The sequence below is a fragment of the Aquitalea pelogenes genome (assembly GCF_001515305.1).
GTDB lineage: Bacteria > Pseudomonadota > Gammaproteobacteria > Burkholderiales > Chromobacteriaceae > Aquitalea > Aquitalea pelogenes.
Genome location: NZ_LNQV01000003.1, coordinates 57,672 through 115,342 on the forward strand (window position 1 = coordinate 57,672; position 57,671 = coordinate 115,342).

The following is a 57,671-nucleotide window of genomic DNA, read 5'->3' on the forward strand; positions in this document are numbered from 1 at the left end:
ATGACCGCGCGTGACCAGATGGTTGGCCCGTGGCAGGTGCCGGTGGCCGACGTTGCCGTCACCACCATGGGTTTCAACAGCTACCGTGGCGAAGCCATGGCCATGGGCGAGCGCACGCCGACTGCCTTGTTCAACGCCGCGGCTTCCGGTCGCATGGCCATTGGTGAATCGCTCACCAATATTGCCGCCAGCTTTGTCAGCCACATCGGCAACATCAAGCTGTCCGCCAACTGGATGGCTGCTGCCGGTCATCCGGGTGAAGATGCACGCCTGTACGAAACCGTGGAAGCGGTATCGAAACTGAGTCAGGACCTGGGCGTCAGCATTCCGGTGGGCAAGGACTCGCTGTCGATGAAGACGGTATGGGAAGAAAACGGCGAGAAGAAGTCGGTGACTGCGCCGGTTTCGCTGATTGTCACTGCCTTCTCTCCGGTGGAAGACGTGCGCAAGACGGTTACCCCGCAGCTGCGCAACGAAAAAGACACCGACATCATCCTGGTGGACCTGGGCTATGGCCGCTGCCGTCTGGGTGGCTCCATTTATGGTCAGGTATGGAAAGCCATGGAAGGCCGTGCGCCGGACGTGGAAAGCCCGGCCCAGCTGGCTGCCTTCTTCAATACCGTGCAAACCCTGCTGCGTGACGACATGCTGCTGGCCTATCACGACCGTGCCGATGGCGGCCTGTTCGCCACGCTGGCGGAAATGATGTTTGCCGGTCACGTCGGCCTGACGGTAGACCTGCAAGAGCTGGTGATCGAGCGCAAGAACACCCAGCGCCTGATCGACGACTTTGTACAGCCCACCCCGGAAGCCGCCACACACGGCCGCATCATGCGTGTGCTGTTCAACGAGGAACTGGGTGCCGTACTGCAGGTGAAGAAGTCGCACACCTCTGAAGTGATTTCCCGCTTCATGGCTGCCGGCATTGGCCGCGAGCTGTTCGTGCTGGGCAAGATCAACAGCAAGGACCGCCTGGTCATCAATCATCACGGCGAAGAGCTGTTCAACGAAAGCCGTGTGGACCTGCACAAGGCCTGGAGCGAAACCAGCCATCGCCTGCAACGCATGCGTGACAATCCGGCCTGCGCCGACAGCGAGCACCTGCTGCTGTCCGACACCCAGTCGCAAGGCCTGTTTGCCAAGCTGTCGTTTGATACCGAAGAAAACCCGGCTGCACCGTTCATCGCCACCGGCGCACGTCCGCGCATGGCCATCCTGCGCGAGCAGGGTGTGAACGGCCAGCTGGAAATGGCCGCGGCATTCGACCGTGCCGGTTTCCAGGCGGTTGACGTGCACATGAGCGACATCATCAGTGGTCGCGTGTCGCTGGCCGACTTCAAGGGTCTGGCCGCCTGCGGTGGTTTCAGCTACGGCGACGTGCTGGGTGCCGGCGAAGGCTGGGCCAAGAGCGTGCTGTTCAACCCGCGTGCCCGCGAGCAGTTTGAAGCCTTCTTCCAGCGTGGCGACACCTTCGCGCTGGGCGTGTGCAATGGCTGCCAGATGATGTCCAATCTGTCCGGCATCATTCCGGGTGCCCAGCACTGGCCGAAGTTCCAGCGCAATGCGTCCGAGCAGTTCGAAGCCCGCTTCACCATGGTGGAAGTCACCGAATCGCCGTCCATCTTCCTGGCCGACATGGTAGGTAGCCAGCTGCCGGTAGTGGTCAGCCACGGTGAAGGCCGTGCCGTGTTTGCCCCGGGTGCACAGGACGGCGTGATCACCGCGCTGCGTTATGTAGACTTCAGCGGCAAGCCGACCGAAACCTACCCGCTGAACCCGAACGGTTCGCCGGCAGGCATTACCGGTGTCACCACCGCCGATGGCCGTTTCACCATCATGATGCCGCACCCGGAACGTGTGTTCCGTACCGTGCAAAACAGCTGGCATCCGGAAAGCTGGGGCGAGAATGGTGCCTGGTTCCGCATGTTTGCCTCGGCACGCCGCTGGGTTGGCTAAGCCCTGCTGACAAAGACGGTGGAGGCCTTGTGCCTCTGCAAAACAAAACGGAAGCCTGATGGCTTCCGTTTTTTTATGTCTTCAGCAAGCTTAAGAATCAGGATGCCGCTGCATCTGTCAGGTTTTGCGGGCCGAAGGCATGCGGCAGCAACTGGTCCAGCGTGGTGTCAATGCGGCCCTGACCATCGCAGATGCTGCGCACCAGCATGCGTGGGCCAAATTCGTTCAGCACCTGGCGGCAGGCACCGCAAGGGGAGGTAGGCGTGGCCGTGGGGGTATAGATGCAGACAGCAATCACCTGTTGCAGACCGTGCAGCACCCTGGCGGAAAACAGGGCGGTGCGTTCCGCGCAATTGCCCAGGCCATAGCTGGCGTTTTCCACATTGCAGCCGGGGTGGATCAGGCCTTTTTCGTCCAGAATGGCTGCGCCAACGGCAAAGCGGCTGTACGGCACATAGGCCTGACGGGCAGCGGCGCGGGCGGCAGCTTCCAGTGCGGCCCATTGTTCGGGGCTGGGAATAGCGGTTGCCATGGATTCTCCGGATGGGTTCATGCAGGGCGCGTGATCTTGCGCTGCGCGCCGCACACTGTCAACCGGTACCATGCAGGAATCAGGCTGCTCCTGGTTGACGCAATACCTGTGCCGCATGCTGCAGCAGGGCCTCGCTCAGCGACTGCGCCAGCGAAGACTCCACCCGCCAGTGATGCCAGTACAAGGGCAGGTCCACGTACTGACCGGGCAGCAGGTTGACCAGACGGCCGGTGTGCAGGTCGTCGTCTATCATCAGCTCCGGTAGCAGGCTGTAGGCCAGCCCCAGTCGGGTGGCCTGCACAAAGCCCTGCGGCGTGGGCAGGGTCAGGTGCGGCGTGCTGCCCTCGTATGCGGCAAACTGTTGCAGGAATTCGCTGTGCAGGTCGTCCTTGCCGCTGAAAATGATGGCCGGAGCCTGGGTCAGTGCCGCCGGCGTGAAGCCATCCGGAAAATAGCGGGCGGCAAAGGCCGGCGTGGCGAGGCAGAGGTAACGCATGCTGCCCAGAAAGTGACACTCGCCACCCTGTATCGGCGTGGGGCGGGTGCCGATGCAGCCCACCACATGGCCACTACGCATCAGCTCGTGGGTGTAGTCCTGATCGTCCATCATCACGTCAATCAGCAGGCGGCGCTGCTGCATGACACTTTGCACGGCGGGCAGGAACCAGGTAGCCAGGCTGTCGGCATTCACGCCTACCGTCAGCGTGGTGAAGCTGCTGTCTTCGGCATCCGGTTGCAGGGTGTTGCGCAACTCCCCCTCCATCAGGCACAGCTGCTGGTAATGGCGTAACAGCAAACGGCCGCTGATGGTGGGGGCGGGCGGGCTGGTGCGGGTGAGCACCGGCTGGCCAAGGTTTTCTTCCAGCTGGCGAATGCGCTGCGAAATGGCGGACTGGGTCAGAAACAGCTTGCGTGCTGCCTTGTCAAAACCGCCGCACTCCACCACCGCTGACAATGCTTCCAGTTGTTTTGGGTCCAGCACTGCGCACTCCCGCTTGAACAAGGTGGCTCATGCTAATGGCTGCGCGACCGTATGGCAAACAGGAAGGCCGCCAGCAGCACGCCGGCCAGAAACAGGCTGCGCGCCACGCTCCAGTCGCTGCTGCCCGCCACCAAGGCAGCCAGCAGCAAGGGGCCGAGTAACTGGCCCAGGTTGGCCAGCTGCACGAAATAGCCTTGCAAGACAGCCAGCTGCACCGGGCCACGGCTGAGCCCGTGCGTTGAGGACAGGGCAGCGGGCGGTACAGCACCGCCACAAAAGGAAAGCAGCAGGCACAGCAGATAGGCAGCATCCGCCGGTAAACCAGGCCAGAAAGCCAGCAGGCCACTCATACCCATCAGCCCCAGTGCGCTGCAAATGAGCGTGTCGCGCGCCATGCCGCGGCGTAGCAGCCAGGCACCGGCAAGGTTGCCGGGAATATTGGCTACCACCGCCAGTGCCGACAACAGGGCGATGGTGCTGGTGCTCAGTTCCAGCCGCGCTTGCAGCATGGTTGGCAGCCAGACAAAAACCGCCCACAACATCAGGGTGTACAGCATGAAGGCGAGGCCATAGCGCCACACCGCCGACTGGCGTAGTACTGAAAACGGCGCTGCGGCTTGTGGTGTGCCTGGTAATGACTGCGTGCTGCGCTGCCGGAAAACAGGTCTGCACAGCAGCAGTAACAGCAAGGCCAGCAATTGCAGTGCCATGCCGGCCAGCCATGCCAGACGCCAGCCACCAACTGCAGCCAGCGCTGGCGTCAGCAGCATGCCGACAGCGGCACCCAGCGGCAGGTTGACCGCCCACAAGCTGAGTGTCAGGCGCTTGTCCTGATCGCTTGCCAGACTGACGATCAAACCTGGCATGGCTACCGAGACCAGCAAGAAGCCGATGCCCTCGATCACCCGTGAGGCCAGCATCATGGCAAGGCCATGCGCAGGTAGCGCCAGTGCGCCGCCAAGCAGCAACAGCAGCAGGCCGATGATGCCTGCTTGCAGTGCATTCCAGCGTACCAGCAGCAGACCCATGAACAGGCTGAGCAGGATGGCCAGGCTATTGAAGGCAGAGGCGATCCAGCCGCCTTCAACCAGACTCAGGCCCAGTTCCTGTCGCAGCAGCCCCAGCACGGCCGGCACTTTGCCAAGGCAGAAGGCCCCGGCGGCGCCGGCAAATATGGCAATCAGCACGGCCGGCCAGTGCGTGGCCTGCGTGGCTGGATGCTGGCTGGGCGTGTTCATGCGGGCTGATGGCTGTTGCGCAGCCAGTCCTCGGTCAATTGCCCGAATTCACCGCGCTGATACGCCCGGATACGGTCGTTGATTTCTTCGCTGCTATTCATCACGAAGGGCCCGTGCTTGACCAGCGGCTCGCGCAGCGCCGGGCCGGAGAGCAAGACAAAATGGCAGTTCTCAGCGGCATGCAACTCCAAGTCGGCTGCCTGCATCTCCGAGCCATCCATGCCGATGCCAATGGCCGACCCTGCCGGAATGTGGATGCCTTGCCCGTCGGCGCTCAGTTGTAGCGGCGCATCGATGGCATAGAGCATGGCATTCCAGCCGGGCGGCAGTTGATGGGTGAAATGCTGGCCTGCATCAATAAAACCATCCAGCAAGGTAAAGGCTTCCGGCAATGCCGAGGTGTGGGCGGCGTGGATGCCGTTGCTGCTGCCGGCTGCCACGCGTACCCGCACACCAGGGGCGTGGTATTCCGGGATGTCCGTCGGTTCGGCATGCACGGCAAACGGTGCCTGCATTTTCTTGCTGGCCGGCAGGTTGACGAAAATTTGCAGTGCATGCACATGCGGATTGGCGCCTTCCGGCTGTTCGGTATGCACCGCGCCGCGCCCGGCGGCCAGCCAGTGCAGGGCACCCGGCACGATGGGGCCCTGGTTGCCCATGGAGTCGTAATTGACATGCGGGCTGCTGGCGTCTTCGAACATATAGGTCACGGCGGAAATCCCGGCGTGGGGGTGTGGTTCGAAGGTGGGGCTGGTCATGTGAAAGTGGTCCACCATCACCACCGGGTCAATCAGACCATTGAACATCTGTTCGCCAAAATGCTGGGCCTGAAAGCCGCTGCCGATGGTGAGCGGCTGGCCTTGGGCCGGGGAGGAAATCTTCAGTCGTGTCATTGTGCTTGTTTCCTGATACCGCCGGGCCGGACGGCCGCAGCGTGGTTAAACGTCAACGGTAAAACCTGCTGCGTTCTGGCCGCTGCCGGTTTTGCTCTTGCTCTGCCTGTTTTCTTGAACGTGTTCTTTAACCTTGCTCGAGTGGCAGTGCTTGCCAGTGCCGCAGCAGGCGCTCTGCGGCAAACATGTTATGCACCCTGGCGAAGTAGGGTTGGTAATAGGCGCGCTGCAACTGCACCTCTTCCAGATGTCGCCGGCTGCTCCAGCCTTCCAGCAGCAGGATGCGGCAGGGGTCGTCATCGTCCTGGAAAATTTCAAAGCGCAGGCAGTCTGCTTCTTGCTGCACAATAAAACGGCTGAACTGCTGCAGTTCTTGCAAGAAATCCGCCAGACTTTCCGGCTTGATGGTGAGTTCAACCGTCAGAACGTGCATGTCTGTTGCCGTGTTAAAGGGCATCAGTCAGGCCGCCATCGGTCAGCAGGGTGCGGCCGGTAATCCAGCGTGCATCTTCACTGGCCAGGAATGCCACCACGTCGGCAATATCCTCCGGCTGCGCCACCCGTCCCAGTGGTGTGCCATTGGCCACCGCTTCCCGGCGGGCCAACGGTGTGGCTGCGGTCATGTCGGTTTCGGTCATCGCCGGCGCCACCGCATTGACGGTAATACCACGCGGACCCAGTTCCAGCGCATAGGCGTGAGTCAGTACCGATACGGCCGCCTTGCTGGCCGAGTAAATGGCGGTACCAATGCGCGGCGAGTAGATCAGGTTGCTGGACAAGTTGACGATGCGGCCGCCGTGCTCGGGGAAAAACGGCAGGGCATGACGCGTCATCAAGAGCATGCTGCCCATATTGCCGTCGAACACCCGGGCGATATGCTCGGCATCCACATCCGCCAGCGTACGGCCTTCAAACACGCCGGCATTGTTGACCAGGATGTCGATACGGCCAAAACGGGTGGCAATGCCGTACAGTACATCGCGCACGGCCGATTCCTGGCTGACATCGGCAGCACAGGCTACCGCCTTGCCACCCTGGCTGATGATGTCAGCAACAACATGCTCTGCCTGTTGCTGATTGCTGCGATACACAATCACTACCTGCGCGCCCTCATCGGCCAGCTTGCGGGCAATGGCTGCGCCAATGCCGCGGGAACCACCGGTGACTACGGCTACCTTGTCTGCTTGTTTCATGTCGGATTTGCTCTGTCTGGCTTGATGGGGGGGTGTGGGCAGCCAGTGCCCTCAAGCGGGTGCTGGCCGTGCTCACTGCGGGTGCTTAGGACTTGGTGAATCCGCTCTGGATCTGCCATACCAGCGTGGCAAACGGCATGTCCATGTCGCTGTAAACTTCACCCGCGTTGGGGTCGACATTGCTGCGCAGCATTTCCACCGCTGCGGTGGCATAGTCGGTAACCGGAATACCGGCACCCAGCAGGCGTTGCAGGCCGGCAGTGCGCTTGGCTTCGTTGAAGGTACCGGAAGCGTCCAGTACCACACGGCTGTCGTAGCCAGCGGCTTTGGCCGACAAGGCCGGGAAGCTGGCGCAGATTTCCAGTGATACACCCGCCACAATGATTTGCTTGCGACCGGTTTGCTCGATGGCGGCCCGCACGTTCGGGTCATCCCAGGCGTTGATCATGGTGCGGCTGATCACTTGCACGCCGGGCAGCGCGGCGGTGAGCTCCGGCATGGTCGGGCCCCACATGCCGTCCGGCATGGTGGCTGTCACGATCACCGGCACGCCAAGGGTGCGCGCAGCCTTGGCCAGTGCCACCACATTGTGTTTGAGATCGCCCAGCGGAATGTCGCGCACACCACTGATCAGACCGACCTGATGATCGACCAGCAGTACCACTGCGTTATCGCGTGAAAGCATGTTCAGATTGGCATTTTCATGTTGTGACATGGTGTTCCCCTCGCTTTGAAAGTGATGCGGATGATGCGTACGCTGCGGCCAGTGCCTGCCTGCAGACAGGCGCTGGCCGGACTCACAGCAGCGGCTTACTTCTTGGTGAAGCCGCTTTGCATCTGCCATACCAGGGTGGCGAACGGCATATCCAGGTCGCCGTAGACATCGTGTGCCTTGGGGTCGGTATTGCTGCGCAGCATTTCTACTGCCGCACTGGCATAGTCGGTGACCGGAATGCCGGCACCCAGCAGGCGTTGCAGGCCGGCAGTACGTTTGGCTTCGTTGAAGGTGCCAGAGGCATCCAGCACGACACGGGTGTCGTAGCCAGCGGCTTTGGCCGACAGGGCCGGGAAGCTGGCGCAGATTTCCAGCGATACACCCGCCACGATGATTTGCTTGCGGCCGGTTTTTTCGATGGCGGCACGTACGTTCGGGTCATCCCAGGCATTGATCATGGTGCGGCTGATCACTTTTACACCGGGCAGTGCGGCGGTGAGCTCCGGCATGGTCGGGCCCCACATGCCGTCCGGCATGGTGGCAGTTACAATCACTGGCACGCCCAGGGTGCGCGCAGCCTTGGCCAGCGCAACCACGTTATGTTTCAGATCGCCAACCGTGGTGTCGCGCACGCCGCTGATCAGGCCTACCTGATGATCAACCAGTAGCAGTACGGCGTTGTCACGCGACAGCATGGTGAGATTGGCGTTTTGCTGGGTGGCGGCGACGGTTGTCGCGGCAGCTGCCGGCAGGGAAATGCTGGCGGCAGACAGGGTAGCAAGGCCAAACAGGGTGGCGTTCAGGATGTGGCGAAGTTTCATGGCGAAGTCCTTGTATGTGAGTGAGTGCGCATGCCGGTTTCGTGCTTGTGAGGAAGCCTGACTGGGTAGTGCTGTCCTAAAGGCCTGGATGCGTGGAGATAGTATGGGCAGTGAAACAGGACAAAAAAATAAGAAAAGTCTTGTTTATCGTTCTATCAATGGAACATTAGGATGATGAAAACGGGAGGGGGGATGACTGCACTGCCACTGGATCTGAACGATCTGTTTCTGTTTTCCCAAGTGGTGCAACGCCAGGGCTTCAGTGCGGCGGCACGTGCGCTGGGTCTGCCAAAATCCAGGCTGTCACGGCGTGTCAGTCTGCTGGAAGAGCACCTGGGGACACGCTTGCTGCAGCGAGGGCCAAGGGCAGTGAGCCTGACCGATGCCGGTCAGGCACTCTATGCTCATTGTCTGGCCATGCTGGCTGAGGCCCGCGCCGGTGAAGAGGCAGTCAGGCAGCGCCAGCACGAACCAAGCGGCACGGTACGGCTGAGTGTGCCGGTAGCGATTGCCGATGCAGTGCTGTCGCGCCTGTTGCCGCAGTTCATGCTGCATTACCCCAAGGTGCGCCTGGCCGTACAGGCTTGCAATCGCCAGGTGGACTTGCTGGAGGAGGGGGTGGATGTGGTGGTACGCGGTATCAATCATGCCTTGTTACCCTCCAGCCTGATCCAGGTTCCGCTGTGCACTGCACGCTGGGGCCTGCTGGCTGCACCATCCCTGGCATTAGGTACTGTTCTGCAGCCGCAACAGTTGACGGGGTGCAATGCCTTGCTGTTTGCGCCGCAAGGAGATGGCAGTGATGTCTTGCGTTTACGTGGACATTCTGAAATGAGTTGCGATATACAGATGAACGCCCTGCTGCGTAGCGACCATATTCCCACCCTGAAACAGGCGGCACTTGCCGGTATCGGCATTACCGACCTGCCTTTGTATGCCTGTACCCAGGAACTGGCCAGCGGACAGTTGCAGCATGTGCTGCCTGACTGGCATCCGCGGGATGGCCGGCTGGTGATGCTCTACCCCAGTCGGCGCGGCCTGTCCCCGGCGGTGCGGATGTTGATCGACTTCGTGAAGCGTGAATTGCCTGCACTGCTGGAGTACCGCGCGGATGAGTCTGTGATTGAAAATTAGAAATACTTATTGTGTATAAAAATTATTAGTTTAACTTTTTATTGCTGTGGCATTAGTCTGTGGGCATTGTCAATCAAGCAGGTCTGGCCGTCAGGCGGGCAGACCACAGTGCAACGGGAAATTCATGTTCAACTTGAGTGTTTATCTGGCCGCGCTGGGCCTTTCCGGTAGTCAGATCGTGGGAATTGGTCCGCAGAATGCCTTCATCATCAGGCAGGGAATAGGGCGCAGCCATATTCTGCCCATCGTGCTGATCTGCATTGTGGCGGATGTCATCCTCATCAGCTGTGGTGTATTGGGCATGGGCAAGATCATTGGTGCCATCCCCGGTTTTGTACAGACCGTTGCCTGGCTGGGTGCCGGTTTCTTGCTGTGGCTGGGTTTCAAGTCATTCCGGGCGGCGCTGCATCCCGGTGCACTGAAACTAGAGGGCTCGGTGGAGCGGGACAGGAAAAAGGCGATTCGCACCATTTTGCTGGTGACCTTGCTGAACCCCTATGTATGGCTGGATACGGTCATCCTGATCGGCAGCGTGGCCTCGGTATACGGCAGTCAATCTGCGCCGTCTTTTATTCTGGGCAGCATCACTGCCTCGGTCAGCTGGTTTGTCGGTATCGGTTTTTTTGCCAGCAAACTGGCGCCGCTGTTTCAGCAGGAGCGTAGCTGGCGCATTCTGGACTGCGCCATTGGCCTGATCATGCTGTTTACCAGCAGCTTGCTGGTCTGGAATTACGGCTTTACACACTAAGCCAGCGTTGCAGAATGCAAAAAAGCCGACGCTGTCCGGCTTTTTCATTAGGTGCGATAGATGCGATCTGGTTTATTCAGCGGCAGCGTCCAGTTCCAGTCCCTTGATCAGGTCGTCGCGGGTCAGCAGGAAGACAAAGCCATCGCCGCTGGCGGTTTCCATCCACATGAAGGGCAGGTTGGGGAAGCATTCTTCCAGCATGTCACGGTTATGGCCGATCTCCACCAGCAGCACGCCATGCTCGGTCAGCAGGTCCGGCGCGCGGCGCAGGATTTCGCGGGTGGCGTCCAGGCCGTCTTCGCCCGAACCGAGCGCAATTTCCGGCTCGTGCAGGTATTCCTGCGGCAGCGCATCCACCGATTCGGCATCCACATACGGCGGGTTGGCGATGATCAGGTCGTAGGGCTCTTCCAGCCCTTCGCACAGATCGCTGTGAATCAGCTGGATCTGGTCTTCCAGACCGTAGTTCTGGACATTGATGGCGGCCACTTCCAGCGCATCCAGCGAAATGTCCACGGCGTCGATTTCAGCATCCGGGTAATGGTGCGCCAGCTGGATGGCCAGGCAGCCGGAGCCAGTGCACAAGTCCAGCGCGCGATGTACCAGTTCGGGATGTTCAATCCACGGTTGCAGCGGTTCACCCAGCAGTTCGTAGATGAAAGAGCGCGGCACCAGCACGCGTTCGTCCACATAGAAGCTGAATTCACCCTGCCAGGCTTCGTGGGTGAGATAGGCCACCGGTACTTTTTCTTCGGCACGACGTTCAATCAGGTCTACCACGTCCTTGACTTCGGTCGGCAGCAAGCGGGCATCCAGATAGGGTTCCAGCCGGTCGATCGGCAGCTTGAGCGTGGTGAGGATGAGGTAGGCGGCTTCGTCGTGGGCATTGTCGGTGCCGTGGCCATAGGTGAGGCCGGCCTGGTTGAAACGCGACACCGCAAAACGCAGCAGATCGCGTACGGTGCTAAAGCTGCTGGCAGCCTGTGCGTACATGCTTGTCCTTTCTGGACAGGGTAGGGTTTCGCCCTGTCGATAATGACAAGGGACATGGCTTTGCATGTCCCTTGTGGTCTGGTTTGGTCGCCATTATAGCCAAGCGACCAGTGCTGCACTATATCGGTGAATATCCGAGTGGGCTTGATTGCGATGGCAGGCAGTATTGCGCCACCGTCATGCAATCAGTTCCGCTCAGAACGGTAGTGCGGCGTCCGTGGCGGCAGACAGCACACGGCGGAAGTCGGCCTTGATGCGTTCCAGCGCTTCGGCATTGTCCGCTTCAAAACGCAGCACGATTACCGGTGTGGTGTTGGAGGCACGCGCCAGGCCAAAACCGTCTGCGTACTCTACGCGCAGGCCATCCAGCGTATTCACTTCGTCAGCCCCTTCAAACTTGGCCGATGCCTGCAGTTTGGCAATCAGCGCGTGGTTCTCGCCTTCGGCCTTCATCTTGAGGTTGAGTTCCGGGGTGGAGATGGCGTTGGGCAGCGCATTGAGCACGGCGCTGGGGTCTTCCACGCGTGACAGCACTTCCAGCAGGCGCACGCCGGCGTACATGCCGTCATCAAAGCCGTACCAGCGTTCCTTGAAGAATACATGGCCGCTCATTTCACCAGCCAGCAGGGCGCCGGTTTCCTTGATCTTGGCCTTGATGAAGCTGTGACCGGTACGGGCCATCACCGGCTCGCCGCCGTTTTCCAGAATCCACGGTTTGAGCAGACGGGTGGATTTGACGTCGTAGATGATCTTGGCCTTGGGGTTGCGTTCCAGCACGTCGGCGGCAAACAGCATCAGCTGACGGTCCGGCCAGATGATGTTGCCATCCTTGGTCACCACGCCCAGGCGGTCGCCGTCACCGTCAAACGCCAGGCCCAGTTCGGAGTCGGTCTTGGCCAGCGCTTCAATCACATCCTGCAGGTTTTCCGGCTTGGCCGGGTCCGGATGGTGGTTGGGGAAGGTGCCATCCACTTCGCAGAACAGCTCGCGTACGCGGCAGCCCAGGCGGCGGAACAGCACCGGAGCAAAGGCACCTGCCACGCCGTTACCGCAATCCACCACGATATTCATATTGCGTTCCAGCTTGATATCGCTGGTGATGCGATCCAGGTAGGCGTCCACGATATCATGAGTGCGGTAGCCGCCTTCACCATGACTCAGGTCCTTGTCCTTGATGCGCTGGTAAAGACGCTGGATGTCGTCGCCAGCCAGGGTGTCACCGGCCAGCATCATCTTGAAGCCGTTGTAATCCGGCGGGTTGTGGCTGCCGGTCACCATCACGCCGGACAGGGTGCCCAGTTCGTACGCGGCAAAGTACAGCATCGGCGTGGCCACGCGGCCCACATCAATCACATCCACACCAGCAGCGCGAATGCCGCTGGCCAGTGCATCGCTCAGGTCCGGGCCGGACAGGCGGCCGTCGCGACCGATCACAATGGCTTTCACCTTGCGGACTTGCGCTTCGGAACCAATGGCGTGGCCAATCTCCTGTGCCACTTCAACAGTCAGGGTCTTGCCGACGATGCCACGGATATCGTAGGCCTTGAAAATGTCTTTGGAAGGTGTGCTCATGATGTTAGGCAAAATCTCGTAATCAAAAATCAGTAAAACCGGCCATCAGGGAAGGATGGCCGCGAAAAGGAAAGTATAAGACTCAAGCTGCCAGGGACTGGCTGAGCGCAATCAACTGGTCCAGCTTTTGCCGTGCCTTGCCTGTGCCCAGAACCTGGCGGGCCAGGGCAATGCCTTCGCTCAGGCTGGCGCAAACATCAGCAGTATAAATGGCCGCACCGGCATTGAGTACGACAATGTCGTAGGCCGGGCCGGGCTGATTATCCAGCACCGACAGTAAAATGTCGCGCGATTGTGCGGCGGTACTGGCCTGGATTTCCTTGAGTTCGAAGAATTCAAAGCCCAGTTCGCGCGGGTCCAGCGTGTATTCTTCAATGCGGCCGTCTTTCAACTCGGCCACCAGCGTGCAGGCGCTGAGGGTGATTTCATCCAGCCCGTCCAGCCCATGCACAATCATCACGTGCTTGCTGCCCAGTTGCTTGAGCACGCGCGACTGAATGCCGACCAGGTCGGGGTGAAACACGCCCATTACCTGATGATCCGCCCCGGCCGGGTTGGTCAGCGGGCCGAGGATGTTGAAGATGGTGCGCGCGCCCAGTTCCTTGCGGATGGGAGCCACGTGCTTCATGGCACTGTGGTGATTGGGGGCAAACATGAAACCGACACCGATTTCGTCGATGCAACGCGCAACCTGTTCTGGCGTCAGGTTCAGATTGACGCCCAGCAGTTCCAGCACATCGGCGCTACCAGAGCTTGACGACACCGAACGGCCACCATGCTTGGCTACGCGTGCACCAGCGGCCGCAGCCACAAATGCAGCGGTGGTGGAAATATTAAAAGTATGGCTCTTGTCGCCACCGGTGCCGCAGGTGTCGATCAGATGATCGTGCCGGGAAACCGGCACCGGCGTGGCAAATTCACGCATTACCGTGGCGGCAGCGGCAATTTCCGACACGCTTTCCACTTTGGTACGCAGGCCGATCAGGATGGCTGCGGTTTGGGCCTGGGTCAGCTCGCCGCGCATGATCTGACGCATCAGATCCAGCATTTCATCAAAAAACAGTTCGTTGCCGTCAATCAGCCGGTTCAGCGCGGCCTGGGGGGTAAGCATGCAGATATCCTTAGATTCACAGTGGCCGGTGTGGAGGCAGGCCGGCACAGGAAAGAACCTCGCTGCAACAGCGAGGTGTCCATATTGCTCAGGCAAATTCCTTGAGGAAGTTATCCAGCATCTGATGACCGTGCTCGGTCAGGATGGATTCCGGGTGAAACTGTACACCCTCAATCGGCAAGGTTTTGTGACGCACGCCCATGATTTCGCCATCTTCGGTCCAGGCGGTAATCTCCAGACAGTCCGGCAAGGACTCGCGCTCGATCACCAGCGAGTGATAACGGGTGCAGTTAACCGGATTGGGCAGGCCACGGAACATGCCGATATCGTGATGATGCACCGGAGACACCTTGCCATGCATCAGTTGCTTGGCATGGATGATCTTGCCGCCAAAAGCCTGGCCAATGCCCTGATGGCCAAGGCAGACACCCATGATGGGCAGCTTGCCGGCAAAGTGCTGGATGGCTGCGACAGAAATACCCGCTTCGTTCGGCGTGCAGGGACCAGGCGAGACAACCAGATATTGCGGTGCCAGCGCTTCGATCTCTTCAATGGTGATTTCATCGTTGCGATAAACGCGGACAACCTGCTTGAGCTCGCTGAAATACTGCACCAGGTTGTAAGTAAAAGAGTCGTAGTTGTCGATCATCAGCAGCATAATTAATCTAAACCTTTGATTTGTATGGGCATGCCGTGGTGACCTTTTGAATTTTATCCGGTTGCTGGTCCGGGATATAAAATATTGGGTCTTTTGAGCAGCAATAAAGCCCGTCAAGAATGACCAATACTATACCGGAAGAGGCGCAGCTATACAGCACGGACAAACCCGGCAGCATCAGGCCGGTCGTGTCATGGAAACAGATCTGCTACATCTACGGACGGCGCCAGTTCATACCTGCGTTCGATCGTATCTGGCAGCAGCTCGCAGCGCTGTACGGGGAATGTGGTGGAACAGTCGGGCCTGGTGCAGGCCAGGCGGCGGGAATGAGGAGGCGCAGCTTGGGCGGCGCCCTGTTATTGGGGCTCATCATAGATACACGTTCTCGCTAGGCTGAACCAGCCTGCCTCCCGGCCAGGAATCGCGACGCATAGCGGGCCGGAATATCCGACTGGGCGAACAGCTCAACGTCAAGGTGTCCTCCGCGTGCCATATGGCGCATGATGTCCAGCGATTCATCTACGCTTTTCCCCTGTTTATACGGGCGGTCGGTTGCAGTCAGTGCTTCAAATACGTCAGCAATGGCCATCATGCGTGCCGGGATGCTCATGGCCGTGGCCGGGACGGCTCTGGGGTAGCCCTTGCCATCAATCCGCTCGTGGTGACCGCCGGCTATTTCCGGCACAGCCTTCAAGTGCCGGGGGAAGGGCATGGCTTCCAGCATTTTGATGGTCAGTACGATGTGCTCGTTGATCTTGTAACGTTCTTCGTCGGTCAATGTACCCCGCTGGATGGCTAGATTCTTGACTTCGCCACGGTCGTAGAGCAGTTCAGGCACTTGCATCCGGAATCCCCACGGGTTGTCATCGGCAAAGGATTGCCCTGGCGGACGTGAAATTCGATGCTCGGGTTTGTCGCTCAGTAGATATTCCTGGGTGGGCAATGATTCGCTGTCCCTGCTGCAACGGCGGTGCATTTCATCGTGTGAAAGGCCGATCCGGTCGTCGATGGTTCGTGTCCAGGTTCTGGCTGCAATCTGTCTGATGCGTGCGATTGCATCCTCTGACATATATTCACTACCCAGATTGCACTCGGCGACAAAGGCAAAATCCTCATCCAGGGCTTTCAATTCGTCGGCGAGTTGCGCGGCTTCAATGGCCGGCAGTCCTTGCGGGTAAGCTGCTTTCCAGTGAGCCAGTTCCGCCTCGCGTTTGCATACCTCGAAGCGCGTCCGGATTTCGTGAATGCGGTCGTACAGCGTCTCCAGTTTGGTTGCCTTGTCGACAACATACTCGGGGGTGACCACCTTGCCGCAGTCGTGCAGCCATGCCGCGATGTGCACTGCTTCGCGCACCTCGTCGTCGACTTCGAAACTGGCGACGCAGGGTGCATCGCTGTTGGCGGCCAGTTCCACCAACCATTCGGTCAGGATGGGAACGCGGTGGCAGTGGCCGCCCGTATGCGGGCTTTTGGCATCCACCGCTTCTGCCAGCAGCTGGATGAAAGATTCAAACAGCCGCTTTTGCTGAACAACCAATTCCCGTGATTCCAGCGTCAAGGCGGCAAAGCCGGAAAGCGCTTCGACAAAACTGCGGTGATGTTCGCTGAATGCTTGCTGGCGTTCAATGATGAGCAGTCCCAATAGTTGGCCCCGCCGGCCAGAAAGGGGGAGCATCAGTGCATAGCGGCCATCCATCGGCTCATCCGGACGCAAGTGGGCAGCGCCATTTTCCTCAAGCTGCCTCTGGTACTTTGCCAGCCAATCATTTCCGTTGCGATCACCGCGCTGTGCACGCAAAGTCCAGTTTGTGCCGTCCTGAATGTAGAGCCAGGCAAACTCTCCTTGTGCTGCTTCGCTTGTTTCTTCGACGACCATGGGCAGCAATTTGTCGAGGTCTGCTTCCCGCGATACCTTTTCCAGCAAGTGCAAAAAGTTTGCGCTACTGGTCCGGGCGCGCTCAAGCCCGGTTTCCAGTTGGGCAATTTCGGCAATACGGGTTTTGGATTGAGCAAACTGCCGGAAATCAAAATTGACCAGCGCGTTGGCCCGGTCTGCCAGTGTCTGGAATACGAATGCAATCCGGTCTGAATTGCGTTGTGCAAGTAGCAGGGTAAGAAGCGTGATCAGCAAGGTGAGGGCCAGCAAAAAATTACGCAGCTTCTGGGCCTTCGCCAGCAGGCGGTCACGTGGAACGGCAACGTGGAGGAATATGTCATCATATTTCTGCAGCTTGACATTTGCCGTGCCCATCCACCAGGACTGACCGTGCGGATCGACCATCCATTTCAGGTCTTTGCCATCAGCAATGCCACCTTTCTCAACCAGGCCCTTGAAGAAATCGTTGGCGCTGCTTTCTTTGAGGTTGGCGGAAATGATGGCACCGGTTTGTTCGAACAGCCCAATATAGCCGGCATAGGCCGTTGCCATTCTGGCCAGCTCTTCTTGCAGGGAGTCGAGGCTGATATCCATTGCGATAACCCAGCCATCGTGCATGTCGTTGGCAAGCGTGATACCGACTTTTCCTGATGAATAAAACTTGTAGGTTTCGGTACGAAATACCCCATTGTTTTGACGGCTGGCCTGGTACCACGGTCTGCTGCGCGGGTCATAGTCCTCAGTGCCCGGCATGCGCTTGCGCCCCAGTATGCGGAGCTTGTCATCCAGATAAACCCAGTCCTGGGCTTCGCCCCGGCTGTTGCCAACCCTTTGCAGCTGGACAAGCCAGCGCGCCTCGGGACTTGCCTTGAATTTGGTGTGGTCCCACTCATCCCTGAGTGCTCGCAGCAATAGAAGCTGTCCTTGCGGGCCGCCGACATAAACACTGTTGAGCATGGGTTGATCGCGCAATATCGAAGTTTGCGCGGAAAGGCGGTCCATCCAGTCTTTTTCCTGGCCCGTTTTCAGGTCGGGAACGTTGGAAAGCAGTTTCAGCAACGTGGTAGCCGGGAGCAGCAAATGATTCATGGCTGCGCCGGACTCGTTGGTGATCAACCTTAACGTGGCTTCTGCCTCGTCCTCCGCGACCTTGCTCATCAAGGCGTAGCCGCCCAGAGTAAATGCCAGGCCAATGAGGAGGACAAGTCCGCCCATCTGGTACTGAAAGTATCGGCGGATCTTGATCATGGCATATCCTTTGGAGACGGTCTGGCCGGCAGCAGCCACCTATCCAGGCGGCAATCTCATATCATCATATGCCAATTGATTTGGCTGCGCTTGTGCCAAGTCTGCCGTCCCGCCGTGGATGCATATTCATATCCGCAAAGGCAGCAATCAGGCTGAGGCCTGCCTGCCACAAACAGTCCATTAATCCGACGACGCGGCACGGTGATGAATGGCGGGGTGCTTGGCGAGAGGGATGCCGAGGCGGGCATCATATCTGGCTTTTTGATTTGTTTGCCGATGGCGCTTGCGCAACCAACGCGTTGGCTTGCCCGCTTAGCTGGCAAAACGGCGTCGGTATTCTGCCGGGGTGCAATGCAGTTCGCGCTGAAACAGGCGGCGAAAACTGGCGATATCGGCATAGCCCACCCGGCTGACAATTTCATCCAGCGGCAGGGTGCTGGTTTCCAGCAGATGACGTGCTGCTTGCAAACGCAGCTGCTGCAGGTAGCGCAGCGGTGGTTGGCCCAGTACCTGCTGGAATCGTCGCATTATCGTGCGCTCACTGGCGCCGACGCTGGCTGACAGTGCCTCCAGCCTATATGGCTGATCAAGCTGCCGCTGAAGCCAGTCCTGACAGCGCAGGACCAGCTCGTCGTCGTGTCCGGCAAAACTCCGCATGGTGATATAAGGTGCCTGACTGACCCGGTTGAGGTCGGTCAGCATCAGCCGCGAGCATGACATGGCCAGTTCAGCACCTCCTTCATGCCGGATCAGGCGCAAGGCCAGGTCGATATAAGAGGTGGTGGCGCCGCCGCACCAGATGCCATCGGACTCGCTACAGGTGGTGTAATCCTGGAGCAGAACCTTGGGGTAGCGCTGACGAAACCAGTGATGCAGCCACCAGCTGACAGTCGCCTGCCGGCCATCCAGCAAGCCGTGCTCGGCAAGCAGGGGTACGCCTGTGCAGAACGACATCACACGGCGGCCTGCTGCATGCTGGCGTGTTGCCAATGCGCCTGCGGTCTGTTCTGCCATCAGCCGGGTTTCAAAATCGCTCAGGCGTCGATAGCTGATTGGCGGCAGTACCAGCGTATCGGCAGCGTCGGTCAATTCCGGCCCTCCATCCGCTGTCAGCACAATACCGGACGCCGTGGTGACGGCTTGGCCGTCCAGGCTGAACAAGCGCCAGTCGAATGGTTTGGACCTGCCTTTGTAGGCTGCAATCTGGTTGGCGAAATGCAGCAAATCGACCAAGCCGGTCACGCTACCGGCATAACAGCCTTCCAGCAGCAGTACGCGAAGTTGATGCATGTTTTGGCAGTATTGACATTGATGTTGTCGATATTGCCACTGCAAAACGCAAGATGCCACTGCTAGACTGCCGGTCAATGTTTGTTCCAGTCATCACATCCAGGGAAATCAGCATGCATATTGATGATGTTTGCCACAGCATCACCCCCGTCATCGGCCAGCCTGGCCTGTTTCAAGCCGAGGTGGATGATGGCTGGGCGCAGGGGCGAACCTTGTTTGGCGGTATACAGGCCTTGCTGGCGGTGCGCGCCATGCGGGCGGCCATGCCGGATCTCCCGCCCTTGTGGTCGCTGCACACCACCTTTGTTGCCCCGGCGGCTGCAGGCCAGCTTGGCCTGCGGGTGGAACTGCTGCGCCAGGGGCGTGCTGCCGTGCAGGTGGCGGCACGCTTGATGGCGGGTGAGCAGGTGGCAGCCATGTTTGTTGCGGTCTTTGGCGCTTCCAGGGATTCCGCCTTGTCGTTCAAGCCGGAGGTCAAACCGTTGGCCACCGACAGCAGCGCCGGGCCGGAGTTGCCGTTCATCGCAGGCATGTCACCCGAATTTACCCGTCACTATGCCTACCGCTGGGTGGAAGGTAGCCTGCCTTTCAGCGGCCATCACGCGACGACAAACCGTATCCTGCTGCGACAGCGTGACCCGGGACTGATGGGCGAGGAGCAGATTGTCGCCATGGCCGATGCCATTCCGCCAGTGGCACTGTCGTTGGTGCAGGGGCATGCCCCGGCCAGCACCATCAGCTGGGAGCTGGAGTTCGTGCACCACGGCGAACCGCTTGGCAATGAAGGCTGGTGGCGCATGGATGCCAGCCTGGTGGCCGCGCGTGATGGCTATGCCAATCAGGATGCACATCTGTACGGGCCGGATGGCGAGCTCGTCGCACTGTCACGTCAGGTGGTTGCAGTATTTGCCTGAGCGCGGTGCGGGCTGGGTTTGTTCCTTGTGGATTACACCTTATCCCAGCCAGGCGCTTACCCCGCCGTGGCGGGAGCAGGTGCCGCGATGGTGCTGGCTGAAACTGTAACTGCCATCCCGGCATCTGGCGGTCGCCCCCAGCGGTACCTTGCCAGACTTGCTGTGAGCGGGGCGGTGTACCGTGTTGCCGTCCCTGTTGCTATAGCTGCCATGCTCTATCAGCTGGGCTTCATCCGGCTGATTGCCGGCAGGCGGCGGTGCTTTGGCGTAAAGAGTTGGGCAGGCGAGGGCGGCGAGCAGCAGCAGAATGGCGCGGTTCATGATGGTATTTTCAGGGCGATGGCCAATCATGACATACAAGTATTATCATGTGCCAATTTTGCACATCCCGCTCGCCAGTGAACCGAGCACAGCCAAGGCACACCATGCCGATCTTCATGCGCATGCATCGTGATGCTCCGCCACTGTCTGCATTTTTCATTGGCCATGGGTCGGTGGGATGTGCCGCAAAACCTCCCCCGGCGCTGTGATTGCCAGCGTCTTGTTCATGAAAAGTGGAGCCTGAGCATGGCATTGTGCAAAGAATCGCATGGCTGGCTGCATGCGCGTTTTGATATCTTGCTGCGGCTATGGGCGGCTGTCGCAGTTTGCGCGGCCGTTTCGCATTTGCTGATGCCGGGCTGGACGGCGGCGGGTACCACCTGGGCGATGTCCGAACACTGGCAGCGGGAAATTGCCTATTTCGACTTGTTTATCGCTTTTGTCTTTGGCTGGTCTGCCCGGCAATCAGATATCCGTATCAAGCATGCAGCCACCATATTGCTGTGTGTCCTGTCTTTGCTGCTGGGGGAAAATCATCTGGAGGGTTGGCTGACCGAGGCCAGACCTTTTCATGTGTTGTTTACCCTGGGGAATGGGCTGGCCGTGTTGTGGGGAGTGCTGGCCTGCTTCAGCGTGCGCAAAGTCCTGCGTCAGGCATGACCTGCATCAGTGCATGTATTTGCGCATGGCCTGCTCATAGAAACCATCCTGTTTCATTTCGTTGATGGCCTTGGCCAGTCTGGCTGCTGTGGCCGGTGAAAAAGCGGGGCCGGAAGCCAGCCAGCTTTGGCTGCTGTACACCACGGCACCTTCTGTTGGCAGCTTGCCGTGCTGTGCCTGGTAGGTCTGGTTAAACGTGATGGATGCCCCCAGAAAGCTGCCAACCCGCCCTGCGTTAAGCATCTTGGCCATTTCTGGCAGTTGGCCTTCTGCAAGCGATGCTGCGCTGACGCCTTGCTGTATCAGCCAGCTGCGCACGCTTGAACCTGCCCGTACACCAATCAGCCCCCGGCTGATGGCTTGTTGCAGACTATTGCATGGCTCAGCACCGTTGCGGGTAAAAAAACGGAAATCCGTGGTGTTGGTCACCACAATCCAGTTGAACAAAGGTTCGCGTTCCGGCGTGCGGGCGAAATAAATGATCAGGGCAGTGGGGCTGGCCAGTACTTCGCGCATGGCCCGGACCCAGGGGCGGATTTTCACGTTCGGCACAAAACCGGCACGACGGATGGCCTCACTGCCGATTTCAATCATCAGGCCGGGGTTGGCATCTTCCGGCAGGTTGCAGACATTCGGCAGGTAGTCACATTCCAGGTCCAGCGTCGGTTTGCCAGGCTCGGCCCATGCGCTGGCGGCGCCAAGCAGCAGGCAGGTGCATAACAATGTTGAGGGCAAGGACATGGACATATGCTCCTTGGCGAAAATAGAAATGTGCACTGCCTTCTTTATATAGCCCGGAATGACCATGATGTGCAGGCGCAATCATGCATTTTCGGACGTCTGACTACTTGAGCACCAGCAAGTTCATGACATGGTCAGTTCGCCAAGGGCAAGCACTTGTTGTTGAAACACCAGTTGCATGCAGGCGGTGGGGGCAACAATCAAATGATGCAGAGCGTCATCCAGACGACAGCTTGTGCTGAATCAGTGATGAGTAGTGCATTCTTGTTGTGCACTTGCAGCAAGGTGATGCTGACCGGACAAAATGTCCACTCGGCCGAGAGTGTAATGAGTTTGATTTTAATCAATGGTGGCTGTTCTAGTGAATTGGCTAATTCATTTCCATATTATTATCCGCCACAAGAATTAGACCAATGTAATAACAGGCAGCAAAGTGCTGCATCTCACTCCCAGCCCACTATCCAGTTTTTATCATGTCCGAATCCCGCCACCTTTTACCTTCTTCCCTCAGTATTGCCGCCAAGCTCAATCTGGTGCTTTGCTTGTTGCTGATTATTGTTCTTGGCATTGCCGGAACCTGGCTGACGCATTGGCAAGGTTTACGCATGGAAAGCCAGATGCAGCAGGAAATGCAGCAGGCCAACCGGCAGGTCATCGACATGATGGATGCTTATGCAGCACAGCTGGAGCGCTCTGCCGCGCTGGCAGAGGTGGCCTTGCGCAACGTGCTTGCCGGCCCGGTGGTCGTGGGTGGCGAGCGGGTGGAAAGTGCCGGCAAACAGCTACCCCAGCTGCGGATTGGCGAGCACATCATCAACAACGCCAACAATGAGGTGGACCGCTTCACCCGCATGAGCGGTTCGCTGGCAACGGTGTTTGTCAAAGATGGCAGCGAGTGGGTGCGCATTGCCACCTCAGTCAAGAAGGAAGATGGCAGTCGTGCCGTTGGCACACCACTTAGTCACGATTCGCCAGCCTATGCCAGCCTGAATGCCGGTCAGTCTTATACCGGCCCGGCCCAGTTGTTCGGTCGGGATTTCATGACCTTGTACACCCCGCTGACCAACGAGGCCGGACAGGTGGTAGCAGCACTGTTTGTCGGAGAGGAATTCACCGCCAGCCTGGCTGCCTTGCGGCAGAAAATCATGTCGGTGCGTTTTGGCGAATCCGGCTACATCTATGCCTTTGACAGCCGCCGCGAACCGGGCCGCATGATGATTCACCCGCATTCGCAGGGCAAGAATCTGCTGGACTTCAAGGACAAGGACGGTATCGCCATCAACCGGGTGATGCTGGAGCAAAAGCAAGGCGTCCTGCATTACCACTGGGCCAAGCCGGGTAGTGATGAAGCCGCCCGCCCCAAGATCGCCGTGTTTGACACCTTTCAGCGCTGGGGCTGGATTGTGGCCGCCAGCAGCTATGAGGATGAATTCGCCACGCAATTGAATGCCATGCGTATCCGCCTGGCACTGGGCACTGTCATCATCATTGCGCTGTTGTCGGGTGCTACCTACTGGGCCAGCAAGCGCTGGGTAGCCCGCCCGCTGGCTGGTGCAGTCGAGGTTATCCGCAAGGTGGCGGATGGTGACCTGACCGTGCATTTTGAAGTGACAAGCCAGGACGAAGTGGGCGATTTGTTGCACGCTGCCGACGAGATGAGCAGTCATCTGCGCAGCATGATCGGTGAGGTGGAAAGCAGCCTGATTGCACTTTCGGTGCAGGCCCAGCAACTGGTCAGCATTGCAGAGGATGTCTCGGCTGCTTCTGGCGAACAGAATTCATCCGCCAGCACCATGGCAGCCTGCGTGGAAGAAATGAGCAGCAGCATCAACCAGGTGGCGCGGCATGCCGAACTGGCCCGTGAAATGGCAGTGGATGCCAATGAAAAGTCGCATAGCGGCGCGCATGTTGTCGGACAAGCCACCCACACCATGAGCGAGATTGCCACGGCAGTGCAGCAGGCCGGCCAAACTGTAAAACAACTGGATGGCTTGTCGAACGCATTGCCGAAGTGGTGACCGTAATCCGTGACATTGCCGACCAAACCAATCTGCTGGCCCTTAACGCAGCCATCGAGGCGGCGCGGGCCGGTGAAGCTGGGCGCGGCTTTGCCGTGGTGGCGGATGAAGTGCGCAAACTGGCAGAGCGCACCACGCAATCGACCTTGCAGATCAGCGATACAGTCAGCAAGATCCAGACTGGCGCGCGCATGGCGGTGGAGCACATGGAGCAGGGCGTGGCACAGGTAGAGCAAGGCGTCAGCAGTGCCGCCAGTGCCAGTGACAGCCTGCAGGCCATTCAGGAAGGTGCACGGCAGGTGGGCAGTGCTGTCAGCGGCATTTCCGAAGCGCTGAGCGAGCAGGATGCCGCCAGCCGCGATATCGCACTTAACGTGGAAAAGATTGCCCAGCAGGCTGATGGTAATCATGCCAAGGCGCGCGCTGCAGCCCAGTCTGCCAGTGCGCTGGCAGGTCTGGCTGGCACGCTGCGCACCAGCATCAGCCGCTTCAAGCTTTAAATTCGGTCCATCTTCCACCCATCTATAGTCGACTGAGGTATCCTGCACGCTGTAATCAATTCATGACAGTGTGCAGCCTCCTATACTGCATAAGCTGCCAGCTTCCCAGTCGACACCATGACCCCATTCGATTCCATCCTGCAAGGCTTGCTGCATGAGGCCGTGCCATTATTGCGCGGCTTGTGCAGCAATGCGCTGATCGGCGTGTATGTCATTCAGGATGACCGTTTTGTCTTCGTGAACGAGCGCCTCGCCAGCCTGTTCGGCTATTCGGCTCAGGAATTATGCGCGGGCATGGGGCCGCAACACCTCACGGCAGAGGGTGACAGGCCCTTGGTGCGCGAGCAGCTGACCCTCCGCCTGAGCGGCCAGGTACAAAGCAGTCATTACAGCTTTCGTGGCGTGCGCAAGGATGGCGAGGGGCTGGATGTCGAGGTGTTCGGTGTCAGTACCCGCTTTGCTGGTCGGCCTGCCATCATCGGCATGCTGATGGATGTGACTGAGCGTAACGACGCCGAACGTGCAGTGAAAGACCAGTTGCAGTTCATCACCCGCTTGGTGGATACCATTCCGAACCCGGTTTTCTACAAGGATGAGGTGGGGCGTTACATCGGTTGTAACGTCGCATTCGAGCAATTCATCGGCACCCCGCGCGAGCAATTGATTGGCTATTCGGTATTCGACCTGTCGCCGCCGGACCTTGCCGCACGCTATCACGCGGCAGACCAAAGCCTGTTCAACAGTCGTGGCACGCAGGTGTACGAGGCACAGGTGCAATATGCCGACGGCAGCCGGCACGACGTGGTGTTCTACAAGGCCACGTTTGACAAGGCCGATGGCAGCCTGGGCGGGTTGGTTGGCCTGATACTGGATATCAGCGAGCGCAAACAGATGGAGCAGGCCATCTGGCGCGAGGCCAATTACGATGCGCTCACCGGCCTGCCCAATTTGCGCCTGCTGCGCGACCGTCTGTCTGAAGAGCTGGAGCGGGCGCGTCGCCAGGGCAGTACGCTGGCCTTGCTGTTCATCGATCTGGACCGGTTCAAGGAAGTGAATGACACGCTGGGTCACCACGTGGGTGACCAGTTGCTGATTCAGGCCGCAGAGCGCATCCAGGCCGTGGTGCGCAGTAGCGACACCGTATCGCGCCAGGGGGGGGACGAATTCGTGGTCATTCTCTCGGACATCAATAATGCACAGGCGGCCGGCATGGTGGCCAGCAAAATCATCCGCTTGCTGCATATGCCATTCCTGCTGGGCAGCAACGAAGTCTATGTGTCTGCCAGCATCGGCATCGCGCTCTATCCCGACGACAGCCAGCAGCAGGAAACGCTGGTCAGTTATGCCGACCAGGCGATGTATGCCGCCAAGGCCAACGGACGCAATTGTTTCAGTTACTTCACCCCGTCCTTGCAAGAGGAAGCGCTGCGGCGTCAGGCCATTGGCAAGCAGTTGCGACAAGCATTGGCAGGAAACCATTTCGAAGCCTGGTTCCAGCCCATCATTGCCTTGCAGGACGGCTTGCCTGTAAAGGCTGAAGCGCTGCTACGCTGGCATCACCCCACGGATGGCATCCGTCTGCCTGGCGAGTTCATTGCCGTGGCAGAAGAAATCGGCATGATCGGCGATATCGGCAACCTGGTGTTCCAGCAAACCATGGACTTGCTGCAGCAATGGCCGAGCGGGCAGGTCAGCGTCAACATCTCACCACGGCAACTGATCAGCGGGGACTGTGGCCTGTGGCCGCAGGAGTTGGCGGCGCGCAGCTTGCCCGCCTCCTGTATTTCGGTGGAAATCACCGAAAGCCTGCTGCTGGATGAGCGGCCGATTGTGGTGAATACCTTGCTTGGCTTTCACCAGGCGGGAATGGAAGTCAGCATCGACGACTTTGGCACCGGCTACTCCGCCATGTCCTATCTGAAGAAATTCAATATCGACTATCTGAAGATAGATCGCAGCTTCATACAGGGCTTGGCCAATGACAATACCGACCGCGCCATTACCGAGGCAGTGATTGCCATGGGCCACAAGCTGGGAATGAAGATCATCGCCGAAGGGGTGGAAACCCCGGAACAACTGGAACTGCTGCGACAGGCCGGTTGTGACTATGCGCAGGGCTATCTGTTTGCCCGGCCCATGCCGCCGGCAGCTTTCATCGACTACATCCGCCAGCATCAGTCCGCATAGAATTCAATCGGCAGCTCATCCGGCCCCTGGCAGAAGAAAAACTGCCGGTTGGTGATTTCATCCAGCCGGATATCCTCACACGGTACACCTTGCTGAATCAGCGTCTGGCGCACCTCTCCGAGATTGCTTGCGCGCAAGGCCAGATGGCGCAAGCCGCAAGCCTCCGGCCGACTGACGCGCGCCGGTGGCGCCGGAAAGCTGAACAGTTCCAGTTGGCAACCATCCGGCAAGGCCAGATTCAATTTCCATGAGCTGCGTTCCGCCCGCCAGACTTCGCTGACAATCGGCAAACCAAGAATGCGGTGGTAGAAGTCACGGGCTTGCGGGTAATCAGCCGTGATGATGGCTACATGATGAATCCCGGCTGCCAAAGCGTTGTGTGCGTGCATGGTGATAGAAAATTTATATCAATACCGAAATGGTAATCAATTGGACGAAACGGCCGCAGCAAAAGAAAATAGCCAGCACTGACTGACACTCAGTACCCGCGGAAACCGGTCTGATCAGGACTGGTTTCAATCGCCGGCAACAGCTGTGTTGCTGGCGAACCTCCCGCTTTCGGCGGTTTCGGGCCTTGACGCCGCCGAATGCTCTTGGGGCTGGTGCCACCTGGTGGTGCCAGCCTTTTTTTATTGCTTATTGTTCGATTGTTGCTTTCAGCCAGCTGCTACGCTGCTGCCAGATGACCGGTGCCTGCCACAGCAGGTGCAAGGTAGCCAGAATGTTCAGCATGGCCGTGCCCAGCAGCAAATACGCAATATTGCCGAATTTTTGCAGCACCACCACGCTGGCCAGTGCCGCTGCCACCATGTAAAAGCCGTTGATGATGTTGTTTGCTGCGATGGCTTGCGAACGGAAGCTGTCAGGGCTGGAGATTTGCAGCCAGGTATACAGCGGTACGGTAAAGAAACCGCCAAAAAAGCCCAGCATCGCTACATCCAGCATGTGGCGCCAGCTGCCCAGTTGCATGAGGAAAGTGCCCAGCGGCATCAGGCTGCCTTGGTAGCGTTGCATGGCGCCCAATGCCAGGTCGGCACCAAATACCGTCATGCCTGCGCTGCCCAGCAATACCAGCCCCAGTTGCAAACGGCCATGCGACAGTTTGGCGCAAATCACCGAACCCAGACCGATGCCGATGGAGAACAGCGCCAGCATGACGGTATAAACCTGTGCATCACCGCCCAGGTGCAGGCGGGTAAAGGTGGGCAGTTGAGTGGTGTAGACGGCACCCATCAGCCAGAACCAGGAAATGCCGAGGATGGCACTGCGCACGTCTGCAATACGCCAGGCCTGGCCTACCAGCCGTACCGAATCGCCAATGAAGTTGAAGGACAGCTGCAGATCCGGCGCGCCGGGCGGTGCTGCTGGCATGCGGCGGCTGAACAGCCAGCCACACACTGCAGTAAGCAATAGCAGGGAGACAATCAGCAGCGGGCCGCCTTCGGTCATCAGGCTGCCGATGATCTGGCCGATCAGGATGGCCAGGAAAGTACCCATTTCAATCATGCCATTGCCGCCTACCAGCTCGTGCTCCTTAAGGTATTGCGGCAGGACGGAATATTTCAGCGGGCCGAAGAAGGCGGAATGACAGCCCATCAGGAATAGCGCAGCCATCAGCGGGCCTGCTGCATGCAAAAAGAAACCGACACCGGCCAGCAGCATGATGGCGATTTCCGCCAGCTTCACGCCGCGGGCAATCACTGCCTTGTCATAGCGTTCGGATAATTTGCCAGCGGTGGCGGAAAACAGGAAGAAGGGCAGAATGAACACGCCGGCCGCCATATTGACCAGCAATTCCGGTGACATGCCACTCAAGGTGAGGCCGTGGTAGCTGATCAGCACCACAATGGCTGTTTTCAGCAGATTGTCATTGAAAGCGCCCAGGAACTGGGTGCCGAACAGGGGAAGAAAACGGCGCGAGCCAAAGAAACTGAAGTCTGTTTTCACGGTGAGTCAGCACGGGTAGGGGGAAAGGCATGCTAGCCTATTCACCCCGTGCTGTCAGCCATGCTCGCGTCAAGTTGGCTGTGTTTAGTGCTCGTCCGGTGTGCCGGTCTTGCTGGCAGGGGTTTTGTCAGTGGGGGCGCGGTCGTCATCCATCAAGATACGATGTGCCGGGCCTTCCATATCATCGAACTGGCCGGAACGGGTGGCCCACCAGAACACCACGGCAATGACAAACGCCAGCACGATGCTAAGCGGGATGAGCAGGTAAAGACTTTCCATCAGGATTTCCGTTTGACGAGTCGCAGGGCGTTGCTCACCACGATGAGCGAACTGGCAGCCATGCCAAGGCTGGCCAGCCACGGGGTCAGGTGACCACTCATGGCCAGCGGCAGGGCCAGCAGATTATACCCGGCTGCCCACCACAGGTTCTGTCTGATTACACCCAGGGTCTTGCGGGACAGGGCCAGTGCTTGCGGAATGAGGGCCAGCTGGTCGCCCATCAGTACCATGTCACCACTGGCGCGGGCTACGTCGGTGCCGCCACCCATTGCCAGCGATACATCAGCCCGCGCCAGCACCGGCGCATCGTTGATGCCGTCGCCCACCATCAGCACGCGCTTGCCTGCCTGTTGCAGCTGGCCGACAAAGGCGAGCTTGTCTTCCGGCGTGGCGCGGGCATGCCAGTCGGCAATGTTCAGCTTGCGCGCGAGGTATTGCACGGCGTTTGCACCGTCGCCGCTGAGCAGGTGTACACAAATGCCGCGCTGTTGCAGCAGGGCCACCATGTCGATGGCGTCGCTTCTCACCGTATCGCCAATGGCAAACACAGCTTGCGCGCCAGCCTGGCTGGCCAGTACCACCAGGGTGCAGTCGGCCTGCCAGTCGGCTGGCAGTGTCAACGGACTGGCAAGCCACTGGTTGATGAACTCGACCGAACCCAGCCGCCATGTCGTGCCATCAATCACGCCTTCCACCCCCTTGCCGGGAATGTTGTCCAGCCGGCTTGTGGCCGGGCAGGGCAGTGTGCTGGCGGCCTGGCGCAGTGCTTGCGCCAGCGGGTGTTCCGATGCCTGCTCCAGGGCAGCGGCAATGGCCAGTGCCTGTTCCGCAGGCAGTGTGCCCAGTTGCATTTGCTCGCGCATGCGCATGTCGCCATGCGTCAGCGTACCGGTTTTGTCGAATACCACATCAGTAACCCGCGCCAGGGTTTCCAGTGCGTGGCCGCGGGTGGTCAGCAAGCCCAGTGCGGCCAGATGGCCGGTGGCGGCGGTCAGTGCCGCCGGAGTGGCCAGCGACAGGGCGCAAGGGCAGGACACCACCAGTACCGCCACCATGATCCACAAGGCGCGTGCCGGTTCGATGAAGTGCCAGGCAATATAGCTGCCAGCAGCTGCCAGCAGCAGCAGGGCGACAAACCAGCTGGCAAAGCGGTCGGCCGCCACGGCAAGGCGTGGTTTTTCGGCCAGCGCCTGATCCAGCAGACGCACAATGCCGGCCAGCCGGGTTTGCTGGCCAGTCTGGCTGATCTGCACATACAAGGGGCTGCTGGTATTGACGCTGCCGGCAATCACGCTGTCGCCAACCCGTTTGGCAATCGGCTTGCTCTCGCCGCTGATCAGGGATTCATTGGCGGAACTGTTGCCATCCAGCACCACGCCGTCACCGGGAATGGTTTCACCCGGCTTCACCAGAATCACATCGCCTGCATTGAGCATGGCGACGGTGGCTTCCTCGGTATCGCGGCTGGACGGCCAGTTGGCTGCGCGATGGGCAAAAGCCGGAATCAGCTTGACCAGGCTTTCGGTCGCCTCGCCCGCCTTGCGCCGGGCAATGCCTTCCAGATAACGCCCGCCCAACAGCAAGAAGACGAACATCGACACCGAATCGAAATACACACCGTGAGGAATCTTGTTGATCAGCGCCCACAGGCTGGCAAAGAAAGAAGTGAAAATGCCGATGGTGACCGGCGTGTCCATGCCAACGCGGCCTGATTTCAGGTCGCGCCAGGTGTTCTGATAAAACGGCACTGCCGAATAGAGCATCACCGGCAGGGTCAGGATCAGGCTGGCCCAGTGCAGCAGCCAGAGGAAGTCCGGGTCGATGTCGCCATCCGGTGCCAGGTAAACCGGCACTGCGTACATCATCACCTGCATCATGGACAGCCCGGCTGCCCACAGGCGGCTGATGGCCTGCTTGCGCTGCTTTTGCGCCAGCGCCTCTTGCCGCTCGGTATCGTAAGGATGGGCGCGGTAGCCAATGGCCGAAATGGCTTCCAGAATCTGTGACAGCCTGATGCGGGTGTTGTCCCAGCAAACCCGTGCCCGGTGGCTGGTATAGTTGATGTCCACCGACAGCACGCCGGGCAACTGGCGGATGTGCTGCTCATTCAGCCAGACACAGGCAGCGCAGGTAATGCCTTCCAGAATCAGCGCGGCCTCGCGGCTGTTTTCGTCGCGCTGGTGCACAAAGCTTTTTTGCAACTCTTCCGAGTCATACAGCCTGATCTGCTGCAAAATATCTGCCGGCAAGGCCTCGGCCTGCCGTGCGCCTTGCGTGCGGTGGGCGTAGTAATCGGACAGGCCGGAGTCGATGATGGTCTGGGCGACGGCCTGGCAACCTGCGCAGCAGGTGGCTTCGGTCTTTTCCCGGTAACGCACCGGGAAGTCGACAGCGTCGGGGACGGGCAGGCCGCAATGGAAGCAGTGATCAGTCATGGCGCGCCATTGTAAACAATACTCGAATGCATTGCTTGATCTGGCTCAGTTTCATGCAGTGCGGATTTCGCCTGAGTACAGGCGGCAAAAGGAAAGGCAAGCAAGATGATGCAGGCAGTTTTGCAAGATGCACCGGGCGGTGTGGAAACACTTTATATCGGCGCAGCCCCGCGTCCGCAGCGACAGCCAGGCCAATTGCTGGTGCAGGTGATGGCGGCCGGCATCAACCGGGCTGACATTGTGCAGCGAGAGGGCCATTATCCGCCGCCGCCCGGTGCCAGCGCCATTCTGGGGCTGGAAATTGCCGGTGTCGTGGTGGAGGCGGACGACAACAGCCGCCATCAGCCCGGCGATGCCGTGTTTGGCCTGGTGGCAGGCGGTGCCTATGCTGAATATGCGCTGCTGGATGAAGTGCTGGCCATTGCCAAGCCGGATGAAATGTCCTGGGTGGAAGCCGCCAGTCTGCCGGAGGCATGGATGACGGCATGGCTGAATCTGGTGCAGGTGGGGCAGGTCAAGGCCGGGGATCATGTGTTGATCCATGCCGGAGCCAGTGGCGTGGGGGCTTGTGCCATCCAGCTGGCCCGCTTGCTGGGTGCGCACCCGTTCGCCAGTGCCGGCAGCGCAGACAAGCTGCAATTCTGCCGCGAGATGGGTGCGGAGCAAGTATTCAACTACAAGGAAACGCCTGCCTTTTCCCGTCTGGTGAAGGAATGGGGCGGGGCGGACATGATTCTGGATCCGGTAGGCGCTGCTTATCTGGCTGAAAACCTCGCCAGCCTGAAGCAGGATGGACGACTGGTGAATATCGGCATCATGGGGGGTGGCAAGGCCGAACTCAATCTGGGCCTGGTGCTGATGAAGCGCCTGTCAGTGATTGGCTCCACCCTGCGTTCCCAGCCACTGGCAAAAAAGGCCCCGCTGGCGCAGGCGCTGGCCGACACCATTCTGCCGGCCATCACGGCGGGCAAACTGAAAACCACGGTGGATAGCTGCTACCCCTGGCAGCAAGTGACAGAGGCGCATGCCCATATGGAAGCCAATGCCAATCTGGGCAAGGTGGTGCTGACCTTCTTTCCTGTCATGACGGCGTAATCTGCAACACGTACTGTGTGCCCCGTGGGAGGTGTTTCACCTCTGACTGGTATGGATGGGATTCGGGGCGATGCGGCTATCGCCCCCTTTTTTTGCCTGCCGCGTACGCCATGAAAAAAGCCTGCCGTCATGTTCCGGCAGGCTCTGGTATTTCTGGATGGCTCAGGCGGCGGTGGAGCTGGCCGGCAGGGGCGACAGCGCTTCGATCAGTGCCACTTCCTGAGAGTAAGACAGGTTCTTCATCTTGAGCAGCAGGGCTTCGCCATCCACCTTGAAATGCTGGTCGAGCTCCTCGTCGATCATGCAGGTTTCCACTGCCAGCCATACGCCGCGGCAGGATGCTGCTTCTTCAAAGCGGACATTCTTCAGTACGTGGGCAATCAATTGCAGCTCGGCGTCGCTAAACTGGCGCGACAGTACGGCTTGTTCACGACGCACGATTTCCGCGTAGCGGTCGCAAATCTGCTGTACCCGCGCTTCGTCACCATAATGATGCGGCTCGGCGCTGCCGCTCAGGTCGGTGTGATCAAACCAGGCATCAATCAAGGGCTTTAGCTGCGGCAAGTCCTCCTGCCACACGCGATGCAGTTCATCGCGGAAATGGGCGTTATCGGTAAAGGACAGCTCGTCAAACGGCATGGCCGGCATGACTTGCTCTTCCAGTGTGCGATTGCCCACCCAGATACGGCCTTCTTCGTCACGGCTCACTGCGCCGCGCCACACCGACTGCTCTTCTGTGGCCAGGTTGTCGACATGGATTTCCACGTAGGGCAGGGCAGGTTCGTCCAGTCCTTCATCTTCGGTGACCAGGCGCAGGGTGATGTCGAACATGCCGTGCTTGAACACTTCCAGCAGCTGCAGGCCATCGTCGTGACCTGCCAGGATGAATTTGTCCGGGGTCTCGTAGACTGCCACATCCGTGGGGTGCTGGGCCGGCTTCATCAGCTTAGCCGACAGCTCGTCTGCCAGCAGGTTGGCGTCGTTGTGATGCACGGCAAAACCGGTGCGATAACCTTCATGTTCATGCCACAGGGCGTCCCAGTCATACATGGTCGACTCCTTGATAATCTGTGTTTGCGTGGATTTTGGCGCGCAGTGTAACCAAATCATCATTGCTTGTCGCGATAATGCTTTGGGTAGTTGGCGCTGTACGTGATAGAATCTTACGATTTTTCCGCTTCAACCGACCGAATTCCGAAAATGACACGACAGATTCGTAATATTGCCATTATTGCCCACGTGGACCATGGCAAAACCACCCTCGTTGACCAGTTGCTGCGCCAGTCCGGCACCTTCCGCGAGAACCAGCAGGTAGATGAACGCGTAATGGACAGCAACGATCTTGAAAAAGAGCGTGGCATTACCATTCTGGCCAAGAACACCGCCATCGATTACGAAGGCGTACACATCAACATCGTGGACACTCCGGGACACGCCGACTTCGGCGGTGAAGTGGAACGTGTACTGGGCATGGTAGACGGCGTGCTGCTGCTGGTGGATGCCGTTGAAGGCCCGATGCCGCAAACCCGTTTCGTGACCAAGAAAGCCCTGGCCCTGGGCCTGCGCCCCATCGTGGTCATCAACAAGGTTGACCGTCCGGGCGCACGTCCGGACTGGGTTGTGGACCAAACCTTCGACCTGTTCGACAAACTGGGTGCCACCGACGAACAACTGGATTTCCCCATCATCTACGCTTCCGGCCTGAACGGCTTTGCCAAGCTGGAACTGGATCAGGAATCCGACAACATGCGTCCGCTGTTCGACACCGTGCTGAAGCATGTTCCGCTGCCGAACGGTAGCGCAGACGCACCGCTGCAACTGCAAATCTCCGCACTGGATTACTCCACTTACACCGGCCGCCTGGGTCTGGGCCGCATCCTGAACGGTCGCATCAAGCCGGGTCAGCAAGTAGTGGTGATGAATCACGAAGACCAGGTTGCTTCCGGCCGTATCAACCAGCTGCTGGGCTTCAAGGGCCTGGAGCGCGTGGAAGTGGCTGAAGCCGAAGCTGGTGACATCGTGATCATTTCCGGTATCGAAGACATCGGTATCGGCGTGACCATCTGTGACAAGGACCAACCGGCTGGCTTGCCGGTACTGTCGGTGGACGAACCGACCCTGACCATGGACTTCATGGTGAACTCCTCGCCGCTGGCCGGTACCGAAGGCAAGTTCGTGACCTCGCGTCAGATCCGTGACCGCCTGACCAAGGAACTGCTGACCAACGTTGCCCTGCGCGTTGAAGAAACCGAAGACTCCGACGTGTTCCGTGTGTCCGGTCGTGGTGAATTGCACCTGACCATCCTGCTGGAAAACATGCGTCGCGAAGGCTTTGAAATGGCCGTGGCCAAGCCGCGCGTGGTATTCAAGGAAATCAACGGCGAGAAGTGCGAGCCGTACGAAAACCTGACCATCGATCTGGAAGATGATCACCAGGGCGCCATCATGGAAGAAATCGGTCGTCGCCGTGGTGAACTGACCAATATGGAATCCGACGGCATGGGTCGTACCCGCCTGGAGTACCATATTCCGGCACGTGGCCTGATCGGCTTCCAGTCCGACTTCATGACCATGACCCGTGGTACCGGCCTGATGAGCCACGTATTTGACGACTACGCACCGGTTAAGCCGGACATGCCGGGTCGCCACAACGGCGTGCTGATCTCCCAGGAAAACGGCGAAGCCGTTGCCTATGCACTGTGGAAGCTGGAAGACCGCGGTCGCATGTTTGTTTCCCCGGGCGACAAGCTGTACGAAGGCATGATCATCGGCATTCACAGCCGCGACAACGACCTGGTGGTAAACCCGGTCAAGGGCAAGCAGCTGACCAACGTGCGCGCCTCCGGTACTGACGAAGCCGTACGCCTGACCACCCCGGTGAAGATGACCCTGGAGTCTGCCGTTGAATTCATCGACGACGACGAACTGGTTGAAATCACTCCCAAGTCCATCCGTATCCGCAAGCGCTACCTGCAAGAGCACGAGCGTCGCAAGATGAACAAGCAAGGTTCCTGATCAAAAGGAGCAATGACAAAGGCAGCGAAAGCTGCCTTTTTTGTTATTTGCCTTCATATGTAAGCAAATATTTATTTGACTGGGGGTCATTTGATAGTTATAAATACAAGTGCGAGGTTTCCCGCCTCGTATCTATCCCCGCTAAACGTTTAATCCCGGTCCCCGCCGGGATTTTTTTTGTCCGGGAATAGCCACTACGCGATCAATTCTCCGGTAAGAGTGCCACATATCCATGCTGCTGGTCATCCGGTTTTGCCGCAGGTCTGGTACGGGTTGTCACGGCGGCCATTGACAGTTTGTGTAACTGACGTTCAACTCTTGCCCTTCGCAAGGGGGCTGTTGATGCACGCATCCTGCTCTATCATGGCCAGATCAGTGGCAAGCTTGTCGGTAACTGCCGACGGACAACGGAGAAAAATCAATGAAATTCCATTTGCTGACCTTGTTGGCGCTCATGTCCGGACTGGCACCGCTGGCCCAGGCGGGGCGTTCCCTGGTGTTTTGCGCCGAAACCGCACCGGAAGGTTTTGATCCGGCGCTGTGGGATAGCGCCTCTACTTATAATGTGACACGGCAGATTTTTCAGGGTCTGGTCGCATTCAAGCGGGGAGGGACCGACATCATTCCGGCGCTGGCCAGCAAATGGGAGTTATCGGCAGACGGACTGACTTACACATTCCATCTGCGCAAGGGTGTGCGTTTTCAGACGACCGATTATTTCAAGCCGAAGAGCACATTTTCTGCCGATGATGTGGTGTTTACCGTGCAGCGCTGGATTGATCCGGCCCAGCCATTCAATCAGGCATTCAAGACCCAATTGCTGGGCCCGGCCAACTCCGGGCTGGCTCAGTCCATCCAGCGCGTGGAAAAGGTGGATCCCTACACTGTCCGCCTGGTACTGAAGCAGCGCAATGCTGCCTTCCTGAGCTTCCTGGCCATGGGTTTTGCCGGCATGCAATCGGCCGAGTACGCCAGTCAGCTGTTGCAGCAACATCGGGCAGCCGATATCAACCGCTTCCCGATTGGTACCGGCCCTTATCAATTCAAGAGCTATGCCAAGGACTCGGCCGTGCGCTTTGCTGCCAACTCCTCGTACTGGGGCCGCCCCCAGCAAACGGGCAACCTGATTTTTGCCATCGTCACCGACCCGCAGGTACGCATCCAGAAGCTGAAAAACAATGAATGCCAGATAGCTGCTGCCGTGCGGGAGGATGATCTGGATGCTTTGCAGTCCGACCCGGCCATCAAGCTGGTCAGCACAGGCGCGATGAACATTTCCTACCTGGCGTTCAACTTGCAGCGCCCGCAACTGGCCAGGCGCGAGGTGAGGGAAGCGCTGGATATTGCGATTGACCGCAATGCCTTGTTCAAGGCGCTGTTTCCCAAAGGCGGGGCCATTCAGGCCATCAACCCTTATCCGCCCACCGTGTGGAGCTGGAATCCGCGTACCCGCAATGAATACAACCCGGCACGGGCGCGTCAGCTATTGGCCAGGGCAGGTTATCCGGATGGCTTTACCATCAATCTGTGGGCCTTGCCGGTTCAACGCCCCACCAACCCCAATGGCAAGCTGATGGCGCAGATGATTCAGCAGGACTGGGCCAAAATCGGCGTCAAGACCACCATCCAGAGTTACGAGTGGGGCGAGTATCTGCGCCGTGCCGCGCAGGGTGAACACGATGTGTACATGAGTGGCGTAACCAGTGACTCCGGCGATCCGGACGATTTTCTGTCGACCTCGCTGTCTTGCGCAGTCAGCAAGGGCGGCCAGCGCTTTTGCAATGCGCAGTTTGATGAGCTGCTCAGCAAGGCAAGGCAGGCATCCGATAAAAAGGAGCGGACAGCTTATTACCTGAAAGCGCAGGAAATCTTCAAGCAGGAACGCCCCTGGATCACCATGGCGCACTCACGCATCTATATTCCGCTGCGCAAGGAAGTGGAGGGTTTCGTGATGAACCCGAACGGATCCTTCGGCTTTGAGGATGTCCGGCTGCGCTAGATGGGTTTACATCAGCAACCGGCACAATAAGAAAAGGCCGCTTGCGCGGCCTTTCAAGTTTTGCCCTTCATTTTTCGTGCCGTTTCTGGTGCGTGTCAGCGAGGTCCCCACCCGATGCTGACTGCGCTTACGGCTTGTGCGTACTTCCGGCTACTTCGCATCTTCCCCGATGCTGTTCTCCCGCTGCAGTGGCCCACCCCAGGGCCGTTCTGCTTGTTCATCCATCAAGGCTTGTTCTCTTCGTGTGGCTTTGCTTGGCTGTCTGACGCTTTGATCATAACCCTGCTGCATGCCTGCCGCATCATCCACATGACAAAAAACACGAAAATATACTAAGTAAAAATACGTGGTGTAGCAAAAAAGTCATTTTTATTAATCATCGTTAACAAAACATTCGACTACAACGTAATAAATCACACGAAAACTCGCTAGTTTTCACGCCTGCTTCTTTATCAGCTACCAGGTTTTACATTTTTTCTCCGCAAAAATTAATGCATACAAACGCGTATGTATTTAAAATGCCTGCACTGCATCATGAACTGGGCAGCCATGCACTGGCTCAGCGCAGCTTTCATAAAATCAAGAACTGGAATGTCTATGCACATCAAGCAAGCCACACCCGCACTCAAGGCTGTTGCCGCTTTGCTCCTGACGGCAGCCCTGAGCAGCTGCGGTCAGTCGCAAAATGCCGCCATGCCTGCAGCCGGCCCGGCCAGCGTCGGCGTGATCACGCTGCAGCCGCAAGATACCGTTATCACCCGCGAACTGCCGGCACGCATTTCAGCGTTTACCGTTGCCGAAATCCGCCCCCAGGTTGGCGGCATCATCCAGAAGCGCCTGTTTGCTGAAGGCAGCAACGTCAAGGCAGGCCAGGTTTTGTACCAGATCAATCCGGATACCTATCAGGCCGCCTACCAGACCGCTCAGGCCAGCCTGGCCAAGGCCGAGGCGACTCTGACATCGGCCGAGCTCAAGGCCAAGCGCTATGCGCAGCTGGTGGAAATCAAGGCAATCAGCAGCCAGGACAATGACGATGCACATGCCGCCTTGCTGCAGGCGCGTGCCGATGTGGCTACAGCCAAGGCCTCGCTGGAAACTGCTCGCATCAACCTGGCTTATACCCGCATTACCGCTCCGGTCAGCGGTCGTATCGGCAAATCCAGCGTGACCGCCGGTGCACTGGTAACTGCCAATCAGACCACGGCGCTGGCTACCGTGCAGCAACTGTCCACCGCCTATGTCGACATGACCCAGTCCAGTACCGAGTTGCTGCGCCTGCGTCGTGATTTTGCCAAGGGCGCTTTGCAGAACCAGGCCGGCAAGGCCAAGGTGAAGCTGATCCTGGAAGACGGCAGCGAATATGCGCACAGCGGTGAACTGGAGTTCTCTGACATCACCGTGGATTCCGGCACCGGCATGGTGACCTTGCGCGCCACCTTTGATAACCCGAATGGCGAACTGCTGCCGGGTATGTTTGTACGTGCCCGCCTGGAGCAGGGCGTGCGGCATAACGCCTTGCTGGTTCCGCAACCGGCTGTCAGCCGCAACCAGAAAGGCGAGGCCGTTGTCATGGTGGTGGGGCAGGATAACAAGGCGCATGCCCGCATCATCAAGACCAGTCAGACCATCGGCGACAAATGGCTGGTGGATGGCGGCTTGCAAGGTGGTGAGCGCATCGTGGTGGAAGGCTTGATGAAGGTGCAGGATGGCGCCGCTGTCAAAGCCGAGCCGCTGAAAACCAATGCCTCTGCCGCCAAGTAAATCAGGGAAAGATTCATGTCCAAATTTTTTATCGACCGGCCAATCTTTGCCTGGGTGATTGCCATCGTGATCATGCTGGCGGGTTTGTTGTCGATCCGCAGCCTGCCGATATCGCAATATCCGGCCATTGCACCGCCGCAGATCGCCATCAATGCCACCTATCCGGGTGCATCGGCCAAAACCGTTGAAGACAGTGTCACTCAGGTGATCGAGCAAAAAATGCAGGGTATCGACCACCTGCGTTACATGAACTCCACCAGTGATGACACCGGTGCTGTCACCATCACCATGACCTTTGATGCCGGTACCAATCCGGATACCGCGCAGGTACAGGTGCAGAACAAGCTGCAATCGGCCATGGCCACCTTGCCCACCGTGGTGCAGCAGCAGGGCATTACTGTCACAAAATCGGCACGTAACTTCCTGATGGTGGTGGGCTTTGTGTCCGAAGACGGCAGCATGACCGGCACCGACCTGGGCGATTACGTTGCCAGTAACCTGCAGGATTCGCTCAGCCGGGTAAACGGTGTGGGTGAAGTATCGCTGTTCGGTTCGCAATACGCGATGCGTATCTGGCTGGACCCGAACAAGCTCAACAGCTACCAGTTGACCACGGCCGATGTCACCAGTGCCATTACCGCACAGAATGCCCAGGTTTCTGCTGGTCAACTGGGTGGTCTGCCTGCCAAGCCGGGTCAGCAACTCAATGCAACCATCGTCGCGCAAACCCGTTTGTCCAGCGCCGAGCAGTTTGGCAAGATCCTGCTGAAGGTAAATGCCGATGGCTCGCGCGTGCTGCTGAAAAACGTGGCCCGTATCGAACTGGGTGCCGAAACCTATCGCACCAAGGCCTTGTTCAACGGCAAGCCGGCAACCGGTGTGGCCATCAAGCTGGCCAGTGGTGCCAATGCGCTGGATACCGCCCAGGCAGTGCGCAACAAGGTTGCCGAACTGTCGGCCTATTTCCCCAAGGGCGTGAAGGCGGTTTACCCATACGACACCACCCCCTTCGTGAAGATTTCCATCGAAGAAGTGGTCAAGACGCTGGTGGAAGCCATTGGCCTGGTGTTTGTGGTGATGTATGTATTCCTGCAAAACTTCCGCGCCACGCTGATTCCGACCATTGCCGTACCGGTAGTGCTGCTGGGTACCTTTGGCGTGATGGCGGCCACCGGCTTTTCCATCAACACGCTGACCATGTTCGGCCTGGTGCTGGCCATCGGCCTGCTGGTGGACGATGCCATCGTGGTGGTGGAAAACGTGGAACGGGTGATGAGCGAGGAGGGCTTGCCGCCGCGTGAAGCCACGCGCAAATCCATGGGCCAGATTACCGGCGCGCTGATCGGCATTGCGCTGGTGCTGGCTGCGGTATTCGTGCCGATGGCCTTCTTTGGCGGCTCTACCGGTGTGATTTATCGCCAGTTCTCCATCACCGTGGTGTCCTCCATGGCGCTGTCGGTCCTGGTGGCACTGGTGCTGACCCCGGCCTTGTGCGCCACCTTGCTCAAGCCGGTTGAAAAAGGCCATGGCGTCGGCCATGAATACACCGGCGTGTTTGGCTGGTTCAACCGCACCTTCGACCGCAACAACGAGCGCTACCAGAGCATCGTGTCGCGCATGCTGAACAAGACTTTCCGCTACATGGTGATCTACACCGGCATCATCATTGCCATGACGGTGCTGTTCATGCGGCTGCCCACCTCCTTCCTGCCGGAAGAAGACCAGGGCATCCTGTTTACCCAGGTGCAATTGCCGCCGGGTGCCACCCGGGAGCGTACCGATGCGGCATTGCTGCAAGTGCAAAGCATTTCCTGAACGATCCGGCTGTCAGCTCGCTGTTTACCGTATCGGGCTTCAGTTTTGCCGGTAGCGGCCAGAACATGGGCCTGGGTTTTGTCCAGCTCAAACCGTGGGATGAGCGCAATCGCCCCGACCTGAGCGTCAAGGCTGTGGCTGGCCGCGCCATGGGTGCATTCAGCCAGATTCGCGACGCGATGATCTTCGCCTTTGCGCCTCCGGCCGTGATGGAACTGGGTAATGCCTCCGGCTTCGACCTGCAATTGCAAGACCGTGCTGGTCTTGGGCATGACAAGCTGATGGCGGCGCGTAACCAGTTGCTGGGCATGGCAGCGAAAAATCCCAAGCTGATGGCCGTGCGCCCCAACGGCCTGAGTGACAACCCGCAATACCTGCTGGATGTGGACCACGAAAAAGCCAATGCGCTGGGTGTTTCCGTCTCCGACATCAATACCACCCTGAGTACCGCCATTGGTTCCAGCTACGTCAACGACTTCATTGATCGTGGTCGCATCAAGAAGGTATATCTGCAAGGTGATGCGCCATACCGCATGTCGCCGGAAGACCTGACCAACTGGTATGTACGTAACAGCAGCGGTGCCATGGTGCCTTTCTCGGCCTTTGCCAGTTCGCACTGGGGCTTCGGTTCGCCGCGGCTGGAGCGCTATAACGGCCAGTCGTCGGTGGAAATCCAGGGCTCCCCGGCCGCTGGAGTGAGTACCGGTACCGCCATGGCGGAAATGGAAAACATGATCAAGCAGCTGCCTGCCGGCATCGGTTTTGAATGGACCGGCCTGTCGTACGAAGAGCGCCTGTCCGGCTCGCAGGCACCTGCGCTGTACGCCATTTCGCTGCTGATCGTGTTCCTGTGCCTGGCTGCACTGTATGAAAGCTGGTCGATTCCGTTCTCGGTGATGATGGTGGTGCCGCTGGGCGTGATTGGTGCCTTGCTGGCAGCCAGCCTGCGCGGCCTCACCAATGACGTGTATTTCCAGGTGGGCTTGCTTACCACCATTGGTCTGGCGGCGAAAAACGCCATCCTGATCGTGGAGTTTGCCAAAGAGCAGCAAGAACACGGCAAGGAGTTGATTGCCGCCACCATGGAAGCAGTCCGCATGCGTCTGCGCCCCATCCTGATGACCTCGCTGGCCTTCATCCTGGGTATCTTGCCGCTGGTGATCAGCCATGGCGCGGGTTCCGGCAGTCAGAACGCCATTGGTACTGGCGTGATGGGCGGCATGATCTCCGCCACCGTACTGGCGATTTTCCTGGTTCCGGTATTTTTCGTGGTCGTCCGCCGTCGCTTCCCGCCCAAGAAACTGGCGGATGACATGCACGGCATCAGCAAGGAGGGCCTGTAATGTCCCGCTTCATCAAGGTTTTCAGCCTGGGCATGCTGGCCAGTGCGCTGGCAGGCTGCTCGCTGATTCCGGTGTATCAGCAGCCGGCCAATGTATTGCCCGCCCAGTGGCCCACCGGTCCGGCGTATCAGGGTGTTCCGGCTGACAAGGCCGGCAGTACCGATGCCGCTCAACTGGCATGGCAGCAATTCTTTACCGACCCTGCCATGCAGCGGCTGATACGCCTGGCGCTGGAAAACAACCGCGACCTGCGCGTGGCTGCCCTGAATATCGAAACGGCGCGCGCAAGTTACCAGATCCAGAAAGCCAATCTGTTCCCGGCCGTCAGTGCCAGTGGTAGTGGTACCAATCAGCGTATTTCCGCCAATAGCAGCAGCACCGGCAGCGCGTATATCAGTCACAGCTACAGTGCCGGAATCGGTTTCAGTTCTTACGAACTGGATGTGTTTGGCCGTTTGTCCAGCCTGAAGCAGCAAGCACTGGAAAATTTCTTCTCGCTGGAAGAAACCCGGCGCAGTACGCAAATTTCGCTGGTTGCCGAAGTGGCCAATGCCTACCTGACCCTGCTGGCGGACCGCCAGCATCTGAAAGTGGCTGAAAACACACTGCAGTCACAGCTATCTTCGCTTGAGCTGACACGCCGCAAGCTGGAGCTGGGTGCCGCTACCGATCTGGACCTCAGCAGTGCCGAAACCACGGTGCAATCCGCCCAGTCGGCCCAGGCCAGTTACCAGAGCCAGGTAGCGCAGGACGAAAACGCGCTGACGCTGCTACTTGGCACGGCGCTGCCGGAAGATCTGCGCAGCAGCAATGCCCAGCTGCTGCCGGGTCAACTGGCAGACCTGCCTGCCGGGCTGCCATCGTCGCTATTGCAGCGTCGCCCGGATATTCTGGCGGCCGAGCACGACCTGAAAGCCGCGGATGCCAATATCGGCGCAGCGCGGGCCAAGTTCTTCCCCAGCATCAGCCTGACGGCAAGTGCCGGAGCCAGCTCCAGCAATTTGTCCGATCTGTTCAAGGCGGGTAGCGGGACATGGTCGTTCAGCCCGTCCATCAACCTGCCCATTTTCAATGCCGGCAGCCTGAGCGCCAATCTTGAATCGGCAAAAGTGGCACGGGAAATCGCGGTCGCCAAGTACGACAAGGCTGTGCAGACTGCATTCCGTGAAGTGTCCGACGCGCTGGCAATCCGTGGCACGGTGGGCACTCAGCTGAAGGCACAGCAGGCACTGGTGCAGTCCAGCCAGCGCAGCTTGCAATTGTCCGAGGCGCGCTTCAAGGCGGGTGTCGACAGCTATCTGACCTTGCTGGTGGCACAGCGCACGCTCTACACCGCGCAGCAGGACCTGATCAGCACGCAACTGTCGCAAGCTTCCAATCTGGTGACGCTGTACAAGGTGCTGGGCGGCGGCTGGCAGCCAGTGGAGCAGGGCAGCAAAGGCGGGTAGAATTCCGGCCTTTCTGCTGGCAGGGGAGTGCCTGGTGGTGCTCCCCGACAATACAGAATGACCGGGCAATGTACCCGGTCATCTTTTCCGGATTGATGACGCAATGGCACGCAAGACTAAAGAAGAAGCTGACAAGACAAGGCATCTGTTGCTGGATGCAGCAGAACATCTGTTCTGGGAACAGGGCGTCAGCAAAACCACGCTGGCCAGCATTGCCGAGCACGCAGGCCTGACGCGTGGTGCCATCTACTGGCATTTCGACAACAAGGCTGACTTGTTTAACGCCATGTGTGATCGCGCATTTCCACCATTTGCCGAGATGATGGATGTCTTGCTGCAGGCTGGACATTGCCCGGAGCTCAACCCGGCACAGCGCTTGTGGCTGCACAGCTGCGGGGTGCTGCGGCTGGTAACTACCACGCCACGCATTGCACGGGTTATCGGCATCATCAACCTGCGCTGTGAATACGTGGGTGAAATGCAAAACTCGCATTTGATGGACCGCAACTGGCTGATGGAAAAAATAGGCAATCTGCATACCATCCTCAGCCAGGCTGCCGAGGCCGGGCTGGTGCGCCCGGGAATCGACCTGCGCTGCGCTGCGGGCTGCCTGCATTCCACCATCTGCGGCCTGATCGACAGCTGGCTGCTCAATCAGGTGGTCGACCTGGTACAGGATGCCGACAAACTGCTGACTCCGTTTTTTGCCGGAGTGTTTCAGAATGAGTGCTGGCTGCGCAAGTCTCCTGCGCACAACTGATTGTTCACAACAGACTGTCCATGCATGCCAATTCTGACTACACTGTCATGCGCGGCTACAGCTTGTATCCTGGGCTGGCTGGCGCATGGCTAACTGTTGATGTCAGCGAGTAAACAATGTTTAAAAAGATATTCGGCGGCCTGCTCAATCGGGGAGAGCAGGTCACACCGGAAGCCCCCCCTGTAGCCCAGCCACCGGCCCCGGCGGAAGAAGCTACCGGCCACAGTGCACCGCTCAATCTGCCACAGACCCTGGGCTTTGTTTCCCATCAGCTATCCAGGACAAGTCCCAGCGCATTGTCGCCTATGAGTTTTCCGTCAAGGACGGGCTGAGTGGCAGCCGTACTCCCGCAGGCCGGCGCACGTTTGACCGGGTGTTGTTCAGCACGCTGAAGAACATGAACATCTTCCGTCTGCTGACCTTTCGCCGCGCCTTCATTCATGTCTCGCTCGCCTCACTGGATGATTTGCCGTCGCTGGAACTGCCATCCGACAGCACCATTTACATGCTCGACTTACTGGAAGGCGAGCAACTCACCGAAGACCTGATTACCCAGCTTGATGGCTTGCGTGGAGCAGGGCTGCGCTTTGCCGTTGAACCGGCACGTTATGGCAGCAGCCCCACCGCATTGGCGCTGTACCAGCGACTGGATTACCTGGTGCTGGATTTTGCCGCGCCAAATACGCGTGCCTTGTTTCCCTTGCTGGAACAACTGCCGCAGCGCTACCCGCAACTGCGCTGGCTGGCACGCAACATCAACACCGCCGAAGAGCTGGCCTTGTGCCGCCATGCCAAGAATAATGACCGGTTTGCCCTGTTTCATGGCTCCTATCTGTCAGTTGCACAGCAGAAGGTAAGCCAGAAAGAGGGTGCAAATCAGGGCAGGGTGCTGGAAATCATGCGCCTGCTCCGTGCCAATGCACCTACCGCAGAAGTGGAAGCCCAGTTCAAGCTGGATTCGGTACTGCTGTTCAAACTACTGCGCTTTGTCAATTCGCCGGTCAACGGCCTGTCTCGGAAGATCCAGACCATTGAGGACGGGTTGATGCTGCTGGGACGCAATGCCTTGTTCAAATGGCTGTCCCTGCTACTGTTCACCTCGGAAAGCGATAGCGGTGCAACCCTTTCCTTGCTGGAAAAATCGCTGATCCGAGCCCATTTCATGGAAGAACTCGGCATCGTCCGCGGCAACAAGCTGGAAGCCGAACACCTGTTTCTGACCGGCATGTTCTCCTTGTTAGGCGACCTGCTTAACATGCCTTTGAGCGAAGCGCTGGAGCCGCTGGATCTGCCATTCATGATTTCTGATGCCCTGTTGCACGACAAGGGCCTGTTTGCAGCGCCATTGCAGCTGGCGAAAGCCTGTGAACAGGATGACAGTGACAGCATCACCCGGCTGGCTGCCAGCATGGAAGTCGACATTGGTCAGGTGAATAGTGTCTACATGGAAGCCGTGGTCTGGGCACAAGAAGTACTGAGCGAAAGCGAAGTACAAAGTAATGTCGATAGCGTCTGAGCCGTCAGCTGCAGTAGTGAAAAGGCCCCACGGGGCCTTTTTTGATATGTAAAGCCAAGCAGCTTAAGTGCGGGCTGAGAAGCATTGACTGTTTGCTGTCATGCATGGAGTTGCAAGGACGAGATTTATATAATTTGACATAATATATATTATACGAACTAACGTATCCACACTCAGAGAATTACTTATGGAAGCAAATGACTTCTCAGTTATCGTTCGCATCAGTACCATGTACTTCCCCATCCACCTGACGGAAAGATACGAATCATGCAATATCGCAAGCTGGGCGACACTGATGTTTCGGTGAGCGTGATTGCCCTGGGTACCATGACCTGGGGAGAACAGAATACAGAAGCTGAAGCCCATAGCCAGATTGACCTGGCGCTGGAGCATGGTGTGAACCTGCTGGATGCGGCTGAAATGTATCCGGTGCCGCCTCGTCCTGAAACACAAGGTCTGACAGAGTCCTATATCGGCAGCTGGCTGAAGAAAACCGGTCAGCGTGATCGTATCGTATTGGCCAGCAAGGCGGCGGGTCCTGCGACGGACCCCAAGCGACCCAGCCATTTTCGCGATGGCAACCCCCACTTTGATCGCAAGAATTTGACTCAGGCGCTGAACGACAGCCTGCGTCGTCTCCAGACCGATTACCTCGATCTGTACCAGCTGCATTGGCCGGATCGTAACGCCAATACCTTTGGTACTCTGGGTTTTCCCTGGCAGGATGATCCGGCAGGCAGTACGCCGATTGAAGAAACGCTGTCCGTCCTGCAGGAGTTCATTCGCGATGGAAAAATCCGCGCCATCGGTCTGTCCAATGAAACACCATGGGGCGTGGCGCAGTTTCTGAAAGCATCCGAAAACCTTGGCCTGCCGCGTGTGGTGAGTATTCAGAACCCGTACAGCCTGCTGAACCGGCTGTATGAAATTGGCTTGTCAGAGTTCAGCCGACGGGAAAATGTCGGTTTGCTGGCCTATTCGCCGTTGGCCTTTGGTGTGCTGACGGGCAAATACCTGAATGGTGCACGCCCGGCTGGTGGACGTCTGACCTTGTTCGATCGCTTTACCCGTTACAGCAGTGCGACAGCTGCTGAGGCAAGCAAGGCCTATGTTGAGCTGGCGCAGCAGCATGGGATCAGCCCGGCACAACTGGCACTCGCTTTTGTCAACAGTCGTCCGTTTGTCACCAGTAATATCATTGGTGCGACCACGCTGGCGCAGTTGCAGGAAAATCTGGATAGCATCCATGTCACGCTGAGTGATGAAATCCTGCAGCAGCTGGAAGCCATTCATGCGCGGATTCCCAACCCCTGCCCTTGATCTGGCATTCATGCAATAAAAAGCCCTGCATTGCAGGGCTTTTTATTGAAATGCTCAAGCAAGACGCTCAGGCGATTTCTTTTTCACGCTGATACATGGCATAGCTGAAAATCGGCCAGCCGGAAGCCAGAGCCTGTTCCAGGGTCAGTTGCTGCGGCTGCCAGTGTTCCGGCTGCTCGTCGTCAAATTCACCGAAAACATCATACAGCGTAGCCGACAGTACATCGTCCAGCTCATCTGCCGACTTCATCTCAACAATAATGAAGTCATACATTTTTTCCCATTCGCTGGAATTGCGCATCGGAACCTTGAAGAACACCATACTGATACTCCTGTTTGTCATGCTGACCGCAAGAAGGCTGCGATCATGCTTGCTGATTTAACGGCGCTATCTTAACCATTTGGCGCAAATAGTTCACCTCCAAATGCGCGCATTCATTCATCACTTCCCTCTTCTGCCGCATCATTCAGCAGGTGTCCGGGGAGTTGCTTGTTATGCTTGATCCCCATCTTGCGCAGCCGTTCGGCACTGGACAGCAGGTTGCCGCGTCCGGACGACAGCTGACGCATGGCATCGCCAAATACCTCACGGGTGTTGTCCAGTTGCTTGCCCAGTTTTTCCATATTGCCGACAAAGCCGGCGAACTTGTCGTACATGGCGCCACTTTGGCGGGCAATTTCCTGAGCGTTCTGGTTCTGGTACTCATAGCGCCAGATGCTGGCCACGGTGCGCAGCGTTGCCAGCAAGGTGCTGGGACCGACAATCATGATGCGGCGTTCAAAAGCCTCATTGAACAAGCTCATGTCATGCTGCACGGCCAGCAGGTACGCGGGCTCCACCGGGATGAACATGAAGACAAAATCGACAGTGTTGAGCCGGTACAGGTCTTGATAACGCTTTTCCGACAGGCTGCGGATATGCTGGCGAATGGCCGCCACGTGTGCTTTCAGGGCCTGTTCGCGCGCATCTTCATCACTGGCAGCTACATAGCGCACATAGGCGTTGAGGCTGACTTTGGAATCGACAACCAGTTGCTTGCCTTCCGGCAGGTCGATAACCACATCGGGCTGGTAGCGTTTGAGGCCGTCTTCTGTTTCCAGAACATCAGATACCTGAACCCGGTATTCGCGATCCCGGCTCAGGCCCGACGTTTCCAGCACCTTCTCCAGCACCATTTCCCCCCAGTTGCCCTGGGCCTTGTTATTGCTACCGGTCAGTGCCTGGGTCAGTGCGATGGCATCCTGATTCAGGCGGGTGTTCATTTCTTGCAGGCGGCGCAATTCCTGCTCCAGGCTCAGGCGTTCCTTGGAGTCCTTGTCGTAGGTGTCCTGCACCAGTTTGCCAAAACCCTGGATGCGTTCGTGCAACGGGCCCAGCATGGCCCCAAGGCTTTGCTGATTCTGTTCGGCAAAGCGTTTGGACTTTTCTTCCAGGATGTCATTGGCCAGCGCCTTGAACTGATTGCTCAGCGTTTCTTTGGCCTCGGTCAGCAAGGCCAGTTTTTCCGCCGCTTGCTGTCTTTCCATTTGCAGCATGGTTTGCAGTTCCTGCTCCCGGTTGCTCAACCGGACCAGCTCCTGCGCCTGTTGTTGAAGTTGCTGGCCTTGCTTCTGCCAGTCATGGCGGGTTTGCTCCAGCTGACGGGCCTGCTCCTGCTTGCTGGCCCAATGCGCGGCTGTTTGTTGCTGTGCTTCAGCCAACTGCGTCCGCAAGTCGTTCAGCTCCCGGGATTGGGCATCAGATTGCCGGCCTAACTGTTGCAATGATTCCTGCAGGGATTCCAGCCTGGCTTGCATGCCTGCCTCTTGCTGCAACCATTGCTGACGCTCGGTCGCGCTGCGCTGCTGCACCCGGAAACAGGCCAGCAAGCTGGCTGCCGAGCCTAGCAACAACAGGCCCATTATCAGTTCTGTCATGATTTTCTTTGCTGCAGGATGACAATCAGCCCAGCATAGCGAACAAGATTGATTTTGTACATATTCATGTCATGGCTCTGCGATCGATATGGCAGCTTCCTGGAAAATTCTCCGGGCATGTCTCGTTTATTCCGATTTTGTGCTGTTGGACGGCTTGGCAGCCTTACCCTGCCCCTTTGCTGGCTAAACTCGTGCTTTCGAAAACTCGCCATTCTCATACGCCATGTTCGATAGCACGCTTTTCCTTGAGCACCTGCGCCAGCGCAATCCCCATCAGCCGGAATACCTGCAAGCTGTCCACGAGGTATTTGACAGTTTGCAACCCTTCTTGCGCCAGCATCCACACTACACCGATCAGGCTTTGCTGGAACGTCTGGCGGAGCCTGAACGCATCATCATGTTTCGCGTGTGCTGGACCGATGATCAAGGCAGGGTCCAGGTCAATCGCGGATACCGGGTGCAACACAGCATGGCGATTGGCCCATACAAGGGCGGTATACGTTTTCATCCTTCGGTCAATCTGTCTGTTCTCAAGTTTCTGGCCTTTGAACAAACACTGAAAAATGCACTAACCACCCTGCCCATGGGCGGTGCCAAAGGCGGGTCGGACTTCGACCCCAAAGGCAAGAGCCAGGGCGAAGTGATGCGCTTTTGCCAGGCATTTGCCTGCGAGCTTTACCGTCATATTGGTGCCGACACCGATGTCCCGGCGGGTGATATCGGCGTTGGCGGGCGGGAGATTGCTTACATGGCCGGCATGGTAAAAAAGCTGGGCAACCGCGCTGACTGTGTATTTACCGGTAAAGGCCTGAGTTTTGGTGGCTCGCTGATGCGGCCGGAAGCCACCGGATTCGGCACCGTGTATTTTGCGCAGGAAATGCTGAAGACACGTGGCTTGTCACTGGAAGGCATGCGGGTGAGTGTTTCGGGCTCTGGCAACGTGGCGCAATACGCCATTGCCAAGGCCATGGAGCTGGGTGCCAAGGTAGTGTCCGCTTCCGACTCCAGTGGCACGGTGCTGGATGAGCAGGGCTTCACCCCGGCAAAGTTGACCGAGCTGATGGATGTAAAGAACCGTCACTACGGTCGTATCAGCGATTATGCAGCACGGCTCGGCCTGCCCTTCTTGCTGGGCAAACGGCCCTGGCAAGTACCAGTGGATGTTGCGCTCCCCTGCGCCACGCAGAACGAACTGGATGAAGAAGATGCACGTTGCCTGATTGAAAACGGGGTGTGCTGCGTGGCCGAAGGCGCCAATATGCCGTCCACCTGGCAAGCCGTTCAGCGCTTCGAGCAGGCTGGCATCCTGTATGCGCCCGGCAAGGCCAGCAATGCCGGTGGTGTGGCTACCTCAGGGCTGGAAATGAGCCAGAATGCGGCGCGACTGAGCTGGACACATGGCGAGGTGGATGCGCGTCTGCATGCCATCATGCAAGGTATTCATCAGGCCTGTGTCAACCACGGGCGTGGAGAGGATGGCCGAGTCAGCTATGTCCGCGGCGCGAATATTGCCGGGTTCGCCAAAGTGGCGGATGCCATGCTGGCGCAAGGGCTGATCTGATATAGCCCTGGTTTGCTGGCTGACAAAAACCGGATTCCGGCGCGATAATCCGGTTTTCCCTCAGGCAGGCACCTTGATGCGCCCTTTTTTGATATTCATGCTGCTGACCAGTCCTGCCTGGGCGGATTCCCCTCCTCTGCCTGCCCATTTGCAGCTGGCCCGGCAACTGCTTGCAGAGGTCAGCCCCGAGCACAACAGCTATCAGCATCATGGCTGGGTACGTTGGCAAGGCGATGCGGGCTTGCTGGGCCGCGCCGAATACAGCACGGTACAAACGGATTGCAGTGGTTTGCTTGATGCCATTTTCCAGCGTACCGACAGTCTGGTGCTGGATGGGGTACGCAGGACTTACTGGAAGGAATACCCCAAGGCCGAGAATTACTACGCGGCAATTGCTGCCAGCCAGGGCTTTGTCCGGCGCGAGCACATGCAGGATGTTGAAGCAGGCGATGTTTTTGCAGCGCGTTATCTGCATGCCAAGGACACCGGCCATGTGATGATCGTCAACAGCAAGCCGCAAGTGCTCAATCCTCCACAACCACCTTTGCAGCCGGGAACCACACAGTGGCTGGTGGAGGTCATCGATTCGGCTGGTGCGCACTGGAAGGGCGATACGCGCTACCGGGAAGATGGCAGCAAGCAAACCGGTATCGGGCGCGGTTTGGTACGCATTTACACCCGAGAGGACGGCAGTCTGGCTGGCTGGGCCTGGTCTGCCGGCCCGGCCAGCAAGTTTCGTGACGACGACCAGCTGGCCATCGGTCAGCCGCTTTATCCGCAGTAATCGTCACGCACGGACAGCATCACTCCGCTGCCGTCCAGTGTTGCAGATAAATCTGCAATTCCTTGCGGCCTTGCCATTCATTGGCCACCAGTTGATACACCGCATTGATATTGTCAGGCAGCCAGTCCACCTGATTGAACAGCATGGCGTCGAACTCCTGCCCTTGCTTGGCAATCCGTAATTTAAGATGTTTGTCTCCCACCACGCGCTGGCTCATCACGGCAAAGCGGTCGTGGAAATACGGCACCGGAAAGCCCTGCCCCCACACTTCTGCGGCCAGTTCTTCGGCAAACGGCAGATGCAGCTCGCGCGCATCCAGGCTGCCGTCGGTTTCGATGGTGCGGGTGAGCTGGTTTTCGTCCAGCAACTCGCGTGCTACCTGCTCGAATGCCTGCTGGAATTCGGCAAATCGTGCTTCTGCCAGCGTCATGCCGGCTGCCATGGCATGGCCGCCAAACTTGAGGATCAAGCCCGGGTGGCGCTTGAACACCAGATCCAGCGCATCGCGCAGGTGGAAACCGGGAATCGAACGGCCAGAGCCCTTGATCTCGCCTTCATCGCCCGGCGCAAACACGATGGCCGGACGATGGAAACGTTCTTTCAGGCGCGAGGCAACAATGCCGACAACACCCTGGTGCCAGTCATCCCGGTACAGGGTAAGGGTGTAGCGGTCTGCCGGGTCGATGCTGGACAGTACCGCCAGCGCTTCGTCCTGCATGCCATGCTCGATGACCCGCGCTCGCGGTTCAGCCGGTCCAGCTCCTGCGCCAGTGTCATGGCCTGATTTTCCGTGCCGGATAGCAGGCAGGCGATGCCCAGGCTCATGTCATCCAGCCGTCCGGCCGCATTCAGCCGGGGACCAAGAGTAAATCCCAAATCAAAGGTGTTGGCCTTGTAATGTGCACGTCCGGCAATGCGGAACAGTGCGGCAATGCCGGGCACCATGCGGCCGCTACGCATGCGGCGCAGGCCGTTTTCCACCAGGATGCGATTGTTCTGATCCAGCCTTACCACGTCAGCCACCGTTCCCAGTGCCACGTAGTCCAGCAACTCGCCCAGATTGGGTTCTGTCCGCCCGGCATAGATGCCGCGCTGGCGTTGCTCGGCGCGCAAGGCCAGCAACACATAAAACATCACTCCTACCCCGGCCAGGTGCTTAGAGGGGAATTCGCAGCCCGGCTGGTTGGGGTTGACGATCAAGGCCTGCGGCAAAGTGTCGCCAGGCAGGTGATGGTCGGTAATCAGCACTTCGATGCCCAATGCACGTGCGCGCTCCACCCCTGCCACGCTGGCAATACCGTTATCGACGGTGACGATGATGTCGGGCTTGCTTTGCGCCGCCAGGTCGACAATTTCCGGCGTCAGGCCGTAACCGTATTCAAAGCGGTTGGGCACGATGAAATCCACCTTGCCGCCCAGCATGGACAGGCCTTTCACCGCCACCGAGCAGGCTGTTGCGCCATCAGCGTCATAGTCGGCCACCACCAGCATGCGCTGCCCGGTGGCAATGGCGTCGGCCAGACGGCTGGCCATGGCGGTGATGTTCTTCATGCTGTGATAAGGCAGCAGGGCCTTGAGGCTGTAGTCCAGCTCATCCGACCCGGCAATGCCGCGGGCGGCATACAGCCTGGCCATCAAGGGACTCAGGCCCTGGGCAACCAGGGTGGCATGATGTTGATCTGGAATAGTGCGGGTGACGATGCGTGACATGAAGCTCTCAATACAGGGTGGCGGGCGATTGCGGGCGTTGCCAGAATTTCCACAAATCACGGCGGCAAATGCGCAGCTTGAAGCCGGCAGCTCCATGGCATTGCAGCTGCAATTCGCTGATTTTGCCTTGCTTCAGTGCTTGCAGCAGCGGCTGGAACCAGTCGGTTTCCATGCGCTGCAATTGCTCGCGCCAGCCCCAGGCATCACGGTATTGTGCTGCCGACAGCAAAGCATCCTGCACCACCACAACATGACTATTGGCTGGCAGTGTTGCGCAGCGTGCCATCAGTCCGGAAAAGTCATAGGGCATGGCATCCGTCGGGCAGTCGGCCTGCTGCTGCAAGATGGGGTCATCGCTTAGCAGCAGATCTGCCCGCGGCTGATCGGCAAGCTGGCTTGCTGCTGCACCATCCCCCCACAGCCAGACACTGTTGACCGCCAGCTCGCCCTGCATTTCGCGGGCGTCATTTACCGGATGGGTATAAAGCAGCATCTGCATCTCGTTGAGCAAACGGCTCCAGTGCAAACCACGCGCGCCTGCGGGCAGGTGTTCATTCACGTTTTCGCCTACTGCATCCTGCAGCGGGGTGAACTGCGCCTGACTGGGCCCTGGCAATTGCAGCAACCAGCGCCCCGGTTCGATGGCATGGAATGTCAGGCCATCTTCGGCAAAGTGCCGGTTCAGGCTTTGTACCATGGCATCGGCCTCATCTTGCGACAGCCGCATCACCCCGACATCGGCCAGCAAAGCGCGGTCGCGATCAATGCGCACGTGTACCGGGTCTGCCATCAGCCAGTCGTCGCCAGTCAGGCCGGCATGCTTTGCCAGTTCGCGCGCCAGTCCATGCAAAGGGAAACCGCAAGCCCGGCCATACAGCTCGGTCAGCGACAAGGCCTGGCCATGCCTGTGGCCACGGCCCAGCAGGCAAGACAAAGCGGGCAGCGACAGCCCGCGGCAAACTTCGGCGCCATCATGGACGTCCAGCCAGGCAAGTCCTGGCATCAGCAGGGTGAGCTTCATGAGTCCGTTATTTCAGATCGGCAAAGCAGCTGGCAATCGCCCGGCTGCTAGCAGTGACAAGTAGGCTGACCAGGCAAGGCACTCCGGTTTGCGACTGGAAATGTCTGCAATGCATGGCAAACCCTGTATATTGCAGTGCAACTGCAAGGCAGGCAGCAAAGTGCGGGATTATCGCAAACTGCCGGGATTACCGCAAAACCGCCTGTGCCTCGCTATACGATGCCCTGATGAAAAGCCAACACGACATGATTGAACGCTATATCGGACTGATGTCCGGCACCAGCCTGGATGGCGTGGATGCCGTCCTGCTGGAAATGGATGCCCAAGGCAAGCCGCAAGTAGTGGAAGACAGTTTCCTGCCCTTCCCCGCTGGCGTGCGTGAACAGGTCTTGCAGCTGCAAGCCATCGGGCACAACGAACTGGACCTTGCCGCCCGCCTGGCGAATGCGCTGGCAGGAATTTATGCGGATGTTGTAGCGCAACTGCTGGGTAAGGCTGCCCTGCCCGCCTCGGCCATCCGCGCCATCGGCTGCCACGGCCAGACCATTCGCCATGCCCCGCAGGCCGGCTATACCTTGCAGATTGGCAACCATGCCTTGCTGGCAGAGCTGACCGGTATTGACGTGATTGGTGATTTTCGCAGCCGCGATGTGGCTGCCGGTGGCCATGGAGCACCACTGGTGCCGGCCTTTCATCAGGATGTGTTTGCCAGTGATACGGAAAACCGCGTCATCCTGAATATCGGCGGCATCAGCAATCTGACACGCCTGCACCGCAGCCTGCCGGTGATCGGCTTTGACTGCGGGCCAGGCAATATGCTGCTGGATGCCTGGTGTCAGCGCCACACCGGCAAGGCCTATGATGCCAATGGCGACTGGGCCGCCAGTGGTCGCTTGCACCTCCCCTTACTGCAACAGATGCTGGCCGATGACTATTTCCAACTCGCGCCGCCCAAAAGCACCGGCCGTGACCTGTTTGACCTCGACTGGCTCGAGCAGCAACTTGCCGCCGGGCCCGCCCTGGATGCAGCAGATGTCCAGCACACACTGCTACAGCTGACAGCGCACAGCATCGCCGGCGAAGTTCGCCGACACTGCCCGCAAACGCAGAGCATGCATGTCTGCGGTGGCGGTGCACACAATGCGGCATTGATGCAGGCACTGCAACAGCAACTGCCGGATATCCGTATCTGCAGTACGGCCGAACTGGGCTTGCCGGTACATCAGGTGGAAGCGGCTGCGTTTGCCTGGCTGGCTTGGCGCTTTTGTCATCGCCTGCCTGCCAACCTGCCCGAGGTGACCGGCGCTGCCGGTTTGCGCGTGCTGGGTGCACTCTACCCAGCCTGAAAGCCTTGTCTCCACAGCAAAGCCTGACAACAGCAAGCGCGCCAAACGGCCTTGTCAGGCTATAATCACCCCCTGTCCTAGCCTTAAACGAGAAAAATGCGACTTTTCAAAAGAAAGGCCGTCGTCAAGAACAGCCAGACACCACTGCCCCCCAAGCTTGCCAGCCTGCTGCGTGAAGCATGGTGGTTGCTGATGGCAGTGGCTGCGGTCTACCTGGTACTGGTATTGGCCAGCTATTCACCGCAAGACCCTTCCTGGTCGCACAGTTCATCTGACCCCACGGTACGTAACTACGGCGGTGCCTTTGGTGCCTGGCTGTCCGACATGCTGCTGTATATCTTCGGCTTGTCAGCCTGGTGGCTGGTGGTGTTCTGCCTGGTTGCCATTGCCTGGGGCTACCGTCGCATGGAAACCCTGGGGTTTCGCCTGAATCCGATGACGCTGGCGGCCATGGGTGGCTTTTTCCTGTTGCTGCTGTCCAGCGCCAGTGTTGAAGGCATCGTGCTGGCGGGCAAGCAGCTCAATCTGCCGTTGTCCCCTGGCGGCATGCTGGGCCACTGGCTGGGCAAGGCGCTGGCGCATGGGCTGGGACAATCCGGCGCTTACCTGTTGCTGTCGGTAACGGCAGCTATCGGGTTTTCACTGTTTACCGGCCTGTCCTGGCTGGACATCATGGAAAAAATCGGCGGCACGCTGGAAGATGGCGTGCTCAAGGTGTGGCATGCCTGGCAGGCCCGCAAGGACCGGGAAATCGGCCGCGAAACGGCGCAGCAGCGTGAAGTCAAGGTCAGCAGCGAAAAGAAAAAGCAGGAAGACAAACCTCCAGTGCGCATTGAAGCCACAACGGCCGAGATTCCGGTGTCGCCCAAAGCACAAAAACCGGTACAGCAGTCACTGTTTGCCGACCCGAACAGCGGCGAGCTTCCCGGCCTGAGCCTGCTGGAAGCCCCCAAAGACCAGCACGAGCCGGTTTCTGCCGAGACCGTCGAGTACACCTCCCGCCTGATCGAGCGCAAGCTGGCCGACTTTGGCGTGGACGTCAAAGTGATTGCCGCCTACCCCGGCCCGGTGATTACCCGTTACGAAATCGAACCGGCCGTGGGTGTCAAGGGCGCACAAATCGTCAACCTGATGAAAGACCTGGCTCGCGCGCTGTCACTGGTCTCGGTGCGGGTGGTGGAAACCATTCCGGGCAAGACATACATGGGCCTGGAGCTACCCAACCCCAAACGGCAGATCGTCCGCCTGTCGGAAATCATCGGCTCGGATGGTTACCAGAACATGAGTTCCCGCCTGGCCATCGCCGTCGGCAAGGACATTGCCGGTCAGCCGGTGTCGGTGGACCTGGCCAAGATGCCGCATGTACTGGTGGCCGGTACTACGGGCTCAGGTAAATCGGTCGCCATCAATGCGATGATCCTGTCCTTGCTGTACAAATCCACCGCACGGGAAGTCCGTCTGATCATGGTAGACCCCAAGATGCTGGAGCTGTCGGTCTACGAAGGCATTCCGCACCTGCTGGCACCAGTGGTGACCGACATGAAGCAGGCCGCCAATGCGCTTAACTGGTGCGTCGGTGAAATGGAACGGCGCTATCGCCTGATGTCCAAGCTGGGGGTGCGCAATCTGGCCGGTTACAACCAGAAGATCAAGGACGCGGAAAAGACCGGCGAGAAGATTCCCAATCCTTTCAGTCTTACGCCTGAAACACCAGAACCGCTGGATACCCTGCCCCTGATCGTGGTGGTGATTGACGAGCTGGCCGACCTGATGATGGTGGCGGGCAAGAAAATTGAAGAGCTGATTGCCCGGCTGGCACAAAAAGCCCGTGCCGCAGGCATTCACCTGATTCTGGCCACCCAGCGCCCGTCGGTTGATGTGATTACCGGCCTGATCAAGGCCAACATCCCCACCCGAATCGCGTTTCAGGTTTCCAGCAAGATCGACAGCCGTACCATTCTGGACCAGATGGGCGCAGAAACCCTGCTCGGTCAGGGCGACATGCTCTACCTGCCGCCTGGCTCCGGCTACCCGAACCGGGTACATGGTGCGTTTGTGGCCGATGAAGAAGTCCATCATGTGGTGGAATTCCTGAAAACCACCGGCGAGCCGGATTACATCGAAGGCATACTCAGCGGTCAGGCCGAAGCCGATGAAGCAGGTGTGCCCGCTGGCGGCGATGTGGATGGCAGCGGTGAAGCCGATCCGCTGTATGACGAAGCCGTGGCCATCGTGGTCAAAACCCGCAAAGCGTCCATTTCTTCGGTACAGCGCCATTTGCGCATCGGTTACAACCGC

At 58.6% G+C, this 57,671-nt stretch carries 43 protein-coding genes and 3 pseudogenes (2 of these 46 cut by a window edge); 21 read left to right on the plus strand and 25 right to left on the minus strand.

Annotated elements, in window-relative coordinates; all coding sequences use genetic code 11:
• Window positions 1–1,956 (plus strand): annotated as a pseudogene (gene purL / locus AWT75_RS02045) (phosphoribosylformylglycinamidine synthase); it begins 2,003 nt to the left of the window's first position.
• Window positions 1,957–2,053: 97 nt separating this feature from the next.
• Here the strand turns inward: purL and AWT75_RS02050 are convergent.
• The 8 genes from AWT75_RS02050 to AWT75_RS02085 all read right to left on the minus strand — a co-directional run bounded on the left by AWT75_RS02050 (window position 2,054) and on the right by AWT75_RS02085 (window position 8,330).
• Window positions 2,054–2,488, minus strand: coding sequence for a cytidine deaminase (locus tag AWT75_RS02050; protein ID WP_062786743.1), 435 nt, complete (start codon window positions 2,486–2,488; stop codon window positions 2,054–2,056).
• Between the two features lie 79 nt (window positions 2,489–2,567).
• Entirely contained in the window at window positions 2,568–3,470 is a 903-nt protein-coding gene (locus tag AWT75_RS02055; RefSeq protein WP_045847027.1) for a LysR family transcriptional regulator ArgP, read from the minus strand.
• Window positions 3,471–3,502: 32 nt separating this feature from the next.
• Entirely contained in the window at window positions 3,503–4,708 is a 1,206-nt protein-coding gene (locus tag AWT75_RS02060; RefSeq protein ID WP_062786746.1) for an MFS transporter, read from the minus strand.
• Entirely contained in the window at window positions 4,705–5,601 is an 897-nt protein-coding gene (locus tag AWT75_RS02065; protein WP_062786749.1) for a pirin family protein, read from the minus strand. The genes AWT75_RS02060 and AWT75_RS02065 overlap by 4 nt, the downstream gene beginning before the upstream one ends.
• Window positions 5,602–5,728: 127 nt before the next feature.
• Window positions 5,729–6,034: a putative quinol monooxygenase gene (locus tag AWT75_RS02070; protein ID WP_062786751.1), complete on the minus strand. Its 306-nt coding sequence runs from the start codon at window positions 6,032–6,034 to the stop codon at window positions 5,729–5,731.
• A 13-nt stretch (window positions 6,035–6,047) separates the two neighbouring features.
• Complete coding sequence (locus AWT75_RS02075) at window positions 6,048–6,794, minus strand: SDR family NAD(P)-dependent oxidoreductase (RefSeq protein WP_062786753.1); 747 nt, start codon at window positions 6,792–6,794, stop codon at window positions 6,048–6,050.
• Between the two features lie 85 nt (window positions 6,795–6,879).
• On the minus strand, window positions 6,880–7,509 hold the full coding sequence (locus tag AWT75_RS02080) for an isochorismatase family protein (RefSeq protein ID WP_045846989.1): 630 nt from the start codon (window positions 7,507–7,509) through the stop codon (window positions 6,880–6,882).
• A 95-nt stretch (window positions 7,510–7,604) separates the two neighbouring features.
• Window positions 7,605–8,330 carry an isochorismatase family protein gene (locus AWT75_RS02085; protein WP_062786757.1) on the minus strand — a complete coding sequence of 242 codons (726 nt, stop codon included), beginning with the start codon at window positions 8,328–8,330 and terminating at the stop codon, window positions 7,605–7,607.
• Window positions 8,331–8,522: 192 nt separating this feature from the next.
• Here AWT75_RS02085 and AWT75_RS02090 point away from each other — a divergent pair, with 192 nt between their 5' ends.
• Window positions 8,523–9,464 (plus strand): LysR substrate-binding domain-containing protein, encoded by a 942-nt coding sequence (locus AWT75_RS02090; protein ID WP_062786762.1) that lies wholly within the window; start codon window positions 8,523–8,525, stop codon window positions 9,462–9,464.
• Window positions 9,465–9,588: 124 nt separating this feature from the next.
• Window positions 9,589–10,212, plus strand: coding sequence for a LysE/ArgO family amino acid transporter (locus tag AWT75_RS02095; protein WP_062786767.1), 624 nt, complete (start codon window positions 9,589–9,591; stop codon window positions 10,210–10,212).
• 72 nt (window positions 10,213–10,284) lie between these two features.
• Here the strand turns inward: AWT75_RS02095 and prmB are convergent, their stop codons facing one another.
• The 6 genes from prmB to AWT75_RS02130 form a co-directional block, all read right to left on the minus strand.
• Window positions 10,285–11,205 (minus strand): 50S ribosomal protein L3 N(5)-glutamine methyltransferase, encoded by a 921-nt coding sequence (prmB, locus tag AWT75_RS02100; RefSeq protein WP_045846985.1) that lies wholly within the window; start codon window positions 11,203–11,205, stop codon window positions 10,285–10,287.
• 195 nt (window positions 11,206–11,400) lie between these two features.
• Window positions 11,401–12,777, minus strand: a complete 1,377-nt coding sequence (locus AWT75_RS02105) for a phosphomannomutase/phosphoglucomutase (RefSeq protein WP_062786771.1) — start codon at window positions 12,775–12,777, stop codon at window positions 11,401–11,403.
• Window positions 12,778–12,859: 82 nt separating this feature from the next.
• Window positions 12,860–13,888, minus strand: a complete 1,029-nt coding sequence (trpD, locus tag AWT75_RS02110; RefSeq protein ID WP_062786775.1) for an anthranilate phosphoribosyltransferase — start codon at window positions 13,886–13,888, stop codon at window positions 12,860–12,862.
• Window positions 13,889–13,976: 88 nt separating this feature from the next.
• Window positions 13,977–14,546, minus strand: a complete 570-nt coding sequence (locus tag AWT75_RS02115) for an aminodeoxychorismate/anthranilate synthase component II (protein WP_062786778.1) — start codon at window positions 14,544–14,546, stop codon at window positions 13,977–13,979.
• Window positions 14,547–14,934: 388 nt separating this feature from the next.
• Window positions 14,935–17,670 (minus strand): HD domain-containing phosphohydrolase, encoded by a 2,736-nt coding sequence (locus AWT75_RS02125; RefSeq protein ID WP_153013209.1) that lies wholly within the window; start codon window positions 17,668–17,670, stop codon window positions 14,935–14,937.
• A gap of 312 nt (window positions 17,671–17,982) precedes the next feature.
• Window positions 17,983–18,960: a GlxA family transcriptional regulator gene (locus AWT75_RS02130; protein ID WP_062786789.1), complete on the minus strand. Its 978-nt coding sequence runs from the start codon at window positions 18,958–18,960 to the stop codon at window positions 17,983–17,985.
• Window positions 18,961–19,073: 113 nt separating this feature from the next.
• Between AWT75_RS02130 and AWT75_RS02135 the strand changes: the two genes are divergently transcribed.
• Entirely contained in the window at window positions 19,074–19,874 is an 801-nt protein-coding gene (locus tag AWT75_RS02135; protein ID WP_161937717.1) for an acyl-CoA thioesterase, read from the plus strand.
• A 39-nt stretch (window positions 19,875–19,913) separates the two neighbouring features.
• Here the strand turns inward: AWT75_RS02135 and AWT75_RS02140 are convergent, their stop codons facing one another.
• A complete protein-coding gene (locus AWT75_RS02140; RefSeq protein ID WP_062786926.1) occupies window positions 19,914–20,195 on the minus strand; it encodes a DUF3761 domain-containing protein in 282 nt (93 codons plus the stop codon).
• A gap of 246 nt (window positions 20,196–20,441) precedes the next feature.
• On the opposite strand from AWT75_RS02140, the gene AWT75_RS02145 reads away from it, so the two are divergent.
• Window positions 20,442–20,855, plus strand: coding sequence for a hypothetical protein (locus AWT75_RS02145; protein ID WP_045846980.1), 414 nt, complete (start codon window positions 20,442–20,444; stop codon window positions 20,853–20,855).
• A 6-nt stretch (window positions 20,856–20,861) separates the two neighbouring features.
• Here AWT75_RS02145 and AWT75_RS02150 read toward each other — a convergent pair whose 3' ends face one another.
• Window positions 20,862–21,596 carry a substrate-binding periplasmic protein gene (locus tag AWT75_RS02150; protein WP_161937718.1) on the minus strand — a complete coding sequence of 245 codons (735 nt, stop codon included), beginning with the start codon at window positions 21,594–21,596 and terminating at the stop codon, window positions 20,862–20,864.
• A 473-nt stretch (window positions 21,597–22,069) separates the two neighbouring features.
• Between AWT75_RS02150 and AWT75_RS02155 the strand changes: the two genes are divergently transcribed.
• The 3 genes from AWT75_RS02155 to AWT75_RS02165 all read left to right on the plus strand — a co-directional run bounded on the left by AWT75_RS02155 (window position 22,070) and on the right by AWT75_RS02165 (window position 26,301).
• A complete protein-coding gene (locus AWT75_RS02155) occupies window positions 22,070–23,614 on the plus strand; it encodes a methyl-accepting chemotaxis protein (RefSeq protein ID WP_062786801.1) in 1,545 nt (514 codons plus the stop codon).
• Window positions 23,608–24,114: a methyl-accepting chemotaxis protein gene (locus tag AWT75_RS02160; protein WP_062786805.1), complete on the plus strand. Its 507-nt coding sequence runs from the start codon at window positions 23,608–23,610 to the stop codon at window positions 24,112–24,114. The genes AWT75_RS02155 and AWT75_RS02160 overlap by 7 nt, the downstream gene beginning before the upstream one ends.
• A gap of 117 nt (window positions 24,115–24,231) precedes the next feature.
• The gene (locus AWT75_RS02165; protein ID WP_062786808.1) at window positions 24,232–26,301 is read left to right on the plus strand and encodes a putative bifunctional diguanylate cyclase/phosphodiesterase; all 2,070 of its coding nucleotides are present in this window, start codon (window positions 24,232–24,234) and stop codon (window positions 26,299–26,301) included.
• Here AWT75_RS02165 and gloA2 read toward each other — a convergent pair.
• From gloA2 to AWT75_RS02185, 4 genes are all read right to left on the minus strand, one after another.
• Window positions 26,289–26,690, minus strand: a complete 402-nt coding sequence (gene gloA2, locus AWT75_RS02170; RefSeq protein ID WP_062786812.1) for an SMU1112c/YaeR family gloxylase I-like metalloprotein — start codon at window positions 26,688–26,690, stop codon at window positions 26,289–26,291. The two genes, AWT75_RS02165 and gloA2, sit on opposite strands and share 13 nt — an antisense overlap.
• A 247-nt stretch (window positions 26,691–26,937) precedes the next feature.
• A complete protein-coding gene (locus AWT75_RS02175; RefSeq protein WP_062786815.1) occupies window positions 26,938–28,248 on the minus strand; it encodes an MFS transporter in 1,311 nt (436 codons plus the stop codon).
• Window positions 28,249–28,332: 84 nt separating this feature from the next.
• A complete protein-coding gene (gene ccoS, locus AWT75_RS02180; RefSeq protein WP_045846974.1) occupies window positions 28,333–28,527 on the minus strand; it encodes a cbb3-type cytochrome oxidase assembly protein CcoS in 195 nt (64 codons plus the stop codon).
• The gene (locus AWT75_RS02185) at window positions 28,527–30,962 is read right to left on the minus strand and encodes a heavy metal translocating P-type ATPase (protein WP_062786818.1); all 2,436 of its coding nucleotides are present in this window, start codon (window positions 30,960–30,962) and stop codon (window positions 28,527–28,529) included. The genes ccoS and AWT75_RS02185 overlap by 1 nt, the downstream gene beginning before the upstream one ends.
• Window positions 30,963–31,067: 105 nt before the next feature.
• Between AWT75_RS02185 and AWT75_RS02190 the strand changes: the two genes are divergently transcribed.
• A complete protein-coding gene (locus AWT75_RS02190) occupies window positions 31,068–32,057 on the plus strand; it encodes an NAD(P)H-quinone oxidoreductase (RefSeq protein WP_239689424.1) in 990 nt (329 codons plus the stop codon).
• Window positions 32,058–32,219: 162 nt separating this feature from the next.
• Here AWT75_RS02190 and AWT75_RS02195 read toward each other — a convergent pair whose 3' ends face one another.
• The gene (locus tag AWT75_RS02195; protein ID WP_045846972.1) at window positions 32,220–33,107 is read right to left on the minus strand and encodes a hypothetical protein; all 888 of its coding nucleotides are present in this window, start codon (window positions 33,105–33,107) and stop codon (window positions 32,220–32,222) included.
• 150 nt (window positions 33,108–33,257) lie between these two features.
• Here AWT75_RS02195 and typA point away from each other — a divergent pair, with 150 nt between their 5' ends.
• From typA to AWT75_RS02240, 8 genes and pseudogenes are all read left to right on the plus strand, one after another.
• Window positions 33,258–35,072, plus strand: a complete 1,815-nt coding sequence (typA, locus tag AWT75_RS02200; RefSeq protein WP_045846971.1) for a translational GTPase TypA — start codon at window positions 33,258–33,260, stop codon at window positions 35,070–35,072.
• 421 nt (window positions 35,073–35,493) lie between these two features.
• On the plus strand, window positions 35,494–37,071 hold the full coding sequence (locus AWT75_RS02205; RefSeq protein ID WP_062786821.1) for an ABC transporter substrate-binding protein: 1,578 nt from the start codon (window positions 35,494–35,496) through the stop codon (window positions 37,069–37,071).
• 597 nt (window positions 37,072–37,668) lie between these two features.
• Complete coding sequence (locus AWT75_RS02215) at window positions 37,669–38,832, plus strand: efflux RND transporter periplasmic adaptor subunit (RefSeq protein ID WP_045846969.1); 1,164 nt, start codon at window positions 37,669–37,671, stop codon at window positions 38,830–38,832.
• Between the two features lie 15 nt (window positions 38,833–38,847).
• A pseudogene (locus AWT75_RS02220) lies at window positions 38,848–41,990 on the plus strand (efflux RND transporter permease subunit).
• Entirely contained in the window at window positions 41,990–43,438 is a 1,449-nt protein-coding gene (locus AWT75_RS02225; protein WP_062786827.1) for an efflux transporter outer membrane subunit, read from the plus strand. Before AWT75_RS02220 ends, AWT75_RS02225 begins: the two are co-directional and overlap by 1 nt.
• Before the next feature lie 103 nt (window positions 43,439–43,541).
• Window positions 43,542–44,198 (plus strand): TetR family transcriptional regulator, encoded by a 657-nt coding sequence (locus AWT75_RS02230; protein WP_045846966.1) that lies wholly within the window; start codon window positions 43,542–43,544, stop codon window positions 44,196–44,198.
• Between the two features lie 397 nt (window positions 44,199–44,595).
• Window positions 44,596–45,714 carry an EAL and HDOD domain-containing protein gene (locus AWT75_RS02235; protein ID WP_239689425.1) on the plus strand — a complete coding sequence of 373 codons (1,119 nt, stop codon included), beginning with the start codon at window positions 44,596–44,598 and terminating at the stop codon, window positions 45,712–45,714.
• A 267-nt stretch (window positions 45,715–45,981) separates the two neighbouring features.
• Entirely contained in the window at window positions 45,982–47,034 is a 1,053-nt protein-coding gene (locus AWT75_RS02240) for an NADP(H)-dependent aldo-keto reductase (protein WP_062786830.1), read from the plus strand.
• Between the two features lie 67 nt (window positions 47,035–47,101).
• On the opposite strand, the gene AWT75_RS02245 is transcribed toward AWT75_RS02240, so the two are convergent.
• Together AWT75_RS02245 and AWT75_RS02250 are read right to left on the minus strand one after the other, a co-directional pair.
• Entirely contained in the window at window positions 47,102–47,356 is a 255-nt protein-coding gene (locus AWT75_RS02245) for a hypothetical protein (RefSeq protein ID WP_045846938.1), read from the minus strand.
• Between the two features lie 113 nt (window positions 47,357–47,469).
• Entirely contained in the window at window positions 47,470–48,951 is a 1,482-nt protein-coding gene (locus tag AWT75_RS02250; protein WP_153013210.1) for a DNA recombination protein RmuC, read from the minus strand.
• Between the two features lie 223 nt (window positions 48,952–49,174).
• On the opposite strand from AWT75_RS02250, the gene gdhA reads away from it, so the two are divergent.
• Both gdhA and AWT75_RS02260 read left to right on the plus strand, forming a co-directional pair.
• Window positions 49,175–50,512, plus strand: coding sequence for an NADP-specific glutamate dehydrogenase (gene gdhA / locus AWT75_RS02255; RefSeq protein WP_062786836.1), 1,338 nt, complete (start codon window positions 49,175–49,177; stop codon window positions 50,510–50,512).
• 97 nt (window positions 50,513–50,609) lie between these two features.
• Window positions 50,610–51,296, plus strand: a complete 687-nt coding sequence (locus tag AWT75_RS02260) for an NlpC/P60 family protein (protein WP_161937719.1) — start codon at window positions 50,610–50,612, stop codon at window positions 51,294–51,296.
• A gap of 19 nt (window positions 51,297–51,315) precedes the next feature.
• Here AWT75_RS02260 and recJ read toward each other — a convergent pair.
• Together recJ and AWT75_RS02270 are read right to left on the minus strand one after the other, a co-directional pair.
• A pseudogene (gene recJ, locus AWT75_RS02265) lies at window positions 51,316–53,006 on the minus strand (single-stranded-DNA-specific exonuclease RecJ).
• 7 nt (window positions 53,007–53,013) lie between these two features.
• Window positions 53,014–54,027: a hypothetical protein gene (locus tag AWT75_RS02270; RefSeq protein WP_062786842.1), complete on the minus strand. Its 1,014-nt coding sequence runs from the start codon at window positions 54,025–54,027 to the stop codon at window positions 53,014–53,016.
• A 227-nt stretch (window positions 54,028–54,254) separates the two neighbouring features.
• Here AWT75_RS02270 and AWT75_RS02275 point away from each other — a divergent pair, with 227 nt between their 5' ends.
• The gene (locus AWT75_RS02275; RefSeq protein WP_239689426.1) at window positions 54,255–55,373 is read left to right on the plus strand and encodes an anhydro-N-acetylmuramic acid kinase; all 1,119 of its coding nucleotides are present in this window, start codon (window positions 54,255–54,257) and stop codon (window positions 55,371–55,373) included.
• A 96-nt stretch (window positions 55,374–55,469) separates the two neighbouring features.
• Window positions 55,470–57,671: the 5' portion of a DNA translocase FtsK gene (locus AWT75_RS02280; RefSeq protein ID WP_062786845.1), read on the plus strand. The gene runs 99 nt beyond the window's last position; 2,202 of the gene's 2,301 nt are visible here — the first part of the coding sequence; it begins with the start codon at window positions 55,470–55,472; its stop codon lies off the right edge, out of view.

Excerpts from the sequence above, each read along its gene's own strand:
- AWT75_RS02050 (WP_062786743.1), bottom strand. The coding sequence starts at position 2,488 with ATGGCAACCGCTATTCCCAGCCCCGAACAATGGGCCGCACTGGAAGCT.
- AWT75_RS02060 (WP_062786746.1), bottom strand. The coding sequence starts at position 4,708 with ATGAACACGCCCAGCCAGCATCCAGCCACGCAGGCCACGCACTGGCCG.
- AWT75_RS02065 (WP_062786749.1), bottom strand. The coding sequence starts at position 5,601 with ATGACACGACTGAAGATTTCCTCCCCGGCCCAAGGCCAGCCGCTCACC.
- AWT75_RS02070 (WP_062786751.1), bottom strand. The coding sequence starts at position 6,034 with ATGCACGTTCTGACGGTTGAACTCACCATCAAGCCGGAAAGTCTGGCG.
- AWT75_RS02075 (WP_062786753.1), bottom strand. The coding sequence starts at position 6,794 with ATGAAACAAGCAGACAAGGTAGCCGTAGTCACCGGTGGTTCCCGCGGC.
- AWT75_RS02080 (WP_045846989.1), bottom strand. The coding sequence starts at position 7,509 with ATGTCACAACATGAAAATGCCAATCTGAACATGCTTTCACGCGATAAC.
- AWT75_RS02085 (WP_062786757.1), bottom strand. The coding sequence starts at position 8,330 with ATGAAACTTCGCCACATCCTGAACGCCACCCTGTTTGGCCTTGCTACC.
- AWT75_RS02090 (WP_062786762.1), top strand. The coding sequence starts at position 8,523 with ATGACTGCACTGCCACTGGATCTGAACGATCTGTTTCTGTTTTCCCAA.
- AWT75_RS02095 (WP_062786767.1), top strand. The coding sequence starts at position 9,589 with ATGTTCAACTTGAGTGTTTATCTGGCCGCGCTGGGCCTTTCCGGTAGT.
- prmB (WP_045846985.1), bottom strand. The coding sequence starts at position 11,205 with ATGTACGCACAGGCTGCCAGCAGCTTTAGCACCGTACGCGATCTGCTG.
- AWT75_RS02105 (WP_062786771.1), bottom strand. The coding sequence starts at position 12,777 with ATGAGCACACCTTCCAAAGACATTTTCAAGGCCTACGATATCCGTGGC.
- trpD (WP_062786775.1), bottom strand. The coding sequence starts at position 13,888 with ATGCTTACCCCCCAGGCCGCGCTGAACCGGCTGATTGACGGCAACGAA.
- AWT75_RS02115 (WP_062786778.1), bottom strand. The coding sequence starts at position 14,546 with ATGCTGCTGATGATCGACAACTACGACTCTTTTACTTACAACCTGGTG.
- AWT75_RS02125 (WP_153013209.1), bottom strand. The coding sequence starts at position 17,670 with ATGATCAAGATCCGCCGATACTTTCAGTACCAGATGGGCGGACTTGTC.
- AWT75_RS02130 (WP_062786789.1), bottom strand. The coding sequence starts at position 18,960 with ATGCATCAACTTCGCGTACTGCTGCTGGAAGGCTGTTATGCCGGTAGC.
- AWT75_RS02135 (WP_161937717.1), top strand. The coding sequence starts at position 19,074 with ATGCATATTGATGATGTTTGCCACAGCATCACCCCCGTCATCGGCCAG.
- AWT75_RS02140 (WP_062786926.1), bottom strand. The coding sequence starts at position 20,195 with ATGAACCGCGCCATTCTGCTGCTGCTCGCCGCCCTCGCCTGCCCAACT.
- AWT75_RS02145 (WP_045846980.1), top strand. The coding sequence starts at position 20,442 with ATGGCATTGTGCAAAGAATCGCATGGCTGGCTGCATGCGCGTTTTGAT.
- AWT75_RS02150 (WP_161937718.1), bottom strand. The coding sequence starts at position 21,596 with ATGTCCTTGCCCTCAACATTGTTATGCACCTGCCTGCTGCTTGGCGCC.
- AWT75_RS02155 (WP_062786801.1), top strand. The coding sequence starts at position 22,070 with ATGTCCGAATCCCGCCACCTTTTACCTTCTTCCCTCAGTATTGCCGCC.
- AWT75_RS02165 (WP_062786808.1), top strand. The coding sequence starts at position 24,232 with ATGACCCCATTCGATTCCATCCTGCAAGGCTTGCTGCATGAGGCCGTG.
- gloA2 (WP_062786812.1), bottom strand. The coding sequence starts at position 26,690 with ATGCACGCACACAACGCTTTGGCAGCCGGGATTCATCATGTAGCCATC.
- ccoS (WP_045846974.1), bottom strand. The coding sequence starts at position 28,527 with ATGGAAAGTCTTTACCTGCTCATCCCGCTTAGCATCGTGCTGGCGTTT.
- AWT75_RS02185 (WP_062786818.1), bottom strand. The coding sequence starts at position 30,962 with ATGACTGATCACTGCTTCCATTGCGGCCTGCCCGTCCCCGACGCTGTC.
- AWT75_RS02190 (WP_239689424.1), top strand. The coding sequence starts at position 31,068 with ATGATGCAGGCAGTTTTGCAAGATGCACCGGGCGGTGTGGAAACACTT.
- AWT75_RS02195 (WP_045846972.1), bottom strand. The coding sequence starts at position 33,107 with ATGTATGACTGGGACGCCCTGTGGCATGAACATGAAGGTTATCGCACC.
- typA (WP_045846971.1), top strand. The coding sequence starts at position 33,258 with ATGACACGACAGATTCGTAATATTGCCATTATTGCCCACGTGGACCAT.
- AWT75_RS02205 (WP_062786821.1), top strand. The coding sequence starts at position 35,494 with ATGAAATTCCATTTGCTGACCTTGTTGGCGCTCATGTCCGGACTGGCA.
- AWT75_RS02215 (WP_045846969.1), top strand. The coding sequence starts at position 37,669 with ATGCACATCAAGCAAGCCACACCCGCACTCAAGGCTGTTGCCGCTTTG.
- AWT75_RS02225 (WP_062786827.1), top strand. The coding sequence starts at position 41,990 with ATGTCCCGCTTCATCAAGGTTTTCAGCCTGGGCATGCTGGCCAGTGCG.
- AWT75_RS02230 (WP_045846966.1), top strand. The coding sequence starts at position 43,542 with ATGGCACGCAAGACTAAAGAAGAAGCTGACAAGACAAGGCATCTGTTG.
- AWT75_RS02235 (WP_239689425.1), top strand. The coding sequence starts at position 44,596 with ATGAACATCTTCCGTCTGCTGACCTTTCGCCGCGCCTTCATTCATGTC.
- AWT75_RS02240 (WP_062786830.1), top strand. The coding sequence starts at position 45,982 with ATGCAATATCGCAAGCTGGGCGACACTGATGTTTCGGTGAGCGTGATT.
- AWT75_RS02245 (WP_045846938.1), bottom strand. The coding sequence starts at position 47,356 with ATGGTGTTCTTCAAGGTTCCGATGCGCAATTCCAGCGAATGGGAAAAA.
- AWT75_RS02250 (WP_153013210.1), bottom strand. The coding sequence starts at position 48,951 with ATGACAGAACTGATAATGGGCCTGTTGTTGCTAGGCTCGGCAGCCAGC.
- gdhA (WP_062786836.1), top strand. The coding sequence starts at position 49,175 with ATGTTCGATAGCACGCTTTTCCTTGAGCACCTGCGCCAGCGCAATCCC.
- AWT75_RS02260 (WP_161937719.1), top strand. The coding sequence starts at position 50,610 with ATGCTGCTGACCAGTCCTGCCTGGGCGGATTCCCCTCCTCTGCCTGCC.
- AWT75_RS02270 (WP_062786842.1), bottom strand. The coding sequence starts at position 54,027 with ATGAAGCTCACCCTGCTGATGCCAGGACTTGCCTGGCTGGACGTCCAT.
- AWT75_RS02275 (WP_239689426.1), top strand. The coding sequence starts at position 54,255 with ATGAAAAGCCAACACGACATGATTGAACGCTATATCGGACTGATGTCC.